Source organism: Herbiconiux liangxiaofengii (assembly GCF_041927335.1).
GTDB classification, from domain to species: domain Bacteria; phylum Actinomycetota; class Actinomycetes; order Actinomycetales; family Microbacteriaceae; genus Herbiconiux; species Herbiconiux liangxiaofengii.
This window is the reverse complement of sequence record NZ_JBHFHD010000009.1, coordinates 343,098-387,698: the sequence shown is the minus strand read 5'-3', so window position 1 is coordinate 387,698 and position 44,601 is coordinate 343,098. Positions and strand designations below refer to the sequence as shown.

Annotated in this window: 51 protein-coding genes and 1 tRNA gene (1 of these 52 cut by a window edge); 21 read left to right on the top strand and 31 right to left on the bottom strand. The window is 69.3% G+C overall.

Features of this window, described 5'->3' with window-relative positions; genetic code table 11:
- On the top strand, positions 1-132 hold a 132-nt coding region (locus tag ACEXOR_RS10675; protein WP_374849618.1), incomplete at its 5' end, for an integrase core domain-containing protein.
- Between the two features lie 740 nt (positions 133-872).
- Here the strand turns inward: ACEXOR_RS10675 and ACEXOR_RS10670 are convergent.
- The 3 genes from ACEXOR_RS10670 to ACEXOR_RS10660 all read right to left on the bottom strand — a co-directional run bounded on the left by ACEXOR_RS10670 (position 873) and on the right by ACEXOR_RS10660 (position 2,319).
- The gene (locus tag ACEXOR_RS10670) at positions 873-1,109 is read right to left on the bottom strand and encodes a hypothetical protein (RefSeq protein WP_374849609.1); all 237 of its coding nucleotides are present in this window, start codon (positions 1,107-1,109) and stop codon (positions 873-875) included.
- Positions 1,110-1,694: 585 nt separating this feature from the next.
- On the bottom strand, positions 1,695-1,991 hold the full coding sequence (locus tag ACEXOR_RS10665) for a hypothetical protein (protein WP_374849608.1): 297 nt from the start codon (positions 1,989-1,991) through the stop codon (positions 1,695-1,697).
- Between the two features lie 88 nt (positions 1,992-2,079).
- Positions 2,080-2,319, bottom strand: coding sequence for a ribbon-helix-helix protein, CopG family (locus ACEXOR_RS10660; RefSeq protein WP_374849607.1), 240 nt, complete (start codon positions 2,317-2,319; stop codon positions 2,080-2,082).
- A 273-nt stretch (positions 2,320-2,592) separates the two neighbouring features.
- Between ACEXOR_RS10660 and ACEXOR_RS10655 the strand changes: the two genes are divergently transcribed.
- From ACEXOR_RS10655 to ACEXOR_RS10645, 3 genes are all read left to right on the top strand, one after another.
- A complete protein-coding gene (locus tag ACEXOR_RS10655; protein WP_374849606.1) occupies positions 2,593-2,733 on the top strand; it encodes a hypothetical protein in 141 nt (46 codons plus the stop codon).
- 305 nt (positions 2,734-3,038) lie between these two features.
- Positions 3,039-3,176: a hypothetical protein gene (locus ACEXOR_RS10650; protein WP_171010823.1), complete on the top strand. Its 138-nt coding sequence runs from the start codon at positions 3,039-3,041 to the stop codon at positions 3,174-3,176.
- A gap of 87 nt (positions 3,177-3,263) precedes the next feature.
- On the top strand, positions 3,264-3,473 hold the full coding sequence (locus ACEXOR_RS10645; protein ID WP_374849605.1) for an ABC transporter ATP-binding protein: 210 nt from the start codon (positions 3,264-3,266) through the stop codon (positions 3,471-3,473).
- Between the two features lie 179 nt (positions 3,474-3,652).
- Here ACEXOR_RS10645 and ACEXOR_RS10640 read toward each other — a convergent pair whose 3' ends face one another.
- From ACEXOR_RS10640 to ACEXOR_RS10620, 5 genes are read right to left on the bottom strand one after another with little or no spacing between them, the layout of a single operon-like run.
- The gene (locus ACEXOR_RS10640) at positions 3,653-4,915 is read right to left on the bottom strand and encodes an ABC transporter permease (RefSeq protein ID WP_374849604.1); all 1,263 of its coding nucleotides are present in this window, start codon (positions 4,913-4,915) and stop codon (positions 3,653-3,655) included.
- Positions 4,912-5,601, bottom strand: a complete 690-nt coding sequence (locus ACEXOR_RS10635; RefSeq protein ID WP_374849603.1) for an ABC transporter ATP-binding protein — start codon at positions 5,599-5,601, stop codon at positions 4,912-4,914. Before ACEXOR_RS10635 ends, ACEXOR_RS10640 begins: the two co-directional genes overlap by 4 nt.
- Positions 5,598-6,656, bottom strand: coding sequence for a hypothetical protein (locus ACEXOR_RS10630; RefSeq protein ID WP_374849602.1), 1,059 nt, complete (start codon positions 6,654-6,656; stop codon positions 5,598-5,600). Before ACEXOR_RS10630 ends, ACEXOR_RS10635 begins: the two co-directional genes overlap by 4 nt.
- Positions 6,649-7,248 carry a hypothetical protein gene (locus ACEXOR_RS10625; protein WP_374849601.1) on the bottom strand — a complete coding sequence of 200 codons (600 nt, stop codon included), beginning with the start codon at positions 7,246-7,248 and terminating at the stop codon, positions 6,649-6,651. Before ACEXOR_RS10625 ends, ACEXOR_RS10630 begins: the two co-directional genes overlap by 8 nt.
- Positions 7,235-8,239 (bottom strand): hypothetical protein, encoded by a 1,005-nt coding sequence (locus ACEXOR_RS10620; protein WP_374849600.1) that lies wholly within the window; start codon positions 8,237-8,239, stop codon positions 7,235-7,237. Before ACEXOR_RS10620 ends, ACEXOR_RS10625 begins: the two co-directional genes overlap by 14 nt.
- A 228-nt stretch (positions 8,240-8,467) precedes the next feature.
- On the opposite strand from ACEXOR_RS10620, the gene ACEXOR_RS10615 reads away from it, so the two are divergent.
- From ACEXOR_RS10615 to ACEXOR_RS10605, 3 genes are all read left to right on the top strand, one after another.
- Positions 8,468-8,770: a DUF2188 domain-containing protein gene (locus ACEXOR_RS10615; protein WP_374849599.1), complete on the top strand. Its 303-nt coding sequence runs from the start codon at positions 8,468-8,470 to the stop codon at positions 8,768-8,770.
- A complete protein-coding gene (locus ACEXOR_RS10610; RefSeq protein WP_374849598.1) occupies positions 8,770-8,943 on the top strand; it encodes a hypothetical protein in 174 nt (57 codons plus the stop codon). The genes ACEXOR_RS10615 and ACEXOR_RS10610 overlap by 1 nt, the downstream gene beginning before the upstream one ends.
- A gap of 75 nt (positions 8,944-9,018) precedes the next feature.
- A complete protein-coding gene (locus ACEXOR_RS10605; RefSeq protein ID WP_374849597.1) occupies positions 9,019-9,639 on the top strand; it encodes an HdeD family acid-resistance protein in 621 nt (206 codons plus the stop codon).
- Positions 9,640-9,666: 27 nt separating this feature from the next.
- Here ACEXOR_RS10605 and ACEXOR_RS10600 read toward each other — a convergent pair whose 3' ends face one another.
- Together ACEXOR_RS10600 and ACEXOR_RS10595 are read right to left on the bottom strand one after the other, a co-directional pair.
- A complete protein-coding gene (locus ACEXOR_RS10600; protein WP_374849596.1) occupies positions 9,667-10,155 on the bottom strand; it encodes an NUDIX hydrolase in 489 nt (162 codons plus the stop codon).
- A gap of 4 nt (positions 10,156-10,159) precedes the next feature.
- The gene (locus ACEXOR_RS10595) at positions 10,160-10,930 is read right to left on the bottom strand and encodes an SDR family oxidoreductase (protein ID WP_374849595.1); all 771 of its coding nucleotides are present in this window, start codon (positions 10,928-10,930) and stop codon (positions 10,160-10,162) included.
- A gap of 135 nt (positions 10,931-11,065) precedes the next feature.
- Here ACEXOR_RS10595 and ACEXOR_RS10590 point away from each other — a divergent pair, with 135 nt between their 5' ends.
- The 4 genes from ACEXOR_RS10590 to ACEXOR_RS10575 all read left to right on the top strand — a co-directional run bounded on the left by ACEXOR_RS10590 (position 11,066) and on the right by ACEXOR_RS10575 (position 13,915).
- Entirely contained in the window at positions 11,066-11,566 is a 501-nt protein-coding gene (locus ACEXOR_RS10590) for an NfeD family protein (protein ID WP_374849594.1), read from the top strand.
- On the top strand, positions 11,563-12,672 hold the full coding sequence (locus ACEXOR_RS10585; protein ID WP_374849593.1) for an SPFH domain-containing protein: 1,110 nt from the start codon (positions 11,563-11,565) through the stop codon (positions 12,670-12,672). The genes ACEXOR_RS10590 and ACEXOR_RS10585 overlap by 4 nt, the downstream gene beginning before the upstream one ends.
- A 37-nt stretch (positions 12,673-12,709) precedes the next feature.
- Positions 12,710-13,456: a glycerophosphodiester phosphodiesterase family protein gene (locus ACEXOR_RS10580; protein WP_374849592.1), complete on the top strand. Its 747-nt coding sequence runs from the start codon at positions 12,710-12,712 to the stop codon at positions 13,454-13,456.
- Positions 13,457-13,549: 93 nt separating this feature from the next.
- Complete coding sequence (locus ACEXOR_RS10575; protein ID WP_374849591.1) at positions 13,550-13,915, top strand: RNA polymerase-binding protein RbpA; 366 nt, start codon at positions 13,550-13,552, stop codon at positions 13,913-13,915.
- Between the two features lie 73 nt (positions 13,916-13,988).
- Here ACEXOR_RS10575 and lnt read toward each other — a convergent pair whose 3' ends face one another.
- Genes lnt through ACEXOR_RS10525 form a run of 10 tightly spaced genes read right to left on the bottom strand, consistent with a single transcriptional unit; the run spans position 13,989 to position 24,255 of the window.
- Positions 13,989-15,617 carry an apolipoprotein N-acyltransferase gene (gene lnt / locus ACEXOR_RS10570; RefSeq protein ID WP_374849590.1) on the bottom strand — a complete coding sequence of 543 codons (1,629 nt, stop codon included), beginning with the start codon at positions 15,615-15,617 and terminating at the stop codon, positions 13,989-13,991.
- 10 nt (positions 15,618-15,627) lie between these two features.
- A complete protein-coding gene (locus ACEXOR_RS10565) occupies positions 15,628-18,117 on the bottom strand; it encodes a DEAD/DEAH box helicase (RefSeq protein ID WP_374849589.1) in 2,490 nt (829 codons plus the stop codon).
- Complete coding sequence (gene tatC, locus ACEXOR_RS10560; RefSeq protein WP_374849617.1) at positions 18,117-18,869, bottom strand: twin-arginine translocase subunit TatC; 753 nt, start codon at positions 18,867-18,869, stop codon at positions 18,117-18,119. Before tatC ends, ACEXOR_RS10565 begins: the two co-directional genes overlap by 1 nt.
- Before the next feature lie 50 nt (positions 18,870-18,919).
- Positions 18,920-19,189: a Sec-independent protein translocase subunit TatA gene (locus ACEXOR_RS10555; RefSeq protein WP_374849588.1), complete on the bottom strand. Its 270-nt coding sequence runs from the start codon at positions 19,187-19,189 to the stop codon at positions 18,920-18,922.
- A 5-nt stretch (positions 19,190-19,194) separates the two neighbouring features.
- The gene (locus ACEXOR_RS10550; RefSeq protein WP_374849587.1) at positions 19,195-19,533 is read right to left on the bottom strand and encodes a hypothetical protein; all 339 of its coding nucleotides are present in this window, start codon (positions 19,531-19,533) and stop codon (positions 19,195-19,197) included.
- 9 nt (positions 19,534-19,542) lie between these two features.
- Positions 19,543-20,526: a helix-turn-helix transcriptional regulator gene (locus tag ACEXOR_RS10545; RefSeq protein ID WP_374849586.1), complete on the bottom strand. Its 984-nt coding sequence runs from the start codon at positions 20,524-20,526 to the stop codon at positions 19,543-19,545.
- A complete protein-coding gene (locus tag ACEXOR_RS10540; protein ID WP_374849585.1) occupies positions 20,526-21,536 on the bottom strand; it encodes a helix-turn-helix transcriptional regulator in 1,011 nt (336 codons plus the stop codon). The genes ACEXOR_RS10545 and ACEXOR_RS10540 overlap by 1 nt, the downstream gene beginning before the upstream one ends.
- Before the next feature lie 42 nt (positions 21,537-21,578).
- Positions 21,579-22,499: a hypothetical protein gene (locus tag ACEXOR_RS10535; protein ID WP_374849584.1), complete on the bottom strand. Its 921-nt coding sequence runs from the start codon at positions 22,497-22,499 to the stop codon at positions 21,579-21,581.
- Positions 22,500-22,546: 47 nt separating this feature from the next.
- Positions 22,547-23,566, bottom strand: coding sequence for a tRNA (adenine-N1)-methyltransferase (locus tag ACEXOR_RS10530; RefSeq protein WP_374849583.1), 1,020 nt, complete (start codon positions 23,564-23,566; stop codon positions 22,547-22,549).
- Entirely contained in the window at positions 23,563-24,255 is a 693-nt protein-coding gene (locus ACEXOR_RS10525; protein WP_374849582.1) for an HAD family hydrolase, read from the bottom strand. Before ACEXOR_RS10525 ends, ACEXOR_RS10530 begins: the two co-directional genes overlap by 4 nt.
- A 108-nt stretch (positions 24,256-24,363) precedes the next feature.
- Here ACEXOR_RS10525 and ACEXOR_RS10520 point away from each other — a divergent pair, with 108 nt between their 5' ends.
- A complete protein-coding gene (locus ACEXOR_RS10520) occupies positions 24,364-25,242 on the top strand; it encodes a proteasome assembly chaperone family protein (RefSeq protein ID WP_374849581.1) in 879 nt (292 codons plus the stop codon).
- A gap of 25 nt (positions 25,243-25,267) precedes the next feature.
- On the opposite strand, the gene mshC is transcribed toward ACEXOR_RS10520, so the two are convergent.
- From mshC to ACEXOR_RS10505, 3 genes are all read right to left on the bottom strand, one after another.
- Positions 25,268-26,614 (bottom strand): cysteine--1-D-myo-inosityl 2-amino-2-deoxy-alpha-D-glucopyranoside ligase, encoded by a 1,347-nt coding sequence (gene mshC, locus ACEXOR_RS10515; protein ID WP_374849580.1) that lies wholly within the window; start codon positions 26,612-26,614, stop codon positions 25,268-25,270.
- 92 nt (positions 26,615-26,706) lie between these two features.
- On the bottom strand, positions 26,707-27,531 hold the full coding sequence (locus tag ACEXOR_RS10510) for an undecaprenyl-diphosphate phosphatase (protein ID WP_374849579.1): 825 nt from the start codon (positions 27,529-27,531) through the stop codon (positions 26,707-26,709).
- 29 nt (positions 27,532-27,560) lie between these two features.
- Positions 27,561-28,874 carry a M20/M25/M40 family metallo-hydrolase gene (locus ACEXOR_RS10505; protein ID WP_374849578.1) on the bottom strand — a complete coding sequence of 438 codons (1,314 nt, stop codon included), beginning with the start codon at positions 28,872-28,874 and terminating at the stop codon, positions 27,561-27,563.
- Between the two features lie 103 nt (positions 28,875-28,977).
- Here ACEXOR_RS10505 and ACEXOR_RS10500 point away from each other — a divergent pair.
- The 4 genes from ACEXOR_RS10500 (at position 28,978) to ACEXOR_RS10485 (ending at position 31,047) form a co-directional block, all read left to right on the top strand.
- Positions 28,978-29,062: transfer RNA gene (locus ACEXOR_RS10500), tRNA-Leu, on the top strand.
- Positions 29,063-29,168: 106 nt separating this feature from the next.
- Complete coding sequence (locus tag ACEXOR_RS10495; RefSeq protein ID WP_374849577.1) at positions 29,169-29,669, top strand: DUF1269 domain-containing protein; 501 nt, start codon at positions 29,169-29,171, stop codon at positions 29,667-29,669.
- 57 nt (positions 29,670-29,726) lie between these two features.
- Complete coding sequence (locus ACEXOR_RS10490; RefSeq protein ID WP_374849576.1) at positions 29,727-30,329, top strand: sulfite oxidase-like oxidoreductase; 603 nt, start codon at positions 29,727-29,729, stop codon at positions 30,327-30,329.
- Between the two features lies 1 nt (position 30,330).
- Positions 30,331-31,047 (top strand): ferredoxin reductase, encoded by a 717-nt coding sequence (locus ACEXOR_RS10485; RefSeq protein ID WP_374849575.1) that lies wholly within the window; start codon positions 30,331-30,333, stop codon positions 31,045-31,047.
- Between the two features lie 56 nt (positions 31,048-31,103).
- Here the strand turns inward: ACEXOR_RS10485 and ACEXOR_RS10480 are convergent, their stop codons facing one another.
- A complete protein-coding gene (locus ACEXOR_RS10480; RefSeq protein ID WP_374849574.1) occupies positions 31,104-32,927 on the bottom strand; it encodes a DEAD/DEAH box helicase in 1,824 nt (607 codons plus the stop codon).
- A gap of 129 nt (positions 32,928-33,056) precedes the next feature.
- Here ACEXOR_RS10480 and ACEXOR_RS10475 point away from each other — a divergent pair, with 129 nt between their 5' ends.
- Entirely contained in the window at positions 33,057-33,863 is an 807-nt protein-coding gene (locus ACEXOR_RS10475; protein ID WP_374849573.1) for an SGNH/GDSL hydrolase family protein, read from the top strand.
- 27 nt (positions 33,864-33,890) lie between these two features.
- On the opposite strand, the gene ACEXOR_RS10470 is transcribed toward ACEXOR_RS10475, so the two are convergent.
- From ACEXOR_RS10470 to ACEXOR_RS10460, 3 genes are all read right to left on the bottom strand, one after another.
- Complete coding sequence (locus ACEXOR_RS10470) at positions 33,891-35,132, bottom strand: D-alanyl-D-alanine carboxypeptidase family protein (RefSeq protein WP_374849572.1); 1,242 nt, start codon at positions 35,130-35,132, stop codon at positions 33,891-33,893.
- A 61-nt stretch (positions 35,133-35,193) separates the two neighbouring features.
- Positions 35,194-36,753: an APC family permease gene (locus ACEXOR_RS10465; RefSeq protein ID WP_374849571.1), complete on the bottom strand. Its 1,560-nt coding sequence runs from the start codon at positions 36,751-36,753 to the stop codon at positions 35,194-35,196.
- Between the two features lie 63 nt (positions 36,754-36,816).
- Positions 36,817-37,629 (bottom strand): TrmH family RNA methyltransferase, encoded by an 813-nt coding sequence (locus tag ACEXOR_RS10460; protein WP_374849570.1) that lies wholly within the window; start codon positions 37,627-37,629, stop codon positions 36,817-36,819.
- Between the two features lie 122 nt (positions 37,630-37,751).
- On the opposite strand from ACEXOR_RS10460, the gene ACEXOR_RS10455 reads away from it, so the two are divergent.
- Positions 37,752-38,609 (top strand): NAD-dependent protein deacetylase, encoded by an 858-nt coding sequence (locus ACEXOR_RS10455; RefSeq protein WP_374849569.1) that lies wholly within the window; start codon positions 37,752-37,754, stop codon positions 38,607-38,609.
- 105 nt (positions 38,610-38,714) lie between these two features.
- A complete protein-coding gene (locus ACEXOR_RS10450) occupies positions 38,715-39,341 on the top strand; it encodes a histidine phosphatase family protein (protein ID WP_374849568.1) in 627 nt (208 codons plus the stop codon).
- Here the strand turns inward: ACEXOR_RS10450 and ACEXOR_RS10445 are convergent.
- Both ACEXOR_RS10445 and ACEXOR_RS10440 read right to left on the bottom strand, forming a co-directional pair.
- Positions 39,268-40,395 (bottom strand): glycosyltransferase family 4 protein, encoded by a 1,128-nt coding sequence (locus ACEXOR_RS10445; RefSeq protein ID WP_374849567.1) that lies wholly within the window; start codon positions 40,393-40,395, stop codon positions 39,268-39,270. The genes ACEXOR_RS10450 and ACEXOR_RS10445 overlap by 74 nt on opposite strands.
- Positions 40,392-41,321, bottom strand: coding sequence for an alpha/beta fold hydrolase (locus ACEXOR_RS10440; protein ID WP_374849566.1), 930 nt, complete (start codon positions 41,319-41,321; stop codon positions 40,392-40,394). Before ACEXOR_RS10440 ends, ACEXOR_RS10445 begins: the two co-directional genes overlap by 4 nt.
- A gap of 127 nt (positions 41,322-41,448) precedes the next feature.
- Here ACEXOR_RS10440 and treS point away from each other — a divergent pair, with 127 nt between their 5' ends.
- The gene (treS, locus tag ACEXOR_RS10435; RefSeq protein ID WP_374849565.1) at positions 41,449-43,173 is read left to right on the top strand and encodes a maltose alpha-D-glucosyltransferase; all 1,725 of its coding nucleotides are present in this window, start codon (positions 41,449-41,451) and stop codon (positions 43,171-43,173) included.
- 89 nt (positions 43,174-43,262) lie between these two features.
- Complete coding sequence (locus ACEXOR_RS10430; protein ID WP_374849564.1) at positions 43,263-44,030, top strand: exonuclease domain-containing protein; 768 nt, start codon at positions 43,263-43,265, stop codon at positions 44,028-44,030.
- Positions 44,031-44,139: 109 nt separating this feature from the next.
- Here ACEXOR_RS10430 and ACEXOR_RS10425 read toward each other — a convergent pair whose 3' ends face one another.
- Positions 44,140-44,397, bottom strand: a complete 258-nt coding sequence (locus ACEXOR_RS10425; RefSeq protein WP_374849563.1) for a type B 50S ribosomal protein L31 — start codon at positions 44,395-44,397, stop codon at positions 44,140-44,142.
- 86 nt (positions 44,398-44,483) lie between these two features.
- On the bottom strand, positions 44,484-44,601 hold the 3' portion of the coding sequence (locus ACEXOR_RS10420; protein WP_374849562.1) for an ABC transporter ATP-binding protein. Its footprint extends 665 nt past the window's final position; only the last 118 of its 783 coding nucleotides appear in the window; its start codon lies off the right edge, out of view; it ends in the stop codon at positions 44,484-44,486.

Below are 44,601 nucleotides of genomic sequence, written 5' to 3'. Positions count from 1 at the left end.
AACAGCGAATCAGCCCGCCGAGCAGCACTCCCGGCCTGGCTCCATGAATACAATCACCACAGGCCCCACACCGCCATCGGAGCACAACCACCCATCAGCAGATTGATCAACCTCCCTGGGCAGTACATCTAGCGGCCGCAGCGCACAGACTGTTTACGGTGGCCACGAGCACCTGCTGCGGCAAACAGTGATCGCCCTTAAAGCGGGGGAGAAACTCGCGGAGCATGAGAACCCCGGAGAGGCGACCGTGCAGGTGCTCCACGGTCGCGTCGTCCTCACAGCCGCAAACGACTCGTGGTCCGGATGGATCGGTGACCTGATCACCATCCCTGATGCACCCCACTCGCTGCTCGCCGTGGAGGATTCCGCCGTACTGCTGACCGTGGTGAAACACAGATGACGCGGGCAGTCGCCACCCATATGCGCGATCGGGCATCGATGTTCAGAGTACGCGGAGGCTGTCCCGGACCCGTTCGCTCTGTATGCACCGGATTGAGACCGCTATGGGCAACCTGACTACGGGCACGATTCGTTCTACTAGGCGCGGCCTACGTGGAGATTCGGTGGCTGAGATCGAGTGGTGGGAACCGGAGCCCCGGATGTGGGTCGCCCTCGTCGATGACGAGTCGGTTGGCATGGTGGAATTCCGCGACGGACACTTCATCACACTGAATCGCGGCGGTCGGGAAGTGACTACTTCGAGTTCGCTACCGTTAGCAAAGGCAGCCCTGTTCTCCCGCTCGACGAGCAGGGTTCGGCGACGCTCGAAAATGAGGCCAGCGCGACCCCGCTCTTAACAGAGCACGAAGCTTCTAGTCGCCAGGGGGCGGGTTCAGCCGGCAAGTTCGGCATCCCTTGGCTGAGGAACCGCACTAGTACTCGGCCGCACTCACATAGGTGTATTCGGCGCGAAAAATCTCCTTCCATCCTTCGTCGAGAATCAGCGCGAACTCCTCCACAATCTCAGGCCCGCCGCTCATAAGCAGGAGGTGCAGCGTCTGCGGTGGATGTTCTGCACCGCGCACAAGCGGAACGGGCAACTCTTCCACGAAGCAGCCGGGGTAGATCAGGATAGCCCTGAAGAATGCACCTGCTGGCGAGGTGCCCATGCGACCTATCCTTCTGCCCCCCAGCATGGCTATCGACCCATTGACACAAGAACTATCCGCGAGAAGTCCGGCCTTCGGAAGCCGGGGTGGCGCCGAATCTCGGCTGTGGCGACGTCGACACGAGAACTCCCACGGGAGCGATGGTCTTCACAGTGATGTCCGCGTTCTCTCCGATGGAGTTGGACATCAAGCGCGAGCGCATCGGTGACTCCGTCACCAACCGGCGCGCGGCCGGCAGAGATCGTGGAGGGCGCCGGCTCAAGTTCACCGACTCGCAGATCCGTGGAGCTGGCATCTGAACGAGCCGAACGAACGTGCCGCGCAGGTCGCCAAAGCACTGGGGGATGCCTCGCGCGACGTCAATTCGAGGAACCCGAGCGCTCGAGCAGCGCTCAGCCTAGGCCGCACGCGGAGGGCGGCCGGCATCTCAAACCAGCCCCGCGCTCCGGACCGAACCCGAACCCGGACGGAATGCCTTAGACGCGAGAACTCGCTGAGCTGATCGCGGGGGAGTGACGTCGGGTGCGCGACTGTTATGCGGAGGCAAAGCTCTGACTGGTCGGCCCACGGGCGGCGCTATTCACATCAAGCGAATAGGTAGGAGAGGTTGGCGTTGTGGATGTATCTGATTTCATCGGGTGCGTCAAAATCGACGTCGCCAGAGACGGAGATAGAGTCGTCATCTCCTTCTTTGGAAAACGCATCGGGCATCAGTGCTCGATTGGCTTGGGCGGCTCGGAGAAAGTTGAGAAAGTGTTGTGCCTCTGAGTCGGTAGTCGTCCCGAGGTCAACTTTGCGGCCGGTGACCTTTTCGCGTAGCCGGGCGCTCGGCTGTCCTTGGCCGTTCTCATACTCTTCGATGTAGCAGTCGGTGATCTTCACTTGACTCATATGGTCGCTCCTACGTTGAGGCTCACACTTCAGATAGCAAAGGGGCGGAGCCTCAGGCGACCGCTCCCTTCGCCAATCGTCAAATAAGTACGATCTCTCTCACATCGGAGCGATCCGGGTTCGTGGTCTGGAGCCGCCGGCCCTTGCGGGTTTCGTCGTCGACGTAGCTGAAGAGGGAGATGGCTCGCCGAATAGCTTCGGTGACGGAGATGTCTCGCTCGTCTGCAATTTGTTTAATTGCCGCGGCGGCTTCCTCGTTGAGGTTTACGTTGAGACGGACTGTGCTCGTGTTCTCACGTGTCTTGCTTCCGGTGGCCACTGTCGATTCCTTCGATTAAGCGCATTTTCTTCCTGAGTGGTGCCCGAAATCCTTCGAGATTCTGGGTACCTTCGCCCTCGACGGGCGGAGCAGCGCCTTCGCTCTTTTGGTCGCCGAGGGGTGTGGTAGGGGCGGTTTATGCCCTTACTCTATCCCCCTCACGCCCACATAGTGCACCCATTTAATGCATTATTTACACACAAAATGGGCAATGTCGGTGGTTCTGAGTTACGATCGGAGCATGGATTAAGGCGTTACAGATTGGATGGCCCGATGGACCGCAACGACGATCCGGAAGTTGAGTTTCCGGACATCGATCTCTCGTCCGCGCTTCAGTACATGACGCGCAATGGTGTGGCTCGAATGAAGTTCACCATCGAGGCGATGGATGTGCAGGAGGACGAGCTCGCTTAGACGCGGACCTCATTGGCCATCATGGAAATGCCCGCCGACTTGATCGAGGACGTGGTGCCCGAGGCTGGGCTCGGAGGCTTCCTTGTGTTTCAGGAAGAGAACGATGCATAGCAGGCAGAGCCGCCGGCAAGGCACCGTCAAAGACGTTCGGGCATTCGGCCCGTCGACTGCGCTGCGACGATCGCGGCAGTGCAGGCAACCGAAACAGGTGTGCCCCTCCGAGGTCATTCGGAAGGGCACGGGTGCTCACTTGGCTGGTGAAGCCCCCAGCGTACCTCACGCGAACGGGGGAGGAGAAGAGTCCTATGGCTAAGTCCCGGTCCTCGAGCCGCGTCACGAGCAAGGGCGTCGCGCGTAAGGCATCTGCCGTTCTGCGCGACGGCCGCTCCTCGGCGCGCAACAAGAGTGTCGCTGCTAGCGCGCTCTCGCAGCGCGCCAAGTAGGCACTGACAGCCGCCTCCTGGCGAGCGATGCCCCGCCCGCCAGGAGCCCGGTTCCAACACAACTCTCTCTGCAGAAAGGTGATGACCATGGGTCGCACTGTCAATCGCTCCGCCTCCAGCGGCCGCTTCGTCAACAACGCAGCGGCTGCCCGGTGGCCGAGCAAGACCACGACCGAACGCGTCGGGTCCGGAACCAGCAACAACACCACCGTGCACCGGTCGGCCTCGACCGGTCAGTTCGTGACCAAGCGGGCAGCCGATGGCAACCCCGGAGGAACGATCAGCCAGCGCGTCTAGCGCCAGGCGAACTCGGGAAGCCCTCGATCCCTCTGCGGGATCGGGGGCTTCTTGCGCTACCGGAGCACTGCGCTGTCGTTCGCGAGCTCCCTGGTGGAGATTTGCTGGTATTACATGATCACGCGGTATATAACCCATTCACTTGACATAATGTGCATTATCAGCGCAACGGAAGCGGCTCAGCGCGGGGCGTCTCGGAGGGCGTCAGCCGGTTCGACGGCCGCAGCGCGCAGCGACGGATAGGCGCCGGCCGCCAGGCCCACGAACGCCCCGACGCCGACCGCGCCGAAGGTGAGGTCGAGGTCGAGCACCGGCGTCCAGCCCTGGGTCGACGAGACGGCAACCACGACGAACACGCCGGCCGCTGCGCCCATCAGACCGCCCAGCAACCCGATGGTCGCCGACTCGGCGATGAACTGCGCGGCGATCTGACCCCGGGTCGCCCCCAGAGCCCGGCGCAGCCCGATCTCGCCGATGCGTTCCGACACGCTGCTCAGCGTCACGTTCACGATGCCCAGGGCGCCGGCGAGCAGCGTGATCAGCCCGATGGCCAGAAAGACCAGCTGGAGATCGTTCTGCACTCCGTCTTCGAACGCCGTCGACTCCCCTGGCGCGGAAACCGAGAAATCGTCAGGCTGCGACGGCGACAGTGCGATCGGAACCTGGTGCGCAACGAGCCCGCCGGCCCCGATCGCGATGGACAGCGCCAGCGTCGAGGGCGTCAGTGCGCCGAACTCGACTCGCGCCGTGCTGAGCGGCACGATGACGGCCGACAGCAGGCCGCGTTGCGTGAGCGTGGAACCGAGGATGCCGATCACCGCGTAGGCGTGCGCCCCGATGAACACCGACGGGCGCGAGTCGATCGACGTCACCCCCAGCCGCTCGGCCGCCTCGGCACCCAGCACCACGACGCGGTCGCGACGCAGCTCATGACCGCTGTCGAACATGCGGCCTCGGGTGATCTCGCCGCCGATCGCCCCCAGCAGATCTCCGGATGCCGCGACGACCGCGGGCGGCGTGGTCTGCGCGCGGGCGGGGTCGGTCACCGGGACCGTGGTGATGGCGGTGCTGCCGGAATCGACCTGGGCGATCAGGGCGCCGGCCTCCACCCCGGCCAGACCGGTGACACGGGACAGCGCGTCGTCGGGCATGACCGCGACCGCGCGACTGTCGCCGTCACTCCCCCGAGCCGTCGCCGGCGCCACCTCGGCATGGGTGGCGGCAACGGCGTCGAAGCGCGATGACAACTGGCCCGCGGCCGTCTGGCCGAGCCCCATTGTCATCACGAGCGCGCCGATGCCCACCACCGTGCCCACGACGCCGAGCACCAGACGCCCCGGCCGGGAGCCCACGCTGGTGAGCGCCTCCTGCGCGAGGTCGCGCCAGAGCTGCGCCCGAACCTGCCCACTCGTCGGCGACTGCCGGCGACGGCGCCGTCTCACCGCAACCGCCCCTGGTCCAGCACCCGGTGGGTGCGTGCTCGCCGCGCCACCGACTCGTCGTGCGTGATCACCACCACGGTGAGCCCGCCGTCGTTCAGCCGCTCCATCAGCTCGAGCACGGCATCCGAGTTGCGGCGGTCGAGATTGCCCGTCGGCTCGTCGGCCAGTAGCAGGCGCGGTGAGGTGCAGATCGCCCTGGCGATCGCCACGCGCTGCCGCTCGCCGCCCGAGAGCGTTCCGGGCAGGGCGTGCAACCGCTTCGACAAACCCACCTGATGCAGTGCCTCCGCCGCCCGATGGCGTCGCTCGGCGGGTGTTCGGGGCCGCTCCCCCGACTCTCCATAGACGAACGAGAGCACCACGTTCTCCAGCACCGTCCGCGCCGCGAGCAGATGGAACGCCTGGAACACGAACCCCACGCCCGCCCCACGAACCCGCGACCGCTCACGGTCGCTCAGCCGAGCCGTCGCCCGACCGTCGAAGAGGTACTCCCCCGTGGTGGGCTGATCGAGCAGGCCGAGGATGTTCAGCATCGTCGACTTGCCTGCCCCGGAGGCGCCCGTGATGGCTACGAAGTCACCCCGGGCCACCTCGAGATCGATGCCCTTCAGCACGGCGACCGAGCCTCCCGGCGTCACGAACGAGCGGGTGATGCCGTGAAGGGCGACCAGGGGAACCTCCGTCATCGCCCCACCACCACCCGGGCGCCGACCACCAGGCGCGGATCGTCGCTCCGGACCTCCACATACCCGCCCGCAGCGAGCCCTGTCGTCACCTCGACGATCTCGGTGTTCGACGTGTCGGCGCTCTCCGGGCCCGCGGCCACCTCGAGCTCCACCCGGCTCTCGCCACCCGCCCCGGCGCTGAGCGCCGCTACCGGCACCGCGAGCACGTCGCCCGCCGTCGCCTGCACGGGAATGTCGACCTTCACGTTCGACCCCCGGATGCGGTCGATCACCTCGGCCGGAAGAGTCCCCGGGTCGAGGGTGAGGTCGTAGCGCGTGGTCGTCCCGCCCGACTCGCCCGAGCCCGAGCCCGAGCCCGAGCTCTCGCTCCCGGTGTCGGATGCGCCACCGGATCCAGAGCCGGTCTTCTTCACGGCGACCTCCTTCACGGTGGCGGGGTACCGCGACCCGTCGGCGGTGCTGAACTCCGCGGTCATCCCCGCTTTCACGAGGGCCGCGTCATCGTGGCCGAGGCTGCCCTCGAGGTGGAGGGCTGCACCGGAGACGCTCATCAGGGCTCCCTTCGCCACCTCTCCCTGCACGGCTTCGACACCGTCGACCCGTCGTGGAAGCGTCGGGAGAAAGACCACCTCTCCGGCGGGGAGCGGAGTCAGAGCGTCGGTCTCGGCCGTCGCGCGGGCGGCCCGCGCATCCGCGAGCTGCTGCTCGGCAGCGGTCACCGCGGCAGCCTCCGCCGCCACGTCGGGAGGGGTCAGCACCGTGTCGCGGCGGGCCACCGCGAGCGACAACTCGTCGCGCAGCCGGGCGAGAACGGACTCGGGTTCGGCGGCGTCGGTCGCGTCGGCGAGGGCTCGCTGAGCCTGACGAACCGCGTTGTCGGCTTCGACCGTCGCGTCGAGCCGGGCGCCGGCGGAGGCGTGCTCGAGGGCTGCCCGTGCCTGCCCGAGCGCAGCCTCGGCGGCTCGCTCGGCCGACGCGGCGGACTGCACCGCGGCCGCGGCATCCGGAGACGCGGTGGGGGGTGCGTAACCGACCCGGCGGTACAGCTCAGCCACCCCCCGCCGCGGTGGTGGCGTCGTAGCTCGATGAGGCCGGGTCTCCCGCCTCGATGCCCAGACCCTTCAGCGCGGCTTTGAGCTGGAGCACATCGGGGCCCGATTGGCCCGCCCGCACCGTGCGGTACGCAGGAAGCCCACCGGGCAGCACGATCACCGGTCGCCCTGCCACCTCCAGGGCCACGCCGCCGGCGTCGATGGTGGCCCCGACCTCGGGCACCCGCCCCGTCACCACTGCGGGCCCGGCGAGCCCCGACGTGTCGACCGCGACATCGACCGCATCGGCGTAGGTGACGTCGGCCCGCGCGGTGACCGTGTTGGCCACGACTCGCCGCTCGACGGGGGCGAAGATCGGCCCCGCCTCTGGTGCGCGCGTGCGGGCGGCCAGATCGGCCGGGGACACCACGAGCTCGGCGGCAGCGACCCCCACGCCGAGCGACAGCAGCGCCACCGCGCCGAGCACGCCGACGAGCCGGGCACCGCGGAGCCCGCGACGTCGCGCCCGCCCGGCTACCCGGCCGAGCTCTCGCCGCCGCCCGACCGTCTGCTCGGCCCCCCGTCGTCCGACCCGCCTGGGTTCACTCGCGCCCATGCGCGGCCACCAGCGCGTCGAGCTGAGTGCGGTTGGCGTCGACGAACTCCTGGTCGAGCCGTTGCTGCTCCGCAGCGAGCGTGGCCTCGTACCCCGACGACTCCGCGCAGTCGAAGTCGGCTACCGCCAGGTCGACCTCCTCCTCGGCGAGTTCGTCGAGAGCAGCGGGCGATGTCTCCGCCGGTTCGACGGAATCCGCCGCGCTCGGGGCCTCCCCCGGCCGCACGATCGCCGCGAATCGCTCGGCGATGTCGGCCGACGGATCGCTCTTGTGCTCGAAACCGGGGTGCCCGGCCGAGGCGAGGCAGTCGCTCCAGCCGCGTTCGGCGGCCACCACCGCATCCGTCGTCATCGCCTTCTGCGACAGGGCCTCCATCTCGTCGATCAACGCCGTGAACTCGGGGTCGCTGCCGGCGAAACCGGCATCGAGCTCGGCCTGGTGCGACGCCGCGCCGAGGCAGCCCGCCGTCGTCCAGTCGTAGTCCGTCGCGGCGAACTCGCCCTCCAGCTCGCCCGTGGGCGGCCCGTAGAGCGCCTCCTCCCAGGCGGCGCGCTCCGACTCGCTCAGCGTGGCCAGGTAGTCGGCGTTGGGATCGACGTACTCCCCCGAACCGTCATCCGAGCCCGCACCACCTGAGAACGGGTTACGGACGACCCCGTACCCGTACTGCTCCGCGAACTCCCGCGACCCCCACGAGGGCCCGTCGACATCCTCGTGCCTGAACACCCCCGACGACGAGTCGGGCCGGTACGGAAAGCCCTGCTCCTTCATGCACGCGGCCGCGAGGTCTTGCGTCGCCTTGTTCTGGGCCTGCATCTGCTCGTCGGTGCCGCCGCCGTAGAGCACGTCGAAGTACGGGGCCAACGGCGACTCGGTCGGCGGGGCCGCTGTGCTTGCTCCCCCGGCGCAACCCGCCAGGGTGGCCACGAGAGCCCCGCCCGCCGCCGTGACCAGCAGCGCGCGAAGGGATGAGATGGGTGCTGTGTTCATGATGCCTTCCGAAACTGACGATTGCTCGCTTCACGGTAGGGCATGGCTCCGACATCGTCGACCTCTCCCGGCCGACTCCCATCCGGCGCCAAGGAAGCAGAGCGCCCCGGCTCGCGCCAAGCCGGCGAACGGATGCGGCCGACCGGTCGTCGGGCCGAGTTCCGACTGCCGTCGAACGCTCCGAGCGCACCCCCGGAGTAGAAAGGAGGCTCCACCGAAGGAGCTGACATGGCACAGGACGACGTCGACATCCACCACCAGGACGGTCACTGGTACACGCGCAACGCGGGCGAGTCCCGCAACGTGGGCGGTCCGTTCCGCACCAAGGAAGAAGCGATCGAGGCCGGTCGGCGCTACGCCGGGCGTCGTCGTCCGCAGCACGAGGAGCACCACGGCACCACCCACGCCGAGAAGGCCGACAAGGAGGCCCTCGCCGACGAGGACCGCGGCGACCACGATCGTCACGAGTACCGCGAGCACACCGACCGCTACGAGAAGCGCGAATCGCGCGAGACCCTCGAGGAGAACTGATGGACGACCTGCGCGGCTCGGCCGCAGCTCGACTGGGCCAGCTCGACGACGTGGCGGCATCCGGAACGGCGACCGCCGAGTGGCTCGAGCGCAACCTCCGCGCAACCCTGGAGGAGCTCGCCCGCGTCGAGCCCGTCGCCGACGCCGATGAGGAGCGCCGCCAGGATTACTGAGCCGCGCCGCGCCCACCCGCTAGATTGGCGGCACCACAGGCGGTCGACGAACCGCGACGAACAAGGGGGAACACCATGACCGCACCCACCACCGGCTCGGCCGCCACGAACGGCGGCACCGGCTTCTGGCTCTTCGACGCAGACATCACCGCCACCGCGGCCCGCTGGCTGAAGGCGGGTCTCTGGGTGCGTGCCATCCTCTCGGTCGTGCTCGGCATCGTGGTTCTGGTGCTCGCGTTCAACAACCCCGATGCCATCGCCTACACGATCGCCACGCTGTTCGCCGTCTACTTCTGGATCATCGGCCTGATGCGCATCGTGCAGGGCATCGTGAGCCGCGACAGCTCCGGAGGCCTGCGGGCGCTCGGAATCATCCTGGGGGTGCTGCTGATCGTCGCCGGCGTCGTGGCCATCCGCAACCCCGTCGTCTCGCTGATCGCGCTGGCGCTCGTGATCGGCTTCTCCTGGATCGTCGAGGGTGTTCTGGCCGTGATGGAGACCGCTCAGGACAGCTCGAAGTGGTTCGGCACCATCCTCGGCGTGATCTCGGTCGTCGCCGGCATCACCGTGATCTTCCTGCCGCTGGAGTCGATCGGCATCCTGGTGCTGTTCGCGGGCATCAGCCTCATCATCACCGGTGTCTTCGCCGCCATGACCGCCTTCACCCTGGGCAAGGCCCCGAAGGCCGCTCGCTAGGCCACGAGACCGTCGGAGCTCGGCCCGCTAGCGCTCGGCCGAGAGCCGCTCGACCAGCGCGGCCAGCCCCGCGGGCTCCAGCGCATCCGTCGTCGCGGTCAGCTCGGCCACGCTCCACCAGCGCCACCGCTCCACGTCGACGCGCTCGTCGTCGGTCCAGTGGGCGTCGTCGGGCTCGAAGCCGGGGGTTCGCAGCAGGTACCACTCCTCGTGGTACGGCCGGCGGATGCCCGGGGCCGGCTCCCCCACGAAATCGTGCGACCAGACCGGCTCGCCCAGGGATTCTGCCGTGAGCACGAGTCCGGTTTCCTCGAACAGCTCGCGCACGGCTCCCTGGAGGTGCGACTCCCCCGGCTCCAGATGGCCGCCGGGCGTCAGCCAGCGGGTGGGGTTCGAGGCGACATCCGCCTTGGTGAAGAACAGCAGGGTGCGGCCGGCGGGGTCGACCAGCAGCACGCGTGACTTCAGGATGACCGTCCCGTCGTCGGGCACGGCCGCGTCGGCCTCGCCGCCCATGCCGCTACGAGGCGTTCTGCTCGAAGTCGGAGACGTCGCCGACGAGCCGCGTGTGGTCGGCCGGCACGGGCTCCACGGCGGCCGCGGCCACCTCGGCGGCGAACTCGCTCACGTTGTAGAGGCGTCCGGCGGCCTCCTTACGGGCGCCGATGGCTCCGGGGTTCATGCGTTCGAGCAGGGTGGCCGTGATGGTTCCCTCGATCATGTCGCCCGACACCACCACGAACTCGATGCCCGCCTCGTCGAGCCGCGGGATGAGGTCGCGCAGCGCATCCTCGCCCGCGCGCTTGGACAGCGCGACCTGCTCGTACTCGGGCATGGTGGGAGTGCTGCGGATGAAGTGCGCCTGGTGGCTGGTGACGAACACCACGCGCGACCCCGGACCGAGCAGCGGCAGCGCCGAGGTGAGCACGCTCACCTGCGCGTCGCGGTTGAGGCTCATCGCGTAGTCCTCGGCCATGCCGCTCTCCATGCCGCCCGAGGCGTTGAGCACGAGGATGTCGAGACCGCCGAGCTCGGCCTGCACCTGGTCGAAGAGTGCTGCCACCGAAGCCGGGTCGGTGAGGTCGGCGCCGGCCACGACGGCCTGCCCGCCCGCGTCGCGGATGGAGGTCGCGAGCTTCAGTGCGCGTGCCTCCTTGTTGCGGTAGTTGATCACGACGGATGCGCCGGCCTCGGCGAAGTAGCCGATGGTGTCGGCGCCGATGCCCCGCGAGGAGCCGGTGACGAGAACCCGCTTGCCAGCGAGCGATCCGGGGGCGAGAGGGTTGGGCACGGGAACTCCTTGAGAAGACGGGCGACGGGGGCGTCGCGACCAATCGAGACTACCAACTCGCCGTGCCCCGGGCCCGTGCGGGGCGGGTGCTGATAGCGTCGACAGTGCCCGATCGACACCGAGAGGAGACCGCTGATGCTCGAATTCCTCGACTCGTACGCCTGGATCTTCTGGCTGGGTCTCATCCTGATCTTCGTGGTCATCGAGATGCTGACCCTCGAGTTCACCTTCCTGATGATCGCGGTCGGCAGTCTGGGCGGCCTCGTCGCCGGGGCCGTGGGGGCACCGTGGTGGGCGCAGATCGTGGTGGCCGCCATCCTGTCGCTGCTGCTCCTGCTCACCATCCGTCCGCCGCTGCTGCGCGCGCTGAAACGGGGCGGCGACCCCGCCAAGAGCAACGTCGACGCCCTGCTCGGGCTCGAGGGCCACGTGCTCGACCGCCTCACGGCCACCGCCGGCCACGTGAAGCTCTCCAACGGCGACACCTGGACGGCGAGGGTCTCCCCCCTGGTCGACCAGCGCGAACTCGACCGCGGCGAGCGTGTGCTCGTCACGGCCATCGACGGAGCGACGGCCATCGTGGTGCCCGCCTCGCAGACCGCCGCGTCCGAGAACCGAAAGGAAGCGACCCCGTGAACGATTCGGTAGGGCAGATCCTGCTCGTCGTCGTCATCGCCATCATCGTCGTGTTCGTGCTGGTGGTGGTGGCGCGCTCCGTGCGCATCATCCCGCAGGCGCGCGCCGGTGTGGTGGAACGGCTCGGCCGGTACCACAAGACGCTCATGCCGGGCCTGAACATCCTGGTGCCCTTCATCGACCGGCTGCGGCCGCTGATCGATCTGCGCGAGCAGGTGGTCTCGTTCCCGCCCCAGCCGGTGATCACCGAGGACAACCTGGTGGTCTCGATCGACACCGTGGTCTTCTTCCAGGTGACGGATGCGCGGGCCGCGACCTACGAGATCGCCAACTACCTCGGCGCCGTCGAGCAGCTCGCTACCACCACCCTCCGCAACGTGGTGGGTGGACTGAACCTCGAAGAGGCGCTCACCAGCCGCGACGAGATCAACGGCCAGCTGCGCATCGTGCTCGACGAGGCCACCGGCAAATGGGGCATCAGGGTGTCGCGGGTGGAGCTCAAGGCCATCGATCCGCCGGCCTCCATCCAGGACTCCATGGAGAAGCAGATGCGCGCCGAGCGAGAGCGCCGCGCCGTCATCCTCACCGCCGAGGGCACCAAGCAGTCCGCCATCCTCGAGGCCGAGGGCCACCGGCAGGGCGAGATCCTCCGCGCGGAGGGTGATGCGCGGGCCCAGGTGCTGCGGGCCGAAGGTGAGGCCGAGGCCATCACCACCGTGTTCGGCGCCATCCATCGCGGCGAACCCGACAACATGCTGCTCGCGTACCAGTACCTGCAGACCCTGCCGAAGATCGCCGAGGGCAGCGCGAACAAGCTCTGGGTCATCCCGAGCGAGCTCACCGAGGCGCTCAAGGGCATCGGGCAGGCCTTCGGTGAGAAGGGTGCGGCGCTGGCCGGCGTGACGGCGGCTCCGGCGGGTGTTCCGGATGCGCCGCGAGGCGGCGATCCCGCGCCCCGGAGCGATCTCGCGTCGGAGGCGCTGCGCGATGCCAAAGCCGCCGCCCGCGACGCCACGGATGCCGCGCGCGACGTCGCCCAGGGCACACCCGCGCCACCGGTCCCGGATTCCAAGCCCGCCGACCTGGCCGACCCGGGTGCGCGTTAGCCGCACGTCGGGCTGGTTCGCGGGGCCACTCCCCCGCGTGCTGGCTCATCGGGGTCTCGCTCTCGAGGCACCCGAGAACACTCTGGGGGCGTTCCAGAAGGCCGTCGAGGCTGGAGCTCTGTATCTCGAGACCGACGTGAACGCCACGGCCGACGGTATCGCAGTGGCCGCGCACGACCCCACGCTCGATCGCGTCGCCGGACGCCCGGAGCGCGTGGCCGACCTCACCCTCGAGCAACTCCGGCAGATCGACCTCGGGGCGGGTCAGCGGTTCTCCACCCTGGCCGAGGTGCTGCTGGCACTGCCGACCAGCCGTTTCAACATCGACATCAAGTCCGAGGACGCTGCGGCACCGGCGGCCGCGGCGATCGAGGCGGCGGGTGCCCGCGACCGGGTGCTCATCACGTCCTTCTCCACCCGGCGTCGCCGCTCGGCGAGCGTGCTGCTGCCGGGCGTGGCGACGTCGGCCTCGGCGTGGGAGTTCGTGCCGGCCCTGATCGCCGCGAAGATCGGGCTCGTGCCGTTGGTGAGAGTCTTTCTCCGCCGGGTCGACGCCGTGCAGATCCCTCGCGTGATCTACGGCATGGAGACCACCACCGCTCGCACGGTGCAGCGGCTGCACGCCGCCGGCGTGGAGGTGCACGTCTGGACCATCGACGACGTCGACGAGGCCAAGCTCCTGTTCGAGCGCGGCGTCGACGGCGTCGTCACCGACCGCGTCGACCTGATGCTCCCGGTAGCGGCGGACTTCCGTGGCCCCCGAAAGGGGAACTGGCGCACCTGACGCTGGGAGACTACTGCTAATAGCCGCTCCGGGAAAGGATCGGGGGCTCCTCCCCGTTATAACGAATGAAGCAACGCGAGAGGAGACCACACAATGGCAGATCGTAGTTTGCGCGGCATGAGACTGGGCGCACAAAGCCTGCAAAGCGAAGAGGGCGTCGTATTCTCGCCCCGATCGTCGTACACGTACCGCTGCGCGACATGTGGCCGTGACACCGAGATGGTGTTCTCGGCCGAGGCGGAGGCGCCCGAGACCTGGGAATGCAAGTACGACAGCCATGAGGCGATCCTCATGGTCGGTTCCGACCCCGTCACCATCGACCGCAGCGACGCCAAGACGCCGCGCAGTCACTGGGACATGCTGCTGGAGCGGCGCACGCGCGCCGAGCTCGAGGAGCTCCTGGAGGAGCGCCTGCAGTACCTGCGGGCCCGTCGAGGAACGCAGAAGATCGGCGCCTAGCCGATCCGCACGGCGCACCGACGCCGAAGACCATGAACGCCGCGCGACCCTGGGGCCGCCGGCGTTCACGTCGTTAACGGGTGGTTCGAGGACGACGCCCGGCCCGTCCGCCGATAAGCGCCACCGCAAGCCCGCCGATGCCGAGACCGGCCACCAGCCACTCCACCTGGAAGCCCACGATCGCCGCCGGGGTCTGCACCGTGGCCAGCGGCACGTCGGCCACCATCGCTCCCGCCTGGTAGGCGGGGATGGTGGTGATGTTCTGGCCGTCGGGGCCGATGATCGCGCTGTTGCCCACGGTGGAGATGTTCACCACGCTGCGCCCGAACTCCACGGCGCGCAGTCGCGCGATGGCGAGCTGCTGCAGGTTCTCGTCGGTCTGGCCGAAGTCGGCGTTGTTGGTCTGCGCCAGCACCACCTGGGCGCCCTCGGCCGACATGGCGCGCATCACGGCGTCGTCGGTGATGTCGAAGCAGATCGAGATGCCCGCCATCAGCCCGTCGATGTCGAAGGTGAGGTCGGTGGTGCCGAACTCGTAGTCGCGGGTCACCAGGTCGACCAGGTCGGGCGCGAGGGCATGGAAGAAGTCGCGGTTGGGCATCCATTCGGCGAACGGCACCGGGTGCCGCTTGTCGTAGTGGTCGACGGCCTGGCCGTTCTGCCAGAGCAACGAGGTGTTGTAGACCTTGTCACCGCGCACCTGGATGGTGCCCACCACGATCGGCACGTCGCCGAGCTCGGCGCTCACGGCGTCGAGGGTCGAGGCGGCCAGCGAGTTCGTGGTGGGGTCGATGTCGGAGGCGTTCTCGGGCCACACGACGATGTCGGGGTCCTCCCCCACCAGGAACCGCGACGCCGAAGCGTGATCGCTCAGGATGTCGCCGCGCTCGTGCACGGCGAACAGCCCGGCGTTCGAGTTGCCCTGCACTCCGGCGATGCGCGACGTGCCCTCCGTGGGCGCCGGCCAGGCGGGCACCGCGATCAGTGCGGCGACCGCGATTGCGGCGGCGAGCACCCGCGACGAACGCGACAGGGGAACCCGCCCGATCGCATCCGCCGCCCACCGCCCCTCGCGAGCCAGCTGCACCACGAAGGCGACCAGCCACACCAGCAGGAAGCTCAGACCCGACATGCCCACCCAGGCCACGAGGCTCGTGAACGGGCTGTCGGACTGCGACATGGCCACCCGGGCCCAGGAGAACCCGCCGTACGGGAACACCGCGTTCACGCCCTCGCGCAGAACCCAGAGCCCTGAGACCACGATGGGCACGAGGCCGAGCCGGCCCCACCGGCCGGGCCAGACGCGATCGGCCCGGCGGTAGACCACGGCGATGAGCACGGCGCCGAGCGCGAAGTAGCCCGCCTCGAAGATCGTGAGTCCGAGCCACGGCACCGGGCCGAGGTACAGGGTGAGCCAGAAGATGTGTGTGCCCCAGAACGTGGCTCCGGCCACGAAGCCCACGAGGAGGGCGCCGTTCCACCGGCGGCCGATCAGGGCCACCAGCACGATGCCAACGCCCAGCAGGGTGAGTGGCCACCAGTTCTTGTCGGGGAAGCCGGCGTCGAGGGAGATGCCCGCGCCTACACCCGCCACGACCGCGAGCCAGAGCGGCAGGATGGGCGCGGTTCGGGCGGGTGGCCCGGTGAGCGGGCCGCCCGGGGAGAGCGGGGTAGGGCGGAGCCTGGTCGTCGTGCTGGTCATCGGGCTCCCGTCACGCCACCGAGGAGTAGGCCACGATGCCGCGGCGCACCGCGTCGATCGCCGAGCGGGCCGTCGAGGACAGTCGCGCATCCGCGGTGCCCTGCAGCTGGTCGAGGAGGTCGATGGTCTGCTTGCACCAGCGCACGAAGTCGCCCGCGGCGAGGTCGGCCTCGAAGAGAACGTCGTCGAGGCTGCTGCCGCGGGCCCAACGGTGCATCGCCACCGACAGGCCCGTCGACACCGGGTCGCTGCCCGGCAGGCGGTGCTCGCGCTCGGTGTCGTCGATCTGCGCCCACAGTGTCTGGGTCTTGTCCAGCGCGATGCGGAAGGCGCCGCGCGGGAGGTTGCGCTCTGCGCCCTCGCCCTCCTCGCGCCGCGGCTGATACACCAGCGCACAGGCCATGGCGGCGAGGGATGCGGGGTCGAGGTCGTGCCACACCTCGCGCCGGATGCACTCGGCCACCAGCAGGTCGCGTTCGCCGTAGATGCGCTTGAGCGTCTTGCCGTGCACAGTGAGCTGGGTGGCTCCGTGCTCGTCGTGCTTCAGGTAGCCCATGCCCAGCAGCACGTCGGTGACCCGGTCGAAGACCTTCGCGATCACGTTGGTGCGGGCCTGGATCTGCTGCGCGAGCTTGTCGGTGTCGCGCTTCAGGGTGAACCAGCGCTCGGCCCAGCGCGCGTGCGACTCGCGGTCTTTGCAGCCGTGCACGGGATGGGAGCGCAGCTGCTTGCGGAGCGACGCGATGTGCCGCTGCCGCTTCTCGCGGTCGCCGCGGGAGAGCGTATCGGCCTTGCCGGCGCCGGAGCGCTCGAGGTCGGTGAGCTCCCGGCGGATCTTCGCGTACTCGCGGAAGTCGCCGAGGTGGCAGGTCATCGCCTCCTCGTAGCCGGCGAGCGACTCCTCCTGCTGGCGCACCTTGCGCGCGATGTCGACCACGGCGCGGTCGGCCTGGAACTGGGCGAACGACGACTCGAGGATCTCGCGGGTGCGCGGCCGGCCGAACTGGTCGATCAGGTTCACGGCCATGTTGTAGGTGGGCCGGAAGCTCGACTTCAGCGGGTACGTGCGGCGGGAGGCGAGCGAGGCGACCTCCTGGGGGTCGAGACCGTCGCGCCACTGGATGACGGAATGGCCCTCCACGTCGATGCCGCGTCGTCCGGCGCGGCCGGTGAGCTGGGTGAACTCCCCCGCCGTGATGGGCACGCGGGCCTCGCCGTTGAACTTCTCGAGCTTCTCCAACACCACCGTGCGGGCGGGCATGTTGATGCCGAGGGCGAGCGTCTCGGTGGCGAAGACGACCTTCACGAGCTTCTTCTGGTACAGCTCCTCCACCACCTCCTTGAAGGCGGGCAGCATGCCGGCGTGGTGGGCGGCGACCCCGCGCTGCAGGCCCTCGGTCCACTCCCAGTAGCCGAGCACGGCGAGGTCTTCGTCGAGCAGCGTGCGGCAGCGCTCGTCGACGATCTGACGGATCTCGTCGCGTTCCTCGGCCGTGGTGAGACGGACCCCGGCGCGCAGCACCTGTTTGACGGCCTGGTCGCAGCCCAGGCGGCTGAACACGAAGAAGATCGCCGGCAGCAGCCGGTGCTCGCCGAGCAGGGCCACCACGTCGGGTCGGTCCATCCGTTCGAGCCCGTGCGACGGTCCGTTGAAGCGGCCGCGGCCTCCCCCGCCGCCGCCTCCGCGCCCCCGCCCGCCGCCGTAACCGCCCCGGCCTCCGCCGCGACGGTCGTTTCCGTACGACGCTCCCCCGCGCACCAGCTGTGCGAGCTCCGGGTTCACGCGGTTGGTGGCGGCCCGGCCGCTGGAGTCGAAGAGGTCGATCAGCTTGGTCTTCACCAGGGCGTGCTGGAACAGCGGAACGGGCCGCTCCTCCGACACGATCACCTCGGTGTCGCCGCGCACCGCCTGCAGCCAGTCACCGAACTCCTCGGCGTTGGAGACCGTGGCCGACAGCGACACGAGCTTCACGGTCTGGGGCAGGTGGATGATGACCTCTTCCCAGACGGCTCCACGGAACCGGTCGGCGAGGTAGTGCACCTCGTCCATCACCACGAAGCGCAGATTCTTCAGCAGGTTGGAGTCGGCGTAGAGCATGTTGCGCAGCACCTCGGTGGTCATCACCACGATGCGCGCGTCGGCGTTGATGTTCGTGTCGCCGGTGAGCAGGCCCACCTCGTCGGGGCCGTACTCGGCCACGAACTCGTTGAACTTCTGGTTCGACAGGGCCTTCATCGGTGCCGTGTAGAACACCTTGTCGCGCACCGACTGCATCGCGAGGAAGGCGGCGAACTCCGCCACCACGGTCTTGCCGGCGCCGGTCGGGGCAGCCACGAGAACGCTGCGGCCGTCCTCCAGCGCGCCGGCCGCCTCGATCTGGAACGGGTCGAGATCGAAGCCCAATCCGCTCCGGAACTGCTCGACCAGCGGGTGCCCGGCCCGTTTGCGGCTCGCGGCGAACCGCTCGGCGGGGCTGAGGACACCATCGGTTGCGGTCATCAGACAGCCAATCCCACGTCGAAGCGCTCCTGGGCGCGGCGCACCCGTCGGTCGTGCAGCCAGGCGATGCCGGCGGCCGTGAAGTAGAGCAGCACCATCGGGATGGCCAGCAGGAACATCGACATCACGTCGGCCGCGGGCGTCGCCACGGCGGTGAACAGCGTGATCGCCAGAATGGCGATGCGCCACGACTTCAGGATGGCCACGGCCGAGAGCACCCCGGCGAAGTTGAGCAGCACCAGGAACACGGGCAGCACGAACGCGATGCCGATCACGAGCACGAGCTTCAGCACGAAGTCGAAGTAGGAGCGGGCCGTGAGCAGCGCCGTGGTGCCCTCGGGCGCGAAGCCGGTGAGCAGCACCACCATGTGCGGCAGCACGTACCAGCCGGCGGCGCAGCCGGCCAGGAAGAGCGGCACGGCCGAGGCGAGGAAGCCCACGGCATAACGCTTCTCAGACTTCTTCAGCCCGGGCATCACGAACGCCCAGATCTGGTAGAGCCACACCGGCGAGGACACCACCACGCCCACGGTGAAGGCGATCTGGATGCGCAGGTCGAACGCGGAGGAGATGTCGGTGAAGTTCAGGCTCGCATCCCGGCCCTGTTCGGCCGAGATCTCGGTGATCGGCCGGATGAGGGCGCTGAGCACGAAGTCGGAGAGGATGTACCCCACCACCATGCCCAGCACGAGGCCGAGTGCGGCGATGAACAGCCGCTTGCGCAGCTCGATCAGGTGGGCGCCGAGCGACATCCGTCCGTCACGGGTACGCCCCGGCCGCGGTGACTTGGCGGCCACGGCCCCTACGGCTTCGGGTGCTCTGTGGTGGTCTCGGCGACCGGGGTGACCGGGGCGGCCGTCGAGGGGGTGACCGTGGGAGCGACCGGAGGAACCGTGTCGTTCGCCTTGTCGGCGGCGTTCTCCTCTTTCATCGCCCTGGTCTCGTTGCGGAAGATGCGCATCGACTGGCCGAGGCTCTTCGACAGAGCGGGAAGACGGGTCGCGCCGAACAGAAGGAGGATGACGACCAGGATGGCGATGAGGTGCCATCCGGTGAATGCGTTACCGAGCATTGGTCTTACTTCCTTAGTGTCGGGACGGTTTCGGGCCTGATGAGAAGTTTACCCCGGGCGAGCCGGGCTTGTTTTCGACCCTCACGTGATTCGGAGCGGCGCTCCTGACGGATGGCCCGGCGGCGCGACACCTCCGCGTAACCGACCTCGATCGCCCGCTCCGGCCGATCGGGTGCCAGCTGCTCGACGTTCTCGGTGAGCCTCGCCACCTTGCCGGTGAGCTCCTCGAGCTCGTGCAGCGCGGCGCGGAGCTTGCGCCACAACCGCAGCCCGATCAGGGCGAGCATGCCGAGGAGCCCCAGCACCAGAACGGTCCAGATGATCAGCCACGCCCACCACGCCATCGTCTCAGCCTAGGCGTTCCGGTAGCGATCGAGGGCGCGGGAGGCCCAATCCACCACGGCGGCGCGGGCCTCGGGCGGGTCGACGATGGTGACGGCCGAGGGCATGGCCGTCACCAGGCGCTTCAGACTGTGCACGTGGGCCACCCGGATGCGCGTACGAACACGCCCCCCGGCTTGCTCGGTGCGCTCGTCGACGCTCGAGACGAACTCTCCCAGGAGCGACAGCGCCGACGGGTCGAGCTCGATGGTGACCACCAGGTCGTCGTCGCCGCCGTGGAACAGCCGGTCGCCGAGCGGCACGTCGTCGTGGTTGCCCGTCACCGCGTCGTTCAGCACCCGGATGCCCGTCATCCGGTCGAGGCGGAACGTGCGCACGGCCTGACGGGCGTGATCCCAGGCACGGAGGTACCAGTTCTCGTCGTCGGAGTCGATGCGGAGCGGATCGACCCGGCGACGCTCGCGCGACCCGCGGGAGGAGAGGTAGTCGAACTCCACCTGCACGCGGCGCGCCACGGCGTCGCGCACCTCGGCGAGCGACCCCGTCGTGTCGGAGCGGGCGATGGCCACCTGGCTCGGACGCTCCGAGGCTCCGCGGGCGAGCTTGTCCATCAGCGAGGAGTAGACGCCGCTGTCGACGTTCTCGGGCAGTGACTGCAGGTACTGCAGGCCCGCGATCAGGGCGGCGGCCTCCCGCGCCGAGAACCGCGGGGAGTCGTCCAGCGCCACCATGTGGGTGATCACGATCTCGTCGCGCTCGTCGAAGTCGTCCCACGAGATGTCGAACAGGTCGCCGTGCTGGTACTGCGTGGTCTCGCCGGGCACGCCGGAGACGGCGATGAGGCTCACGGCGTCGCGGATCTGCTTCTCCGACACCTGGAAGTGGGCCGCCGCGTCGGCCACCGACACCCGGCCGTGATCGATCAGGTAGGGCACGAGCGCGAGCAGGAAGGTCAGTTTGTCCTGCGCGAAGGCGAAGGGCTGCGGGGCGGCCATCAGCCCACGCTCCTCTGGTGTGCGGCGACAGCGGCCTCGAGGCGTTCGATCACGGCATCGCGGAGCCGGTCGGGTCCCACCACCAGCACCTCGGGGCCGAAGCCGGCGAGTTCGTCGGCCAGCAGCGCGGCATCCGTGAAGTGCAGGCGCACCCGACCGTCGTCGCCGAGCTCCGCGCCGCGGCGGCGCGTGAGGCGCACCTCGGCGTCGGTGCCGGGAGCGATCTCGAGCTCGGCCACGTTCGAGGCCCAGATGGCGTCGAGTTCGGCGAGGGCGATCGCCGCGTAGTCGTCGGCCGGAGCGTCGATCGGCGTGCGGCCCAGGCGAACGGGGCCGGTGATGCGCGAGAGCAGGAAGGTGCGCGACTCCCCGACACCCAGGTCGATGGCCTTGAGGTGCCATCGCCCCTGGTGCTGAACCAGAGCGAGCGGCGCCACGGAGCGCAGCCGCGCCGCGGGGTCGCCTGGCTTGAGATAGGCGAAGCTCACGGTCACACCGCGGGAGAGCGCATCCGAGAGCGGTTCGAAGGCCGCGTCGCGGGTGCGGATGCGCGGGGCGTAGCCGAGCACCGGGTCGCTGGTCTCCACCCCGATCGAGCGCAGCTTCAGCAGCGCCCGGCGCGACTCGCGCGAGAGCGACCCCTCACGCCAGGCCATCGCGGCGAGATTCAGCAGCGTGGTCTCGGCGTCGGAGAACGAGATGTCGGCGGGCAGCTCATAGGCGGTGCGCGGGATGCGGTAGCGCAGTGCCTGGTTGTTCCCCGGGTCGCCCGGCGCCTCGATGGTCTCCAGCGGCACCCCGAGTTCGCGGATGTCGTCTTTGTCGCGCTCGAACTGCCGCTCGAGGCTCGCGTTGTCGCGATCGGGCTGATACCGCTGGCGGTAGCCCTGCACCGTCGACAGGATCTCGCCCTTCGTCAGGCCGGACTCGGTTGCCAGCAGGGCCAGCACCAGGCTGAACAGTCGCTCCTCGACCGGCACCGCAGGCGGGGACTTCGGTCTCGAGGGCACGATCGAATTCTAGTTCGTGCTCGGGCGACCGATGCCGCGGGGCTAGCCGGCCTCGTTCGGCACGACTCCCAGGATGTCGACCACGTAGACCGCGGCCGCATCGCCCGGCAGCACCACGAGCACCTGCGAGCCCACGGGCTGGCCGATGAGGTACTGGCCGATGCCGGCGGGCTGCTTCGAGCCGGTGGTCTTGGTGGTGTCGTCCGAGGCGAGCCAGAGCTCGGGGGTGCCGCTCTCCCAGGTGTCGGTGGCGGTCTTCCGCGGTGAGGCGTAGTCGACCGAGATCACCTGAACGAGCAGGGCGTCGCCCTCGGCCACGGCGTCGCCGTCGCCCTTCACCAGGAGCGACGAGGCGGCCTCGGTGGGCGTCTCGGTCGAGGTGATGGTGATGCCGGGGCGGCCGGTCTCGTCGCGCACGACGCGCGGGAAGCCCGACTCGGCCGGCTGCTCCGTGCCGTGGGCGCTGCGCGGGTAGGTGCGGTCGACGTCGAACACCATCACCACGGAACCGGTGGCTCCGGAGATGATCTTCGAGCCCTCGTCGTTCGGCAGCACGACGGCCACCCGCTCGCCGGCCGAGGTGCAGGCCAGGGCGTCTTCGAGGGCCTTGGGCAGCGAGTCGGAGACCGGGATGAGCCCGCTCGCCGGCTGACCGACCGCCGCACCGCTCTCGCCGTCGTACACCGTGTAGCCCACGTTCACGATGCCGCCGTAACCGGCGACAGCCGCATCCTCGTCGTCGTTCGAGACGAGGGTCGAGACCTCGGAGTTCTCGGCCACCAGGGGGTAGGGGAACGAGGCGGTCTGCGTGCTGCCCACGTCGCCGGTGACGGTGACGGCCTCGCTGGCCGAGCCCGGACCGGTCGCGTCAGAGCAGGCCGCGGCAGCGGAGGCGCTGCTGGAGCACGCGGCGAGCGAGAGCAGGAGACCTGCCGACAGAATGAGCGCGGGGAGCTTGCGCACGGATCCTCTTTCCTGCGATCGACGAGCCGGCGGCCCGATGAGCGAGTTCATCCTATTTCATCGGGCGAGGCGTCAGCTTCAGCCGACCGGGCCTCGCGGGCGAGGGCCGCATCCGCCGTGGCCGTGGCCGCGCGCACCCGCTTGCGCAGGCTCTTCGGGCTGATGCCCCGCTCGCCGAGCGCACCCGGGGTCCAGGCCTCCATGTCCTCGTCGGAGAAGTCGCTCTTCGAGGCGCGGCGCTTGAGCTCGGGCAGCACGGCTCCGGGTGCGAGGCGCCGGGCGCTCACCAGGAAACCGGTGTGGCCGATCATCCGGTGGTCGGGGCGCACGGCGAGGCCCTCGACGTGCCAGCCGCGCACCATCGTCTCGTTCGGCACGGGGTTGGTGAACAGACCGGTGTCGCGAAGGGCCTCGACCACGCGGGAGAGCTGGGTGACGGTGGCCACGTAGCAGAGCACGACTCCCCCGGGCTTGAGGGCGTCGGCCACCACGTCGACACACTCCCACGGGGCCAGCATGTCGAGCACCACCCGGTCGACGGAGTGCGGCGGATGCACGGCCGGCAGCGCCTCGACGAGGTCGCCGACCGTCACCGTCCACTCCTCCGGCAGTCGGCCGAAGTAGGCGGCCACGTTGCCACGGGCCACGTCGGCGAACTCCTCGCGGCGCTCGAAGCTCGACAGCCGGCCGGAGGGGCCGATGGCCCGCAGCAGCCAGAGCGAAAGGGCACCGGAGCCGACGCCCGCCTCCACCACGGTCGCGCCGGGGAACACATCGGCCTGACCGAGGATCTGGGCCGCATCCTTCGGGTAGATGATGGCGGCGCCCCGCGGCATCGACATCACGAAGTCGGTCAGCAGCGGCCGGAGAGCGAGGTGCTCGACCCCCACCGAGTTCTGCACCACGGAGCCGTCGGGCAGGCCGATCAGCGCGTCGTGGTCGATGAAGCCGCGGTGGGAGTGGAAGACCTTGCCCGACTCGAGCGTGATCGAGTTGAGCTTGTTCTTCGGGCCGGTGAGCTGAACGCGGTCGCCCTCCCGGAACGGGCCGCTGTACTGGGCGCTCATGCGCGCACCCCGCCGAGCACGGCACTGAGGTCGTCGAGCCCGCGGCCGGCGAGGGTGGGCCACACCACGGCGGCGCCCGAGTCGGCCAATGGAAGGAGGTGCTCGACGCCCACGGTGGTGGCGCCGGAAGCGACGGCCGAGGCCACCCCGGTCACCGAGTCCTCGATGGCGACGGACCGTTCGATGTCGACCCCCAGCTGGCGGGCAGCGGTGAGGTACGCCTCCGGATGGGGCTTGCTCTCGGTGACCTCGTCGGCCGAGACCACCACGGAGAACGCGGGGAACGGGATACGGTCGGCGACGTGCCGGGCCATCCGCCCGATCGACATGGTGACGAGGGCCATCGGGATGCCGGCCGCGTGCACCTCCTGCAGCAGTTCGAGAGCCCCGGGCCGCCAGGGCATGCGCTCGGTGATCTGCTCCATCACGCGGGTGGAGAGCAGCTCGATGATGGGCTGCACCTCCATGTCCACGCCGTGCTCCTGCAGCAGCCGGGCGCTCCGTTCGAGTCCCGAGCCGACGAGGGTCATCGCGGCCTCGTGGGTCCAGGTGCCGCCGAAGGAGGCGACCAGGTCGCCCTGCGCGCGCATCCAGTAGGGCTCGGTGTCGACGATCGTGCCGTCCATGTCCCACAGCACGGCGGCGGGCAGGGTGGCGGCGTCGGGATGGCCGGCGGAGGATTCAGTCACGGGCGAACAGTCTACGGGCCCGACTCCCGGATGGACGGCGAACGCCTATCCTTGATGCACGGCAGCCGCACCGTGCGGACGCCAGGAAGGCACACGGGTACCCCCACGGTGACAGACAACGGATTCCAGCGTGGCCGACTTCTCCTGGTCGCGTTCGAAGGATGGAACGACGCCGGCGAGGCCGCCACCGGAGCCCTCAAGGTTCTGAAGGAGCAGCTCGAGGTCGAGCCCATCGCCGAGGTCGACACCGAGGAGTACTTCGACTTCCAGTTCAACCGCCCGAACGTGGTGGTCGACGACGACGGAAAGCGAGTGCTCGAGTGGCCGGGTGCCACCGTGTACGGCCCGGCCGACTCGGCGCAGTCCACGCGGGCCGACGGCGCTCAGGTCTATCTGCTGATCGGGGCGGAGCCCTCCCGCAACTGGCGCAAGTTCACCGCGGAGATCATGGCCACGGTCGTGGCCGAGGACATCTCGGGTGTCGTACTGCTCGGCGCCATGCTCGCCGACGTTCCGCACACCCGGCCCATCTCGGTGTTCTCCACCAGCGAGAACCCGGTGGTGCGCAGCGAGCTCGACATCGAGCGCAGCACCTACGAGGGCCCGGTCGGTATTCTCAGCGCGCTGGCCGAGGCTGCCGAGAACGCGGGCATCCCCACCGTGTCGGTGTGGGCCTCCGTGCCGCACTACGTGCACAACGCGCCGTCGCCGAAGGCCACCCTGGCGCTGCTGGACAAGATCGAGGAACTCGTCGACGTCGCCGTCGATCGCGGTGAACTGGTCGACGAGTCCACGGCCTGGGAGACGGGCATCGACGCCCTCGCGGGCGACGACGACGACATGGCGGCCTACATCCAGCAGCTCGAGCAGGCGCGCGACACCGTCGACTCGCCCGAGGCGAGCGGCGAGGCCATCGCGCAGGAGTTCGAGCGCTACCTGCGCAAACGCGGCGACGGCCGGCCCGACGAGCCCTGGCGTCGCGACTGACCGTCAGGTCGCGCCGGCGCCGGTCTCAGAGCCGGATGCCGAGCAGCGCGTCGAGGGTGTCGGCCGCGAGGGCGGTGGCCGCCGCGGGGTGCGGGGCGTCGAACCATTCGTCGAAGGCCTCCAGCGCACCGGGGGTGTCGAGGTCGTCGTGCAGTCGCGAGCGCACGCGCTCCAGCAGCGGATAGGCCTCGGCTACGGCATCCTCCGCGGCATCACCCTGCGATGCATCTCTCTGCGCGGCATCCCCCTCGGCGGATGCCGACGGTTCCGCGGCGGCGGCGGCGTCGCGGGCGGCGGCCGCCCGCCAGCCCGCCAGCCGCTCGGCCGCCAGCACCTCGTCGCCGCGGTGCCACTCCCAGTCGTCGCGGTACGGATGCGCGAGCACCGCCAGCCGCACGGCGGCCGGCTCCACCCCGGCCGCTCGCAGCTGCGAGACGAGCACCAGGTTGCCGAGCGACTTCGACATCTTCTCGCCGTCGAAGGCGACCAGCCCGCCGTGCGCATTGACCCGGGCGAAGCGCTCGTCCGTCAGTGCCGTCGCGTGCGCCGCACTGAACTCGTGGTGCGGGAACACGAGATCGCCGCCGCCGCCCTGCACGCAGATGGTGTCGCCGAGGGTCTCGCGGGCGATCACCGAGCATTCGATGTGCCAGCCGGGCCGGCCGGGGCCGATCTCGGCGATTCCGGTCTCCCACCAGGGCTCCCCGTCGCGCGCGGCACGCCAGAGCAGAGGGTCGAGCGGGTCGCGCTTGCCTGGCCGCTCGGGGTCTCCCCCGCGCTGGGCGAAGAGCGTGCTCATGGTGGCGCGGTCGAGGCCGCTCTCCGACCCGAGCACCCAGGGGGTGGCGCGCTCCGCCGCGGTGATGTCGAAGTACCAGTCGGTCTCGCCGGGGGCGAGCGCGTCGGGGGTGGGCACGGCGTAGGCGATCCCCCGCCGCCGCAGTTCGTCGACCGCCTGCGCGATGCTGTCGATGGTCTCGGTCACGGCCACGTAGTCGTCGGGCGGAACCACGCCGAGCGCGGCCATGTCGGTGCGGAAGAGCTCGACCTGGCTCGCCGCGAGCTCACGCCAGTCGACCCCGGTGGCGTTCGCACGCTCCAGCAGCGGGTCGTCGATGTCGGTGATGTTCTGGGTGTAGGCCACGTCGAGGCCGGCGTCGAGCCAGGCCCGCACGAGCGTGTCGAAGGCGAGGTACGTGGCGGCGTGGCCGATGTGGGTGGCGTCGTAGGGGGTGATGCCGCACACGTAGAGCGTGGCCGTCGCATCCGGGTTCGCACTGTCGAGGAACCGGCCGCTCGAGTCGTCGTGCAGGCGCGGAACGGCGCCGCGGCCGGGCAGGGTGGGGATGGCGGGTCGGGTCCAGGATTGCACCGATCCAGCCTAGATGCTCGGCCCGGTGCCGCCGTCCGTCCCGGCTGGGAAGCCGCCGCCCGACCCTGGCCTGACCGCAGCCGGGCAGCCGCCTAGGCGGCGATGGCGCCGGTCGAGAGCAGCACGATCAGCACGCCGCCGAGCGCGATCCGGTAGATCACGAACGGCAGGAAGCTGCGCCTGGAGATGTAGCTCATGAAGAACGCGATCACCACGAGACCCACGACGAACGCGATCACGGTGGCGATCAGCGTCTCGACCGGCCCGTACACGGAGGGCTCGCCGATGCTCTTGTAGACCTGGAACAGGCCGCTGCCGAACACCGCCGGGATGGCGAGCAGGAAGGAGTAGCGCGCTGCGGCCCGGCGCTCGTAGCCCATGAAGAGCCCGGCCGTGATGGTGCCGCCCGAACGGGAGACACCCGGGATGAGGGCGAGCGCCTGCGCGAATCCGAAGATGATGCCGTGCGGAACCGTCAGGTCTTTCAGGCGCCGGCGCTTGGCCCCCACGTAGTCGGCGATGCCGAGCAGGATGCCGAACACGATGAGGGTGGTCGCCACGATCCAGAGCGAGCGCAACGTGGTCTCGATGGCGTCCTGGAAGAACAGGCCGATCACGACGATGGGGATCGAGCCGATGATGATCAGCCAGCCCATCCGCGCATCCGGGTCGTTGCGGGGCACCCGGCCCGCGAGCGACTTGGCCCAGCGGCTGACGATGCGCACGATGTCGCGCCAGAAGAACACCAGCACCGCCGTCTCGGTGCCGAGCTGGGTGATGGCGGTGAAGGCCGCACCCGGGTCTTTCGCGCCGGGCAGGAACTCGCCCAGGATGCGCAGGTGAGCACTGGAGGAGATGGGGAGGAACTCGGTCAGCCCCTGAACGAAGCCGAGGATGACGGCGTTGAGAAAGTCCATGTCTCCCTTTGTGGTGTGGTCTCGCGGAGTCAGTACCGCAGCAAGAGATCGGTCAGAACGTCTGCGCCAAACCCTAGCGCGTCCACGGGCACCCGTTCGTCCACGCCGTGGAACATCGCGGGGAAGTCGAGGGAGGCGGGCAGCTGCAGCGGCGCGAAACCGAACCCGCGGATGCCGAGCAGGCTCAGAGCCTTGTTGTCGGTGCCGCCTGAGAGCAGGTACGGCAGCACCTGGGCACCCGGATCGTGGCGCTGCAGCGAGCCGACCATGGCGTCGACCAGGGCGCCGTCGAAGGTGGTCTCCAGGCCGATGTCGCGGTGCGAGATGACGATCTCGATGTCGTCGCCCACCAGCTCCTGGATCTCCGCGAGCACGGCGTCCTCCTCCCCGGGCAGCACACGCACGTCGACCATGGCCTCGGCCCGGTCGGGGATGACGTTGTGCTTGTAGCCCGCGGTGAGACCGGTGGGGTTCGCGGTGGTGCGCAGGGTCGCCGAGATGAACCGCGACGCGGTGCCGGTGGCGATGGCGATCTCGTCGGGGCTCAGCGCCTGGGCGTCGGTGCCGAGGATGGCCGCGACCCGGTCGAGCAGCTGCCGGGTGGTGGCCGTGAGGTGCAGCGGCCAGTCCCGGCTGCCGATGGCCGCCACGGCGCGGGCGAGCTTGGTGACCGCGTTGTCACCGTTCACCTGCGAGCCGTGACCGGCGGTGCCGCGCGCCACGAGCTTCAGCCAGATCAGCGCCTTCTCACCGGTCTGCACCAGATAGGCGCGCCGTCCGGCGAGGTCGATCGAGTAGCCGCCCACCTCGCTGATGGCTTCGGTGGCGCCGGCGAAGAGCTCCGGATGCTCGCGCACGAGGTAGGCGGACCCGAGCACTCCCCCGGCCTCCTCGTCGGCGAAGAAGGCGATCACCAGGTCGCGCTCCGGCTGCTTCCCGGCGCCCAGGATGCGGTCGAGGGCGGTGACGATCATGGCGTCCATGTTCTTCATGTCGACGGCGCCGCGGCCCCAGAGCATGCCGTCCTTGACCACGCCCTCGAACGGGTCGACCGACCAGTCCGCCGCGATGGCCGGCACCACGTCGGTGTGCCCGTGCACCACGAGCGCGGGCTTGGAGCGGTCGCGGCCCTCCACCCGGGCCACGATGCTGGTGCGCCGGGGCTCGCACTCGAACGACTGCACCCGCAGGCCGAGCCGTTCGAGGTGGGCGGCGAGGTACTCGGCCGCCTCCGTCTCGCCGTTCGAGCGGCCCTCGCCGAAGTTCGAGGTGTCGAACCGGATGAGGTCGCGAGCGATGGTCGTGGTGAGGTCGAGCTGGTCGTTCCCGGGCGTAGACGTCATGCCCACACGCTACCCGGCGACCCGGTCGAGGGTGGATTCGTGGCCTCCGCATCCGTGCTAATGTCTTCTCTTGGCCGGAGGAACACTCACCGGCCGACATCCAGTCCGGGTGGCGGAAATGGCAGACGCGCTAGCTTGAGGTGCTAGTGCCCGTATAGGGCGTGGGGGTTCAAGTCCCCCCTCGGACACACTGGTTGAGACAGTAATGAGAAGGCCCGGTCGTACAGACCGGGCCTTCTGCTGTTAACCGCATTCCCCTACGCTCAGCATCACCGAGACAAGGGAGAGAACACCATGGCCGATCTGATCGTCATCGCCTTCGACAACGAGACCGACGCCGAGGGCGCCTACGAGAAGATTCAGGAGCTCCAGGGAGACCTGATCGTGCAGCTCGCGGGTCTCGCCGTCGTCAAGGTCGACGAGGACGGCAAGAGCCATGTCGACTACCCCGGTGGAGTCGGCAACATCGGTGTGGGAGCCGCCGGCGGCGCCCTGTTCGGCACGCTGATCGGAATCCTGTTCTTCGTGCCCTTCGTGGGTCTGGTTTTCGGTGGGCTGATGGGAGCGCTCTTCGCCGGTATCGACCGCACCGGCCTGAACGCCGAGTTCCGCGGTCAGGTGAAGGATGCGGTGAGCCAGGGCAAGTCGGCCGTCGTGCTCTACGCCACCAAGATCACCGAGGACAAGTTCGCCGCCGCGCTCGCGCCCTACAAGGGTCAGGTCATCAAGACCTCGCTCAGCGAAGAGGACGAGCGCGAGCTCATTCACGATATGTCGGAGCAGCAGCAGGCCTGATCGCTCTAGGCTCGTCTTCACGGCCCGATCGCTCGGGCCCGGTCGAGAGGAACGCACATGGGAATCATCACGCCGGGGTTCTTGGGCAAGCATCGGGAAGCCGACCCCAAACTGCCGCCCGGGCAGTACGAGACGAAAGACTTCCCCGTGCTCTCGGCCGGGCCGACCCCGAACATCCACCCCGGTGAATGGTCGTTCGCCATCACGAACGAGTCGGGTGAGAAGACCAGCTGGACCTGGGACGAGTTCATGAAGCTTCCGGTCGAGACGGTCGACACCGACATCCACTGCGTCACCCGCTGGTCGAAGTTCGACACGACCTGGCGCGGGGTGTCGCTCGACACGTTGTTCGAGGGCGTGGAGACGAGCGCCGGCTACACCATGGCGCACTCCTACGGCGGCTACACCACGAACGTGCCGCTGGAAGACCTGCTCGACGGCAAGGCCTGGATCGCGTTCGAGTTCGGTGGCGAACCGCTGGACCCCGAGCACGGCGGCCCGGCCCGGCTGCTGGTGCCGCACCTCTACTTCTGGAAGAGCGCGAAGTGGGTCAACGGCATCACCCTGCACGACACCGAAGAGCTGGGCTTCTGGGAGGTCAACGGCTACCACGCCTACGGCGACCCCTGGAAGGAAGAGCGCTACTACTACGATTCCTAGAGTGAACTGGGCAGTCGCCGACGTCGTCGGAATCCGTGAAGAAACCCCTACCGCGCGCACGCTGATGCTGCGGGTGCCCGAGTGGCCGGGGGCGCTGGCCGGCCAGCACATCGACATCCGGCTCACCGCGCCCGACGGCTATCAGGCCGCACGCTCGTACTCGCTCTCCTCCGCCGCCGACGACCCGGTGGTGGCGGTCAGCGTCGAGCTGATGCCCGACGGCGAGGTGTCCCCCTACCTCGTACGGGGTGTGTCGGTGGGCGACCAGCTCGAGGTGATCGGCCCGCTCGGCGGCTGGTTCGTCTGGCGGCCCACGCAGACGGAGCCCATCCGCATGATCGGCGGCGGCTCGGGGGTCGCTCCCCTGGTGTCGATCCTCCGCACCCACATCGCGTCGGGCAACACGGCGCCCGTTCGCCTGCTCTACTCGGTGCGCAGCCCCGAGTTCGTGTACTTCCGCGACGAGCTCGCCGAACTGACGGATGCGGCCAAGGCCGACGTCACCATCCAGTACACCCGGCACGCGCCCCCGAACTGGAACGGCACCCTCGGCCGCCTCGACGCCGCCAGGGTGACCGCGTGGGCGGCCGGCGACGCACCGGGCACCTCGACCTACATCTGCGGCCCCACCCGCTTCGTGGAGCTCGCCTCCGACGCCCTGGTGGCGACCGGAGTCGACCCCATGTCGATCCGCACCGAACGGTTCGGCGGCGCCTGAGCGGCCCGCGCCGCGACTCACCGGTTCTACCCAGTGGTTCGTCTCAGTGGTTCGACTCAGTGGTTGGCGGCGCCCATCCACTTGCGCAGCGTCACGATGCGGGCCTGCAACTGGGTGACGCTGGCCTGCGCCACCGCCGGGCCGCCGCAGATCCGACGAAGTTCGGCGTGGATCATGCCGTGCGGCTCGTTCGACTGCTTCGCCCAGATGCCCACGAGCGAGTTCAGCAGGCTGCGCTGCTCCTTGAGCGTGCGGTAGAGCGGCGCGGGCACCCCGCCCTGGTCGGGGGTGTCGGCCTTGGGCTGGCCGCTCTTGGCGGCGTGCTTCTGCTGCCGGGCCTGGCGGTGCTGCAGCAGGTCTTTCACCTGGTCGGGTTCGAGCAATCCGGGCAGCCCGAGGAAGTCGAGCTCCTCCTCGCTGCCCACTACGGCCTCGAAGCCGAACTCCCCGCCGTCGTAGACCACCCGGTCGAAGGTGGCCTCCGAGCCGATGGCGACGAAGCTGTACTCCTCCAGCAGTCCCTCCGAAGCTCTTTCGCTGCGGTTGGCCTCGGCCACCATCGCGTCTTCGGGGTTGTAGAAGTCGCCCTCGGGGTTCGAGCCGTCGTCGCGCTTGTCCAGCGCGTGATCGCGCTCGAGCTCGAGCTTCTCGGCCAGCGCCATCAGCGAGGGCACGTTCGGCAGGAAGATCGACGCGGTCTCACCGCGCCGGCGGGCGCGCACGAACCGGCCAACCGCCTGGGCGAAGAACAGCGGCGTCGAGGCGCTGGTGGCGTACACACCCACGGCGAGCCGCGGCACGTCGACGCCCTCCGACACCATGCGCACCGCCACCATCCAGCGGCGGGTCGACTTCGAGAACTGGTCGATGCGGTCGGAGGCCTCCTTCTCGTCGGAGAGCACGACCGTCACCTCCTCCCCCGAGATCTGCTGCAGGATGGCGGCGTACGCGCGCGCCACGGTCTGGTCGGTCGCGATCACCAGGCCACCCGCATCCGGGATCGCCTGCCGAACCTCGCTCAGCCGCTTGTCGGCGGCGCCGAGCACCTGGGGGATCCACTCGCCGTTGGGGTCGAGCGCCGTGCGCCAGGCCTGCGAGGTGATGTCTTTCGTGTTCCCCTCGCCGAGTCGCGCCTCCATCTCGTCGCCGGCCTTCGTGCGCCAGCGCATGTGCCCGGCGTAGACCATGAAGAGCACCGGGCGCACCACGCCGTCTTTGAGGGCGCGGCCGTAGCCGTAGTTGTAGTCGCTGCGCGACACTCGGATGCCCTGGTGGTCGGGCAGGTACTCCACGAACGGGATGGGCGCGGTGTCGGAGCGGAAGGGCGTCCCGGTGAGGGCGAGCCGGCGGGTGGCCGGCTCGAACGCCTCGCGCACCGCGTCGCCCCAGCTCAGAGCGTCGCCGCCGTGGTGCACCTCGTCGAGGATGACGAGCGTCTGAGCGCCCTGCGTGAGCTCGCGATGCAGCGACGGCCGTGCGGCGACCTGCGCATAGGTGAGGGCCACTCCGTGGAAGTGCCGGCCGAAGCGCGATTCGCTGTTGCGGAACCCGGGATTCAACCGCACCCCCGCGCGGTCGGCCGCATCCGCCCACTGCCGCTTGAGATGCTCGGTGGGCGCCACCACGATCACGCGATCGACGGTGCGCCGGTGCAGCAGCTCGGAGGCGAGGCGCAGGGCGAAGGTGGTCTTGCCGGCGCCCGGGGTCGCGGCGGCCAGGAAGTCGCGGGGTTCTTTCTCGAAGTAGAGGTTGAGGGCCTCCTCCTGCCAGGCCCGCAGCCGCCCGGCGGTGCCCCAGGGCGCGCGGCCCGGGAACGAGGGCGGCAGGTGACCGGCCGCGCTCGTACCGGGGGCCGGTTCGAAGAGGGGCTGATTGGTCACGATGTTCGAGGATACCCCTCGCGTGCGACACCCCAGGTGCCCTGGGTGCACCCCGGGCGAGTCGAGTGAACCAGGGGTCTAGAGTGTTGCACGTCGCCCCGGCGACACCTGTTGTGAGGAGTCCGGACATTGACTGAAAACCACCCCTGGCGCCGTTACGTCGCCCTCGGCGACTCGTTCACCGAGGGAATCGGAGACCCGGAACCGCTGAGCCCGGGCGGCCACCGCGGCTGGGCCGACCGCGTGGCCGAGACCCTCGCCGACACGACCGACGGCGACTTCGCCTACGCCAACCTGGCCATCCGCGGCCGGCTGCTCGACCAGATCCTGGCCGAGCAGGTCGAGCCGGCCCTCGAGCTCAAGCCCGACCTGATCACCATCTCCGCCGGGGGCAACGACGTCATCCGTCCGCGCACCGACCCCGACTCCCTGGCCGCGCGGATGGAGGTGGGCGTGCGCCGGCTGCGCGAGAGCGGAGCCACCGTGGTGATCTTCACGGGGGTCGACACCCGGTTCACACCGGTGTTCCGCGGCATCCGCGGCAAGGTGGCGATCTACAACGAGAACCTCCGGGTGATCGCCGATCGCTACGAGTGCGTCGTCGCCGACCAGTGGGGCCTGAAGGAGATCCAGGACACGCGGCTCTGGTCGCCCGACCGGCTGCACCTGAACCCGCAGGGCCACCACGAGGTGGCGCGGATGGTGCTCCGCAGCCTGAACGTCGACAACGACCTGCAGCCGGGATCCCCCGAGCCGCTCCCGGCGAGCACCTGGCGCCAGGCGCGCTCGGAAGACCTCGTCTGGGCTCGCGTGCACCTGGTGCCGTGGGTCATCCGGCGCATCACGCACCGCTCGAGCGGCGACAACATCACGGCGAAGCGGCCGAGCCCGGAGCCGGTGTACGCGACCCGCGTTCAGACGCCGCCCGAGGGCTGACCGGGCGCATCCGTTCGCCGACGCGGGTCAGCGCAGCGGGTTCGCGAGCTTCCAGCCGGCGTCGGGCCCGTCGAGGTCGCTCGCGAGAGCGAGGGGCACCGTGAACTCCGAGCCGCCCAGCGTGACGCCGTCGACCGTGAAACGAGCGGTTCCCACCTCGGTTCCGGATGCGCCGTCGACGATCTCGCCCGCCTCGGCCGTGCGGGTCACCGTCGCCCCCGACCAGACCGTGGCGCTCACGGGATGCTGGGCGACGATGTCGGCGCTCGAGCCCCACGCGGTGGTGTACTCCCCCACCACGTCGCCCGGCGCCACGAGCTGCACGGTCTGGAACCCGCTCTCGGCGCTCTGCAGCAGGGCGAGCACCGAGGCGTGCAGGGTGTCCTCGTCGGGTGCGCCCAGCACCACTCCCACCAGCGGTACCGTCTGATCGCCCACCGTGTAGTCGGCCGAGAAGAGCAGGCAGAAACCGGCCTCGTCGGTGGTGCCGGTCTTCACGCCGTCGATGCCGTTCATACCGAGCAGCTCGTTCGTGTTCTCCACGGCGCCGAGCTGCGGCAGTTCCACCGAGGCCGTGCCCACGATGCCCGCCAGCACGGGATCGGCCAGTACCAGCCGCGCGAGCGTGAGCAGGTCGGCCGTGGTGCTGCGCGAACCCGGGTTCAGGCCCGAGGTGTCGACGACCGCGGTACCGGTCAAGCCCTTCTCGGCCAGCCAGGCGGTCGCGGCCGCGAGGTACGATGCGGTGTCGCCGAAGGCCCAGTTCGTGAGGGTGACGCTGTAGTTGTTGGCCGACTCGAGCAGCATGATCTCGATCACCTCCCGTTCGGTGAGCACCTGGCCGGGGAACACCGAGGCCCACGAGCCGTTCTCGGCGATGGTGGCCTGCAGGATGGCCGCGTCGGCGTCGGTCATGGTGAGCTGCGGGCCGTCGCCACCCTCGTCGATCGGCTTCGCATCGAGCACCACGAGCGCCGTGATGGTCTTGGTGATGCTCGCGATGGGCACGGAGTCGGTGGATCCGCTCGTACCGAGGGCTGTGGTGCCGCCATCGGCGACCAGCCCGATGGCGCTGGTACCGACGGCCGGCACGGCGAGCGTCGTGGCGGGGATGGTCGTCGGCGCGGCATCCGTCACCGAGGCGGCCGCCTGCGGAACCGGACCGAGCAGGGCCACCGGCAGGTACGTGGCGACGAGGGCGATCAGCACCAGCACGACACCGGCCACGATGCGTCGCCGACGGTAGACGGAAGGGGTGGCGGGAGTCACCCGCACATCTTAGTCAGCGCCGCGATGGGGGCCGCTCAGGAGGCGGACGGCCCCGCCGCCGCTACATCAGCCCGCCGTCGACGGAGCGGGGCGCGGGGTGGTCGCTGTCGGGCACGAGCACAGCCGTCTCGCGGTTGAGGCTGCGTCCGGCGAAGAAGTCCTTCGAGCGCGGGAAGAACGCCCACACCACCATCAGCACCACCCCGAGGGCGAGCGAGCCGACGCCGACCACGAACACGCCGCCGATTCCGAAGATCACCGTGTAGCCGTACTCCGGGTCGTACATGTCGATGGCCGACTGGATGAACGCGGCCGTGAGCATCAGCCCGCCGATCAGCGGGAACAGGCCCTTGAAGAAGAACGAGCGCGCCGAGGTGAAGAGCTCCTTGCGGAAGTACCAGATGCACGCGTAGCTCGTCAGCGCGTAGTAGAACGCGATCGCCAGGCCGATGGAGAGGATGGTGTCGGAGAGGATGTTCTCGCTCACGATGGTCATGCCCACGTAGAACGCCACGGCCACGATGCTCATGAAGATGGTGGCGAACCGCGGGGTCTTGAACTTCGGCGAGATGCGGCCGAACGCCTCGGGCAGCGCCCGGTAGGTGGCCATCGCGAGGGTTCCGCGGGCGGTGGGCAGGATGGTGGTCTGCGTCGACGAGATCGCCGAGACACACACCGCGATCACCAGCAGCCACGCCCACGGGCCGAAGACCGCGTCTTTCAGGGCGAGGAACACGTCGCCGGAGTTGTCCTCGTTGCCGAGACCGAGGCCCGTGGTGCCGAGGCCGGCGAACGCCATCGCCGCCACCGTCACCGAGACGTAGGTGACGAGCAGGATGACGGTCGACAGCACGGCGGCGCGCCCGGGGGTGCGCTGCGGGTCTTTCGTCTCCTCGTTCAGGGCGAGGCAGGTGTCCCAGCCCCAGTAGATGAACAGGCACAGCAGGATGGCCTCGGTGAAGCCGGAGAGAGAGGTGAAGGCGAACGGGTTGAACCAGTCCAGCTGCGGGGTGGTCGACCCCTCGGGAGCGCTGCCGGAGAACACGCTCCAGAGTGCGAGCGCCACGAACAGGGCGAGGGCCACGTACTGAACGGCGAGCAGCACGTTCTGCAACCGCTCGCCGATCTCGAGGCCCCGCACGCTCACGAAGGTCATCACGCCGATGAACACCACGCCGGTGGCCGTGACGAGCGGCACGTTCTCGTAGAGGTCGGGGTTGTCGGTGAGGAGCCAGAGGTACTTGCTGCCGATCTGGGCGAGGTTCGCCAGCACGATGATGCCGGCGACCGCCACTCCCCAGCCGGCGAGCCAGCCGGTCCACGGGCCGAACGCCTTGGTGACCCAGGTGAACGCCGTGCCGCAGTCGGGCACGGCGCGATTGAGCTCCCGATAGGCCGAGGCGGTGAGGAACATCGGGATGAAGGCGAGGATCATCGCGATCGGCGCCTGCGCGCCCACGGCGAGCACCACGAAACCGATGGTGGCGGCCAGGGAGTAGACGGGAGCCGTGGAGGCGAGCCCGATCACGGTGGAGCCGACCAGCCCCAGCTTTCCGGCGGCGAGACCCTTTCCGGATGCGGGCGGTGGTGCCTCGGTCGAAACGGCGCTCTTGTCGGTCACCACGGGCCTCCTTCGGTTCGTAGCGCACACACTAGTGCGTCGCGCGCTCCCGCGCGCGCTCCGTCAGCCCCGAGCCGCACCGATTGCGTAGAGCGCCACCGCACTCGCGGCGGCCACGTTGAGCGAGTCGACGCCGTGCAGCATCGGGATCTCGACCCGCACGTCTGCGGCCGCGAGGGCACGCCGGCTCAGCCCGTCCCCCTCGGTACCGAGCACCACGGCCACGCGTTCCGGCAGGTCGCGGGTGAACTGCGGCAGCGGCACGGAGTGCTCGTCGAGGGCCAGGGCCGCGATCGTGAAGCCGGCGTCGTGCAGCAGCGGTCCAGCCTCGCTCCACTCGCCGATCCTGGTCCACGGCACCTGCAGCACCGTGCCCATGCTCACGCGCACGCTGCGGCGGTAGAGCGGATCGGCGCAGCGCGGCGTGATCAGCACGGCGTCGGCCCCGAGACCGGCCGCCGAACGGAACGCCGCGCCCACGTTGGTGTGGTCGACGATGTCTTCGAGCACCACCACCGTGCGGGCATCGCGGAGCAGGTCGCGCGGGTCGGGCAGCACCGGCCGGTGCATGGCCGCGAGGGCGCCGCGGTGCATGGCGAAGCCGGTCAGCTGCTCCAGCAGCGCGTCGTCGGCCACGAACACCGGCACCTCGGGAAACCGCTGCACGAGCCACTCGAGGTCGGGCAGCCACTTCTGCTGCAGCAGCACCGACCTCGGACGGTGACCGGCCGCCACGGCGCGCTCGATCACCTTGCTCGACTCGGCGAGGTAGAGGCCACCGGCCGGTTCGAGCAGCCGCCGCATGGCGACGTCGGTGAGGCCGGCGTAGTCGGCCAGTTCGGGGCGGTCGAGCGAGTCGATCGGGATGACGGGCACGGTGGTCTTCTCTGTCGGCGGAACGCGATTCACGTCCAACTCTGCCAGTACGGAAACATTCTCGAAAACTGCACTGTTTAGACTGCTGAGAAGCCGGGGCATGTCGCCGGCGAGGAGGTTGCATGGTTCCGCTGGTGTCGTCACCGGATCGTCCCGCCGGGGAGGCCGTCGAGGCTGCCGTCGAACGCGCCGCCGAGGTGCTCCGAGGCCGACGGTTCGCGGTGCTCACCGGGGCCGGGGTGAGTACTGACTCCGGCATCCCCGACTACCGCGGCGAAGGTGCTCCGCAGCGCAACCCCATGACCTTCGACCAGTTCCTCGGCAGTGCGTCGTTCCGCAAGCGCTACTGGGCCGGCAGCCACCTCGGCTGGCGCATGTTCGACGCCGCGCAGCCGAACGAGGGCCACCGTGCGCTCGCCCGGCTCGAGGAGAGCGGACGCGTCAGCGGCATCGTCACGCAGAACGTCGACGGACTGCACGCCAGAGCCGGCACCCGGCGCCTGGTCGACCTGCACGGCTCGATGGACCGGGTGAACTGCCTGCGCTGCGGCCAGACGTTCGCCCGCGCCAGCGTCGCCGAGCGCATCACGTCGGCGAACCCTCGCCTGAGCGAGCCCGAACTGGTGCGCATCGCGCCCGACGGCGACGCCGACGTCGAGGAGTACGAGGCCTTCGTGGTGCCGTCGTGCACGGTCTGCGGCGGAGTGCTGAAGCCCGACGTGGTGTTCTTCGGCGAGTTCGTGCCCACCGAGAAGTTCGCCGAGGCGAGCGCGATCGTGGCCTCGTCCGAGGCGCTCGTGATCGCGGGCTCGTCGCTCGTGGTGAACTCCGGCATCCGGCTGCTCGAGCAGGCCCGCCGTCGTCGGCTGCCGATCGTGATCGTGAACCGCGGCGTCACCAAGGGCGACGGCCGGGCCACCGTGAAGGTCGACGCCGGGGCTTCCGAGACCCTGCGCACCCTCGAGACGCTCCTCGCCTGACGCACCCCAGATCCGTCACTTTCCGCCCCAAAAGGCCCGTTTTGGGGCCAAAAGTGACGGAACCGGTTCTCAGCGGGTGGGTGGGCGCTCCTTAGACTGGGGGCGATGACTACTTTCACGTTCGTGCGCCATGGCCAGACCGACTGGAACCTGGAGCGCCGCATCCAGGGCGCCACCGACGTTCCGCTCAACGACACGGGGCGAGAGCAGGCCAGGCAGACCGGACTCGTGCTCGCCGAACGGCAATGGGACGGCATCGTGGCCAGCCCGCTCAGCCGGGCGCGTGAGACGGCCGAGATCATCGCCGGTCTCGTGGGGATCGACGAGATCGAGCTCGTCGACGCCCTCGTCGAGCGTCGGTACGGCGATGTCGAGGGCCTGAACGGCGCTCAGATCGCCGAGCGCTTCCCCGATCCGCTCGGCCCCGTGCCCGGCCGCGAGCGACGCTCCGACGTGGTGGCCCGAGTGCTCCCCGCCCTCCAGGCTCTGGCCGACGAGCATCCGGATTCGTCGCTCATCGTGGTGTCGCACGGCGGCGTGATCGGCTCGCTGGTGCGTTACATCACCGAGAAGCGGCTGCCCGGCCAGGGCCAGATGATCGCCAACGGATCGGCGCACGACTTCGTGATCGAGAACGGCGAGGTGTCGCTGGCCGAGTTCAACGGCGAGTCGATCGACTCGTCGATCCGGTCGCGAGCTCCGCTAGCGCTCGAGCTGACTCTGCCCAGCTGAAGGTCTCGGCCTGAGCCCTCGACGCCATCGAGCGGCGGCGCCACTCGTCGGGGTCCTCGAGCCGGGTGACCGTCTCGGCGAAGGCCTTCTCGTCGTGGGCGGGAGCGACCAGAGCAGCATCTCCCCCGATCTCCCTGAACACCGGGATGTCGCTGACGACCACCGGCGTGCCGTGCCCCATCGCCTCCACGAGCGGGATGCCGAAGCCCTCGTCGAGCGAGGCGGTCACCAGCGCCGTGGCCTGCTGCAGCAGGGCCTGGTACTCCTCGTCGCTCACGCCGCCGTGGAACTCGAGTCGGGCGTCCGGCGCCACCGCGCGCAGGCGCTCCTCGTCGGCCGGGGTCGACCGGCTCAGCAGGTGCAGCGTGTACCCGGGCAGCAGCGCCACGGCGCGCACGAGGGCCTCGACGTTCTTGTAGGGCATGAACGAGCCCATGTAGAGCAGCGACTTCGCTCCCGCCCGGGCGTCGGCGTGCTCGGCGGCCGCAGCGGCGACGGATGCGTCGGGCAGGTCGGCCGCATTGCGCGCCACCACCACGGGTCGCCGGGTGAGCGCGTGCGACTCGATCAGGCCTCGGGTGGTCTCCGACACGGTGACCACCGCATCCGCCCGGTTCAGCAGCAACCGCTGGGGCCACCAGGCCTTGTGGTACAACCGCCAGAGCACGCGCACGAACCCCGGCAGGTCGTGCGGCGGCTCGGGGTTGGAGTAGTAGATGAGGTCGTGCACCGTGAGGGCGAGCCGGTAGCGCCGGCCGGCCGTGCCCATGGTCTGCATGGGGCTGATCACCGCGTCGGGCCGCAGGCGGTTCACCTGCAGGGCGACGAGAGGCTCCAGCACGCTCGTGGGGCCGGACACCTTCGCCCAGGGCAGGTCGGGCAGCATCTCGAGCTGGCGTTCGTCGCTCACGATCATGGCGAGTTGCACGCCCTCGAGCGCCGGGTCGCCTGCGTCGGAGAGCTCCTTCAGGGCTGTCACGACCCCCGCGGTGTAGCGGCTGATGCCGTCGTGCCGGCCGATGCGGGTGTAGCGGCAGTCGATCGCGAGCCTCACGCGGAACGCCCGAGGAACGCGGTGATCGCCTCGGCCGCCTCGACGGGCCGCTCGTAGTGGATGAGGTGGCCGACGTCGTTCAGCACCACCAGTCGGGCGTCGGGCATCGCCTCGGCGAGCCGGTGCTGCGCGGCGACGGGGGTGATGTCGTCCTGGTCGGCCGCGATCAGCAGGGTCGGGGCCGTGATGCGGGCCGCGTACTCGCCGATGTCGTGGCTCACCGAGGCGCGGAAGGCCTCGAGCACTACCGTGCGGTTCGCGAAGGCGCTGAAGTAGCGGTCGTGCTGGTCGTGGATCCAGCGCCGGAGGGCACGGTTCTTCGTCTTGGCCATGGTGACGCTGATCACGCGCACCATCACCGGGCTGGACAGGATGGCGTAGCCGAGCCGCTCGGGAACGGCGGCGCCCAGGCGGTAGTAGCCGATGGCCACCCGGGTCATCACCCCGCGGGGGCCTTTCAGGGCGGGGGCGGCGATCGGGTTGATCAGGATGGCGTCGTCGACCTCGAGACCACCCGCCAGCGCGGCGGCGACCAGGATCGAACCGAAGGAGTGCCCGATGATCACGACCCGGGCCGTCGGCGACTCCGAACGCACCGCCGCGGCGAACCCGCGCAGCCAGGCCTCGTAGCCGTCGAGATCGTGCGCCGCCGCCATCGGGGTCGACACGCCGAAGCCGGGCAGGTCGGGCGCGACGATCCGATAGCCCGGATGACCCAGCTGGGCGATCACGGGCTCGAGGCCGTGGTGGTCGCCCCGATAGCCGTGCACCACGATGACCAGGGTGGGGGCGTCCTGCCGCTGATCGGCGTCGACAGCAGTCGCTCCGTACTCCCAGAAGCGGGTCTCGCCGCCCGCGAGCGGCAGCGTGCGCTCGGTGACGGGGAGGCGGGCGAGCTGTTCGGCGAAGGGCGAGGCGACAGTCATCCCGTTCAGCATAGACGCGGCCCAGGACCCCTCCCTGAGACACGCCCCTGTCGGCGGCGGTGCTTTGGACTAACGTGAATCCGGAGCCCTCCCGACAGAGCCGGCCACCACCTCCGAAAGGACGCCTGTGAGCTTCACCGCACCGATCCAGATGCCCGGCCTCGCCCTCGACCCCGAGTGGTACAAGCGATCGGTCTTCTACGAGGTGATGATCCGCTCGTTCGTCGATTCCAACGGCGACGGCTTCGGCGACATCGCCGGTCTCATCTCCAAGCTCGACTACCTGCAGTGGCTCGGCATCGATGCGCTCTGGCTGCCGCCGTTCTACCAGTCGCCGATGCGCGACGGCGGCTACGACGTCTCCGACTTCACGGCCGTGCTGCCCGACTACGGCACAGTGGAGGAGTTCCGCGACCTCGTCACGAAGGCGCACGAGCGCAACATGCGCATCGTGATCGACTTCCCGCTCAACCACACCTCCGACCAGCACGACTGGTTCCAGCAGTCGCGAGAAGACCCCGACGGCCCGTTCGGCGACTTCTACGTGTGGAGCGACACCGACGACAAGTACGAGAACATCCGCATCATCTTCGTCGACACCGAGGAGTCGAACTGGACGTTCGACCCCGTGCGCCGGCAGTTCTTCTGGCACCGGTTCTTCTCGCACCAGCCCGACCTGAACTTCGAGAACCCGGCCGTGCACGAGGCCATCTTCGACACCGTGCGGTTCTGGTTCGACATGGGGGTCGACGGCATCCGCCTCGACGCCATCCCCTACCTCTACGAGTCCGACGAGGGCAACGGCGAGGGCGAGCCGAAGACTCACGAGTTCATCGTGAAGCTGCGCGCGATGATCGACAACGAGTACCCCGGCCGCCTGCTCGTGGCCGAGGCCAACCAGTGGCCGCGCGAGGTGGCCGCCTTCTTCGGCACCGACGAGGAGCCGGAGTGCCACATGGCCTTCGACTTCCCCGTGATGCCGCGAATCTACTACTCGCTGCGGTCGCAGAAGGCCGACGAGCTGATCCGCGTGCTCAGCGAGACCACTGACATCCCCAAGTCGGCGGCCTGGGGCGTGTTCCTCCGCAACCACGACGAGCTCACCCTCGAGATGGTGTCGGAGGAGTACCGTCAGGCGATGTACGGCTGGTACGCCTACGACCCGCGGATGCGCTCGAACATCGGTATCCGCCGCCGCCTGGCGCCCCTGCTCGACAACGCCCGCGCCGAGCTCGAACTGGCCCACGCGCTGCTGTTCGCCCTGCCCGGAAGCCCGTTCCTCTACTACGGCGACGAGATCGGCATGGGCGACAACATCTGGCTGCCCGACCGCGACTCCTCGCGCACGCCCATGCAGTGGACGCCCGACCGCAACGCCGGGTTCTCCACCGCCGACCCGGGCAAGCTGTTCCTGCCCGTGGTGCAGTCGCTGGTGTACAACTACACGCTGGTGAACGTGGAGTCGCAGCTCGCGCAGTCACGGTCGCTCGTGCACTGGGTCCGCAACGTCATCCACGTGCGGAAGGCGCATCCCACCTTCGGTCTCGGCACGATGGAGGTGCTGCAGAGCGACCATGAGTCGGTGCTGGCGTTCGTGCGGTCGTACGAGGGCTCCAACGACTACTTCGGCGACGGGCCCGAAGACGTGCTGTGCGTGTTCAGCTTCTCGCACAACCCGGTGTCGGCCACCATCACGGCTCCGCAGTTCGCGGGCCGGCGGTTGTTCGACCTGTTCGGTCGCGCGGAGTTCCCGGCCTTCGACGAGAACGGCACGGTCACCCTCACGTTCGGCACGCAGGCCTTCTACTGGCTGCACGTGCGCAACAATCCGGAGCAGCAGGAACTCCGCTGACGCACTCGGTCGGTGCCGGCGCTGACGAGTGTCGGCACCTCCGGGTGTCGGTGCCGGGGGCTGTCGGTGGGGCGGTGCAGACTGACTGCATGACGATCGTCGACGTGCCCCTGTTCGATCTCGACCCCGTCGAGGTTCCGGATGCCGAAGACTCCGCGCTCCCCGCGTGGGCCGCACGGCTGGCCGTGTTCGACCTGGAGACCACCGGAATCGACGTCGACACCAGTCGCGTCGTCACCGCGAACGTGTCCCGTCTCGATGCCTCGGGCACCGTCGTGGAGCGCACCGACTGGCTCGCCGACCCCGGCATCGAGATCCCCGAGCAGGCCACGGCGGTGCACGGTGTCTCCACCGAGCGCGCCCGGGCCGAGGGGCGCCCGGCGGCCGAGGTGATCGCCGAGATCGTGGCGGCCCTCCGGCAGGCGGTGGCCGACGGGTACTCCCTCGTGATCTACAACGCCCCCTACGACCTCACGCTGCTGCACCGCGAGGCACTTCGCCACGGTGTCGCCCCCCTCGAGGGGCCGATGACCGTGGTCGACCCGTTGGTCATCGACAAGCAGATCGACCGGTACCGCAAGGGCAAGCGCACGCTCACCGCCGCGTCGGAGTTCTACGGCGTCGATCTCTCCGACGCGCACGACGCGGGGGCCGACGCCATCGCCGCCGGCCGGGTGGCCCAGGTCATCGCGCGCCGCTACGCCGCGGAGCTCGACCTCTCGCCCCGTGATCTGCACGACGCGCAGGTGGCCTGGCACGAGGCGCAGTGCGACTCGTTCGAGAGCTACATGCGCGCCAGCCGCGACCCCTCCTACACGGCCCGCCGTGGCTGGCCCGAGGTTCCCCTCCGCGGCTGAGCCGGCCCGGGCATCCGCCCACCCGTCCACGCGGGAGCGTGGCGCGCCTCACACGAAAGAACCCCGCCGACCGAAGTCGACGGGGTTCTTTCGAGTGAGCTGGTGACGACTACTTGCCGCCACCGAAACCCTTGTAGCGGTTGTTGAACTTCTCGACGCGACCGGCCGAGTCGAGGATGCGCTGCTTGCCCGTGTAGAACGGGTGCGACTCCGACGAGATCTCGACGTCGATCACCGGGTAGGTGTTGCCGTCTTCCCACTCGATCGTCTTCGACGACGACACGGTCGAACGGGTGAGGAAGGTGGCGCCGGAGGCGAGGTCGCGGAAGACCACTGCTTCGTACGTGGGGTGGGTGTCAGTCTTCATTGTGAGTCCTTGGTCGACAGCGGAGATGTACAGCGGGGCGGTGAAGTCATAGGCCCGGGGGCCAGCTAGACAGTTTAGCAGATGACTCAGGCCGCGCGAGCGCTGAAACGCCCGTCGGTCTCGGTCAGCTCGATCGGCAGCCCGAAGGCCGTCTCGAGGTTCTCACCCGTGAGCACGTCGGCGAGGCTGCCCGCGGCGACGATG

Coding starts and splice junctions, on each gene's coding strand:
- ACEXOR_RS10575 (WP_374849591.1), top strand. CDS start 13,550: ATGGCAGATCGTAGTTTGCGCGGCATGAGACTGGGCGCACAAAGCCTG.
- ACEXOR_RS10425 (WP_374849563.1), bottom strand. CDS start 44,397: ATGAAGACTGACACCCACCCCACGTACGAAGCAGTGGTCTTCCGCGAC.
- ACEXOR_RS10635 (WP_374849603.1), bottom strand. CDS start 5,601: ATGACGGAGGTTCCCCTGGTCGCCCTTCACGGCATCACCCGCTCGTTC.
- ACEXOR_RS10645 (WP_374849605.1), top strand. CDS start 3,264: ATGGGTCGCACTGTCAATCGCTCCGCCTCCAGCGGCCGCTTCGTCAAC.
- ACEXOR_RS10655 (WP_374849606.1), top strand. CDS start 2,593: ATGGACCGCAACGACGATCCGGAAGTTGAGTTTCCGGACATCGATCTC.
- ACEXOR_RS10545 (WP_374849586.1), bottom strand. CDS start 20,526: ATGGCCGCCCCGCAGCCCTTCGCCTTCGCGCAGGACAAACTGACCTTC.
- ACEXOR_RS10610 (WP_374849598.1), top strand. CDS start 8,770: ATGGACGACCTGCGCGGCTCGGCCGCAGCTCGACTGGGCCAGCTCGAC.
- lnt (WP_374849590.1), bottom strand. CDS start 15,617: ATGACCAGCACGACGACCAGGCTCCGCCCTACCCCGCTCTCCCCGGGC.
- ACEXOR_RS10455 (WP_374849569.1), top strand. CDS start 37,752: ATGGTTCCGCTGGTGTCGTCACCGGATCGTCCCGCCGGGGAGGCCGTC.
- tatC (WP_374849617.1), bottom strand. CDS start 18,869: ATGTCGCTCGGCGCCCACCTGATCGAGCTGCGCAAGCGGCTGTTCATC.
- ACEXOR_RS10430 (WP_374849564.1), top strand. CDS start 43,263: ATGACGATCGTCGACGTGCCCCTGTTCGATCTCGACCCCGTCGAGGTT.
- ACEXOR_RS10530 (WP_374849583.1), bottom strand. CDS start 23,566: ATGAGCGCCCAGTACAGCGGCCCGTTCCGGGAGGGCGACCGCGTTCAG.
- ACEXOR_RS10615 (WP_374849599.1), top strand. CDS start 8,468: ATGGCACAGGACGACGTCGACATCCACCACCAGGACGGTCACTGGTAC.
- ACEXOR_RS10555 (WP_374849588.1), bottom strand. CDS start 19,189: ATGCTCGGTAACGCATTCACCGGATGGCACCTCATCGCCATCCTGGTC.
- ACEXOR_RS10495 (WP_374849577.1), top strand. CDS start 29,169: ATGGCCGATCTGATCGTCATCGCCTTCGACAACGAGACCGACGCCGAG.
- ACEXOR_RS10605 (WP_374849597.1), top strand. CDS start 9,019: ATGACCGCACCCACCACCGGCTCGGCCGCCACGAACGGCGGCACCGGC.
- ACEXOR_RS10440 (WP_374849566.1), bottom strand. CDS start 41,321: ATGACTGTCGCCTCGCCCTTCGCCGAACAGCTCGCCCGCCTCCCCGTC.
- ACEXOR_RS10565 (WP_374849589.1), bottom strand. CDS start 18,117: ATGACCGCAACCGATGGTGTCCTCAGCCCCGCCGAGCGGTTCGCCGCG.
- ACEXOR_RS10505 (WP_374849578.1), bottom strand. CDS start 28,874: ATGACGTCTACGCCCGGGAACGACCAGCTCGACCTCACCACGACCATC.
- ACEXOR_RS10510 (WP_374849579.1), bottom strand. CDS start 27,531: ATGGACTTTCTCAACGCCGTCATCCTCGGCTTCGTTCAGGGGCTGACC.
- ACEXOR_RS10620 (WP_374849600.1), bottom strand. CDS start 8,239: ATGAACACAGCACCCATCTCATCCCTTCGCGCGCTGCTGGTCACGGCG.
- ACEXOR_RS10550 (WP_374849587.1), bottom strand. CDS start 19,533: ATGGCGTGGTGGGCGTGGCTGATCATCTGGACCGTTCTGGTGCTGGGG.
- ACEXOR_RS10600 (WP_374849596.1), bottom strand. CDS start 10,155: ATGGGCGGCGAGGCCGACGCGGCCGTGCCCGACGACGGGACGGTCATC.
- ACEXOR_RS10625 (WP_374849601.1), bottom strand. CDS start 7,248: ATGGGCGCGAGTGAACCCAGGCGGGTCGGACGACGGGGGGCCGAGCAG.
- ACEXOR_RS10650 (WP_171010823.1), top strand. CDS start 3,039: ATGGCTAAGTCCCGGTCCTCGAGCCGCGTCACGAGCAAGGGCGTCGCG.
- ACEXOR_RS10490 (WP_374849576.1), top strand. CDS start 29,727: ATGGGAATCATCACGCCGGGGTTCTTGGGCAAGCATCGGGAAGCCGAC.
- ACEXOR_RS10590 (WP_374849594.1), top strand. CDS start 11,066: ATGCTCGAATTCCTCGACTCGTACGCCTGGATCTTCTGGCTGGGTCTC.
- ACEXOR_RS10670 (WP_374849609.1), bottom strand. CDS start 1,109: ATGGGCACCTCGCCAGCAGGTGCATTCTTCAGGGCTATCCTGATCTAC.
- ACEXOR_RS10450 (WP_374849568.1), top strand. CDS start 38,715: ATGACTACTTTCACGTTCGTGCGCCATGGCCAGACCGACTGGAACCTG.